The organism is Psychrobacter sp. CMS30 (assembly GCF_904846565.1).
GTDB classification, from domain to species: domain Bacteria; phylum Pseudomonadota; class Gammaproteobacteria; order Pseudomonadales; family Moraxellaceae; genus Psychrobacter; species Psychrobacter maritimus.
The window spans coordinates 1-43,136 of record NZ_CAJHBF010000023.1; the positions used below are offsets into that span (position 1 = coordinate 1).

The window sequence follows — 43,136 nt, forward strand, 5'->3', positions numbered from 1 at the left end:
AAGACATTGATACAGTTATCAAGCAAATGCATGAAGAGGTTGATAAGCTACGCGCCCTATCACCACTTTGGGATATGTATCAAGAAGGCGTTGATTTAGACTCGGTAGAATGGTCTGAGCATTAATATTTACCAGTAAAACTTTTAATAGTTAAAACGTCTAATGGTTATCAAATATAACCATTAGCTGAACCATTAATTAGATAGTCATACATTCAGTTTTTATAAATACAGTTTTATGAACGACATGTTTGACCCCAATTATCGATGAGTAGACAACCATTTAGCGTTAGTAAGTGACTAATTCAGTTTCATCGTCTAAATGCTTACTCATCATCTAACTAGGAGAAAATCCCATGGCCTATAGTGACCAAGTTATTGATCATTACGAAAACCCACGCAACGTCGGCAATCTTGACAAAAATGCCAAAAACGTTGGTACAGGTATGGTTGGTGCGCCAGCATGTGGCGATGTGATGCGTCTACAAATCCAAGTCGATGATAACGGTATCATCGAAGATGCACGCTTTAAAACCTATGGCTGCGGTTCAGCAATTGCGTCAAGCTCACTCGTCACCGAGTGGCTAAAAGGCAAAAGCTTGGATCAAGCTGGCGAGATTAAAAATATGGACATTGCTGAAGAATTGGCATTGCCACCAGTAAAAGTGCATTGCTCTGTACTTGCAGAAGACGCCATTAAAGCCGCGATTAGCGACTATAAAGGCAAACATAGCACTGCTGCGGTAACTGAAGAAGCAACCAGCTAATTTAGAGCGTATGCGCTCATTAATGTAATGAGCGTTAGTAGCCATATTTTAGTAGCCATATTTTAGTAGCAGTGCTTTAGCAGCAATACTTTAATAGCAGTATTTTAGTAAAAGCCATGAGCAGTAACGTTAGAAGCTACTAACGCTAATAAGGTGACAATAACGCTCATGTAATTGTCACCTTTTATTTATTTTTTAACGCTTTATTGGCAATGTATTACTCGCAAGGCTTTATTCGGATCATGTTTTTCATATCATGGTTGATACAAAATAAGCATTTTGCGTGAATTATTATTATCGATTTTGAGAGTCAATGGGAGTTGGCATGATTGAAATGACAGAACGCGCCGCTCAGCATGTTCGAGATTTTTTGGACAATCGCGGTAAAGGTGAAGGCATTCGAGTGGGTATCCGCACAGCGGGTTGCTCAGGCTTGGCTTATGTCTTAGAGTTTGTTGACACACCTGACGAAAATGACACCCGTTATGAAAGCCTTGGCGTTAATATCTTTATTGACCCTAAAAGTTTGGTCTATTTAGATGGCTTATTGATGGATTATGAAAAAGAAGGTCTTAACGAAGGCTTTAAATTCACCAACCCTAATCAAAAAGGTGAATGTGGCTGCGGTGAATCGTTTACGGTTTAAAGACCTAAACGAGAGTGCGCTAAACGATTGACACTCAAGCGATTAGCGCTTAAATACTGATTCATTAGAAATCACTATTTAAAACAGCTATTAAAACAGCCCTCGAAACGACTATTGAAACGACCATAAAAACAGTAAAGTCCTCACAATAATAAATAGAAATGAAGGCAGACGATATGACAGACATCACCTCAGAAGCACAGTTTGATAACTTCTTTGCCCTATTTGAACAACCTGTACAATTTGCGGTCAATCAAGAGCATCTCGATCAGCAGCTGCGTCTGCTACAAAAACGCTATCATCCAGATAACTTATCGGTAGCAAATGATAAAAATGCGGCAGATAGCGCGCAAGCTAAGCAACAATCAGAGCAGGCATCAGCGCTTATTAACCAAGCTTATCAAACGCTAAGTGTGCCCGATAGTCGTGCCAGCTATTTGTTAGATATCGCAGGTCAAGCCCAAAATTTGGAGCATTCTATTGCCGATTTAGACTTCTTAGAAGATGCCATGCAAATGCGTATTGACTTAGATGAGGCGATTGAAGATAAAGAGCTAACCGCATTGCAGCAGCTACACCCGCAGATTACTGAGCGTTTAGCCAAACAGTCAGAGCGCTTTAACACTGCTTACCAAAACCAAGACTGGCAAACGGCGATTGACGCCACACAAAAGTTAAAATTCTTAGTCAAGTTAGATGCCGATGTGACCACAGGACTTGATGAAGTCGCGTCTGCTGAGCATTTAGACGATGATGACTTATACGTTTAACCTCATGCTAAGTAGCACTGTTTAACTTTACGAGTGACAAGTTTATATGAGGGTATGGTTAAAATGACTGCTGCTATCCCGTATAATTGCAGATATTAACTACCCTTTAACTAACCTTTTTACCATGGCTTTCTAAGTCCGTATGTTTTTAAACGCCTACGTTTAACTATTTTTGATTATTAATAGCAATTAGATTATTAATAGCAGTTAATAGTACAGCGGTTAAATGATAGTCGCCCGTATATTGCCTTTGTTCCATTTCACTTATTCATTTTATCTTTGAGTTTTCTTATGTCTTTATTGCAAATTGCCGAACCCAATCAAAGTGCCCAACCTCACCAGCATCGTTTTGGTCTAGGAATCGATCTTGGTACCACGCGCTCACTGGTCGCTGTGGTACGCTCAGGCAAGGCGCAAGTTTTGCAAGCAGCGACAACGACAGATACCTTGTTACCGTCTGTGGTCTACTATCCAAGCACAGGTAATCCAGTGGTTGGCTATGATGCCCTTGCCCACTTAGCAGATGATCCAAAAAATACGATTATCTCGGCTAAGCGCTTTATGGGTCGTAGCCAAGCAGATATTAAATTCTCCCATCCTTATGAGTTAAGTGGCAGCAAAGATGCGATGCCAGCGTTTGTGACGGCGCAAGGGGAAGTATCTCCTGTTGAGGTTTCAGCACGTATTTTAGCAGCGCTAGAGCAACGTGCCGCAAGTGCCTTGCCCGATGAGAGCATACAAGGTGCGGTGATTACTGTGCCAGCCTATTTCGATGAAGCACAGCGTCAAGCCACTAAAGATGCGGCGCAAGCGGCAGGTATCAATGTATTACGCCTATTAAATGAGCCTACCGCTGCGGCAGTCGCTTACGGTCTCGACCAACCTACCGATGACGATACTGAAAACTACTACTTAATCTATGATTTGGGTGGTGGTACTTTTGATGTGTCTATTTTAAAGCTAAGCGATGGCGTATTTGAAGTATTGGCCACAGGCGGCAATAGTGCGCTTGGCGGTGATGATATTGACCGCTTAATGACCAATTGGCTGATTAAGCAATTAAATATCGACCCCAAAGACGTAAGCTTGCATGACAAATCAATACTTGCGCAACAAGCTAAGCGCTATAAGCAAGCATTGACGGATGCTGAACAAGTCGATATCGACATTGTGGTCAATGAGCAATCTTATCAAGGCGTCTTAAGTCGCAAAGATTTGATAACGATTGCAGAGCCTGTCAGTCGCCGTACGTTGAGCGTCTGCGAGCAAGTACTGCGTGATGCCAAGTTATCTGCCGCTGATTTAGATGAAGTGATTTTAGTCGGTGGTTCTACGCGTATGCCTGCAGTCCAGCAAGTGGTTGCAGACTTTTTTGCTAAAGAGCCGCTTTGCCGCTTGAATCCAGATGAAGTCGTCGCTTTAGGTGCGGCACAAACTGCGCATCAATTGGTCAATGGCGATAGTGACAATGGCTTGTTATTGCTTGATGTGACACCTTTATCGCTTGGTCTAGAGACCATGGGCGGGTTGGTTGAAGTACTGATTCCGCGTAACACCCCTATTCCGGTTAAAAAACGCCAAGTGTTTACCACTTATCAAGATGGTCAAACCGGCATGGTCATCCATGTGGTACAAGGCGAGCGTGAGACGGTCGATAACTGCCGCTCACTTGGACGCTTTGAGCTATACGGCATTCCACCGATGAAAGCAGGCTTTGCACGTATTGAGGTGACCTTTAGTATTGATGCCAATGGACAGCTAACCGTCAGTGCGCAAGAAACCACTACTAAGACTGAAAGTAAAATCGAGATTGTGCCATCTTATGGTCTATCTGATGAGCAAAAAGAGCAGCTATTGATTGCTGGCTTTAAGTACGCTGAAGAAGATAAAAATGCGCGCTCTTTAATTGAGACCAAAGTAGAAGCTGAACGTGAATTATTGGCACTACAATCGGCGCTTAACGAGTTTGCAGCATTAATGTCAGCTGAAGAGCAGCAGTCATTGGTACAAACCATGCAAGACCTGCAAAGCGCGCTTAACACTAATGATTTAGCCATTATCGAAGCCAAACAAGCCAAGTTAAAGCCACACAGTGATGCCTTTGCTGCCCGCATTATGAATCAAAGTGTTAAAGCCAGTATGGCAGGCACCAGTGCCCAAGATTGGTAGCAGATACCATTAATAATATATACGCCTAAGAAACTTACCTAGCAGTTGAACTAGGCTGACCCTTTTTTATTTTTTTAATTGATTAGCAGCGGACAAATAACTTATGCCAAAAATTACTATATTACCCCATCATGAAATTTGCCCTGAAGGTACCGAAGTCGAACTAGAAGCAGGCAGCAACTTATGTAAAGCGCTGCTAGAAAAAGGCATCAAGATTGAGCATGCTTGCGAGATGTCAAAAGCTTGTACGACTTGTCATGTGGTGGTCCGTAAAGGTTTTAATAGCTTAGATGAGATGGACGATATCGAAGCCGACTTACTAGACCGCGCTTGGGGTTTGGAACCTGATTCGCGCTTATCGTGTCAGGTCATGCTTGATGATGAAGATTTAACCATCGAGATACCTAAGTACACGCTAAACCATGCCAAAGAAAACCATTAAATACTTGTAGTGTTTTATGACTTAGCTTGATTATCCAAGCTCATTTAGTTGAAAACACGCTGACAGTAGACTAAAAAAGCCAGTTATTTATCATAACTGGCTTTTTTTATTTTTACTTCTAGTAATCCTGCGTGCAAATTTAACTGTCATGCTATAAACATTCATTTCCTACAAATCACTCAAATCGGTTTCATTCTGCGCTTATTAATGACGATTGTTTTCTTGCTTACTTGCCTCTAACATCTCAAGCGCTATCGTCTGCTCTTCTTTTTCAATACGCGCCAGCGCCAAATTTAAGCGATTTCTGATATCCTGATAATCATTGTCTTGCATGTCTCTAAAATTCAGATGCAAATTAAAACCTGGTAAGGTGTGGTCAACCCACTTTGATAACTGACCTTTATTCTCATCAGGATCAAGTACTTGCCAAGCATTTATTTTTTTATCAAAACCTTTGAGCTGAAAAGCACCAGCATATTCGCAGTCGTAATCATGCGAGATATAATCATAGGTACTGTCGCTGATAAATATCTCTCCTTTGCCAGCGACCGCCTCAAGCCTTGACGCTAGGTTGGCTTCTTTCCCAATGAGGGTATAGCTTAGGCGACTATTACTACCAAAGTTACCAACATGACAGTAGCCCGTGGTAATACCGATACGAATATACAAACCCTCAAAGCCCAACAAACGCCATTTTTGCCGCAAGGTGCGCATCTCACGGCGCATATCTATGGCCATTGCCACGCAGTCTAGTGCATCTTGACGCGGTCCGCGGCTGTTTGGTTCGCCAAAAAAACACACCATACCATCGCCAATAAACTTATCCAATACCGCGCCATGCTTATTGGCAATTAACGTCATACAGTGCATATAGGTATTTAAGATATCAGCCAAATTGTCTGCGCTCAAACTCTCAGACAGTTCGGTAAAGCCAACAATATCTGAAAACATAATCGTCAGCTTGGCACGTTTATTATCGACGTTAACGGGACTGTCAGATTTTACAATTGGCTCCCAAACTTGCAGCGGCACAAAGCGTGTTAACTTATTAATCACAGAAACCATGGTATTGAGACGCCCAACCGCTTGCTGCGCTCGTGCTTCATAGTTTATATAGTCATGATAAACGTGGCGAAAATGGCACAATAGCACAAGCATACTGGCCAATAAGATAACGGGGGTAATCAAGCCTTCGTGGCAATCTATCTGGGCGCTACTTAACGTGACACTCACATAATAAAAAACGATGACCGTGACTACAGAAACCGCTATGAGTTTTAGATGGTTTTCCGGACTGCTAAGAATAACTCGCAAGCCGATGAGCGCCGATAAGCTGAGCGAGATAATGGGGCAAAACTGTATCGAGCCGATGACCGCCGATAATAAGATAATGACAATGTTCGAGGTCCAAAAACTGGTTTGGCGACGATAGTTATAAATTAAAAGCATCAAGCTCGGCAGACAAACGATGACCACCAGCGCCATTGAAGTCGGACTAAAATTAAAATGTACAGCGAGTAATATAACCGTCAGTATTAAAACGTAGATTTCCGGATAGTCAAAGCGATAGGCATTGCTATTACCATCCTGTAGCGGAATCTTTGCGCTTGAGGTTTCTAAAAATGCCATGGTCACTATTCGCCTAAAGAAAAACCATCAGAAATCTTAATGAACATTAAAATAACGCTCATATTATCATTGAGGTTTTAGGTAGCCCTTATTAGGCAGCCCCTATTTCGTGATAAAAGATTGATCACTAACGCTCATCTTTATAAACCACTGATAATATAAGTAGATAGTAAATCTATACATTATACTGCCTTATTCCCATAGCACCTAGGTCACTGGTAGGAAAAAGTATACCACTTATCGCTCATTTGCCTAAAAAGCTCTTTAAATCCAAAGCTTAGTAGCTCTGATTTAAATGAACATTCTTAAAAGACACAAGAATACATAGCAAGAAATAAAGACCAAAAAGCCAGATAACTACTATCTGGCTTCTCTATATATAAAGATTAAGTGGAAAGTGAATTTATAAAAACATAATAAAAGTTATTACTGAACGATAAAGCTATTAGAAACGCCTGAATACGGCTTTATTTTACGTGTCCAGCCACTTTTCCAGTCGCCTTGATGGGTCAATCGATACGTACCCGCTGGAGTATCATTACTGATTCGCCAATCGATAATAGCTTTGCTATATGCTGCCCCTTCACGCTGCCAAGTATAGGTGGTATCAAAATCGCTATCACTCAGATAATCGACCCACTGGCCATTCTCAAAACGCTGTACCTTTAAGAAACTGTCTTCGGTCCGTAGATTGTTTTTAGGATGAGCACCGCGGAATACTGCTGTGGCAACCTGACCTTTTTGATAACTGGCTTTAGGCTGAGTGAGGGTTTGTCCCCAAGCTTGTTTTAAAGGCTTATCATCAAATACCACACCCGGACGCTCATTGAACGACTTAGCTGAGCGATCAGGCGGTGTGGCACTGTCATAAACCTCTTTACCATCCCGTAGCGCTTCGGCCAGTTGGGTGTATTCTTGTATATAAGCAGCTGTTTGATAAGGGCCATATTCAGTAGAAGCCCCTTCGTAATGCTGGGTGGCAAACTCTTCACGCGTGCTCAAATAGCCGCTATAGTTATTGGCCAAGCCATTAATGATAACGGTATCTACGCCTGAATCCTTTAGCTGCGCCAGCACGGCAGCGCGCATCCGTCGCCCGACCATGGTCGTCGGCTCACCAGGAATAGCAACGATGGCGATATTACCGATACGCATGAGCTGAACGGGTTGCTCAGTATTAATCCAGCCCCAACTGCCAGTCGGTAATAACACTTGTTTTTCAGCCTGACAGTCATCTTGGCTGACGGTTGAAACAATACCAAAGGCGCCGCGCGTCAAACTTCCTAGGAAAGATTGGTCTACTTTATTAATATCATCATTAATGCGGAAGTTTTCTCGCGTCATGCCCTCATACATCCCCGGTATGTTCGATGGGCCATTTTCGCCGCCAGCAGCAAACGAGTAACCGCGGGCTGGCATACATAAGACTTTATTGCCTGCGCCATTGGTAAATTTACCATCGACTTGGTAGCCCTTTAAATCAACCCAGCGCGCGCGTACGTCTACTGGACCAGCAACCGGCACACCTTGATTCCAAAGCTCAACCGCCTTATCAAGCTGCAGTTGTCCATCACGCCTGACGTTTTCCCACTCATTATCACTGCCTTGATAGCCAGGTTTTGAGTTGGCATTACCACCTGCGGCTAATACATCACCTTCATCAGCATTGGCAAAAGCGGCAACAAATGGCTTATCTGAGCTTCCACCAAAAATCTTTTCAGCGCCGCGCTGGGCAAAGCCTTTATTATCAGCGCTGAGATGCATAAACTGATTACTAAAGCTGGTCGGATGCAGTGCAAACCAATTAATCAGCCCCACTGGCGTGCCGTCGGCAGCATCTAGACGCAGCTGAGTCATGGTTTCATTAACATTACTATCAAAGTCTTTTGCATCGGCATTATTGTTATAGGCAAACTCTGAGCGATTAAGTGTTGCACCTTTTAGCTCGCCTTGCGCCAAAGATAGCGTCCCGGGAGCCAAGGTATCGTGAGCACGCTTAATCGAGGTAACAATCCCATTGACAATAGCATTGAAGTTTTGGCTGCTATAGCCTGAGAGGGTGTCGTCGGTACTGGCAATTTGATATAACTGTTGATGCGAGTAGCCAGCATTGCCGACGTGGGTGTGAGTAGCAGTAAGCATGACATTATCATCATTATATAATTCGCCATAATCCGCTTTTAAGCGCTTGATGACCTCAAGCTTTACCGCGGTAAACATCGCGCCCATATCTGCTGAGACATAAACGATACGTTTACCTTGATTTTGACTATTCGTATCCTCTCCTATAATAAAGGCATGAGAATATAAGCGGTCATTAATACCTTGCACCACCTGCCCAGAAGCATAACCAAACATGCCGGTTTCAGCAGCCGCACCGGTGATATCTGCCTTACCACTACCAACGAGATACTGACTTGTCGGCATTGCTCTCATAGACATCGCAGAAGCGCTACGATTTAACGTAACAGAGCTGTCTGATGAGGAGGTTATATTTTCGGTAATGGTTTGCCCTGAATCAGACGGGACTGAATCGGACTGCACGGATGCAGACTGTATTGAGTCAGCCTGTACTGACACAGCTTCAGTTGAATCTGTCTCACAGGCAGTTAAACCGAGAGCGACGGTACAAATAGAGATGAGTAACATAGAAGGTCGTAATAATGGAGGTGCAATAGAGGAAGTAGCCATCTGTTATCCTTAACATAGAGTGAAATCTTAGACTGAAAGCTTCCAATCTAAGATTAAGTACCTCGAAGCGTTTTCAATGCGTTAAATCAAGCATACTGACTAATACGCAAAAAATGGCTGCGAGTAGATAAGTTGGCTATATCCATTTAACCAACCCACTCTCTAATATAATGAATAACAGACAAATGTAAAACACTTTATGGTTAAAACCACTTAAACCATCATTAAATCTGGCTTTACAGTTTGTTTAAATAAATGTATTTAGATAAAAATCGTTTGGAACAGAACATTTAAATGCAAAATCATAAATAGTTCATTTTAAATTTTACTGCTCAAGTTTTACTGCATTTGCCAATCAAACGGCATTTGATGATGACCACGTAGCGCCATCATTAATGTCTGCTGCATCTGCGCCAATACTTCTTTGGTATAAGGGATGGCTGGCACGCCCCATACTGGATTCGGCCACTGCATGTCGTTTTGATAGCGAACGATATGATGGAAATGTAACTGCGGTACTTGATTGCCGAGTGCTGCCACATTCATTTTATCGGCTTGGAAGGTCTTGGCCAGTTGGCTTGATAACCAGCTCGATTCACGCAAAAACTGCGCTTGGTCAGCCTCAGATAGCTCGTATAACTCTTTGATACCTGATACACGCGGCACCAATATCAACCAAGGAAACTGACAATCATTGATTAAACGACAGGTCGATAATGGGAAATCACCCACTAAAAAACTATCAGCAGCAAGTTTATGATGAAGTTGGAACATAATGACGGTTCTCTTGTTATGACGCTTAAATAAAAGGAATGGAAATCTAGAAAAGCAGAATTTAATTTACTAAAAAACAATACGCTTAAAAAAAATTGTGCTATAAAAAATAGTAGGCTAAATATAGGGTGTTGCTATTTTATCAGTTATCCAACCGATAAAATAGCGCCATGACTGATTGTCTTAGGATGCAACATTGACCTTATTTAAATTATTTAGCGAATCTGTTCAGTTTAAAAATATAATTCAATGAAGCTAAGCTGACTCTGCCACCATATGCTCATTAAAATAGCGTAACAGCTCTTGAATTGCGCTGACGCGCTGCTGCGGTGTTGCCAGTTTATCGGCATCCTGATAACGAATGCCAGAGGCACCATTCATACGATAGCGCTGCCCATTGCTCTGAATCAACTTAATAATCGCTAAGGCATCGACCGGCGTATCAGGTGCAAATTCTAACGTCATGCTATTATTATTGGCATCAATCTTATTAATCTTTAGCGGCTCAGCTTGTATACGCAGTCCGTGAATGGCGAATAACTGCTTGGTTTGATCGGGTAATACGCCAAAACGGTCAATCATTTCGGTACGGATATCGGTCAATGCCTCTTTATCATCGGCATTACTGATGCGTTTATAAAATAATAAGCGCTGATGCACATCGTGTAAATAATCTTCTGGTATCAACGCCGAGCTATGCAGGTTAATCTCACTAGTTAACGATAAAGGTGTGCTTAAATCAGGCTCTTTACCAGCTTTAATCGCTTTTGTCGCTCGCTCTAGCATATCCATATATAAGCTAAAGCCAATCGCCTGCATATTACCACTTTGCTGCTTACCAAGTATCTCGCCAGCACCGCGAATCTCTAAATCCTCACTTGCCAGCATAAAGCCTGCGCCCAGTGTATTAGCGCGCTCAATCGCATGTAAGCGGCGCTTAGCATCGCCTTTAAGACCTTTGATAGAAGGCACTAGCAGATAACAATAAGCCTGGTGATGACTACGGCCGACGCGACCTCGCAGCTGATGCAATTGCGCCAAGCCAAACTTATCGGCGCGCTCAATGATAATCGTATTGGCATTGGGTACATCAATACCGGTTTCGATAATGGTCGAACAGACTAGCACGTTGAACTTTTTATGATAAAACTGCTGCATGACTTGTTCAAGTTGGCGCTCTTGCATTTGTCCATGAGCAACCCCTACTCGCGCCTCAGGAACCAGCTCACGTATGGTCTCTGCCATACGTTCAATACTCGCCACATCATTATGCAATAAATAAACTTGCCCGCCACGCAGTAGCTCACGCAAGATAGCCTCTTTCATTAGGGCTTCTGTTTTTTGCATGACAAAGGTTTTAATAGCCAAACGACGTGCCGGTGGCGTGGCAATAATCGACATATCACGCATACCTGAGAGCGCCATATTGAGCGTTCTAGGGATGGGCGTCGCAGTCATCGACATACTATCCACATCGGTCTGAATCGCCTTGATACGCTCTTTATGACGCACGCCAAAGCGATGCTCTTCATCGACAATCATCAAGCCTAAATTAGAGAATTTCACATCAGGCTGTAATAGTTTATGCGTACCGATAACGATATCAACCTTGCCTGCTGCGAGGTCTGTTAAAACTGTTTCTTGATGCTTTTTGCCGCCGAAGCGCGATAGCGTTTCGATACGCACTGGCCAATCAGCAAAACGGTCGCGGAAATTGTCTTCATGCTGGCCGGCTAGCAAGGTTGTCGGCACCAATACTGCCACTTGATAACCGGCGCTGACCGCGATAAACGCCGCGCGCATGGCCACCTCAGTCTTACCAAAACCTACATCACCGCAGATAAGGCGATCCATTGGTTGGTTTTGCCTCATGTCTTCCATCACCGCATGGATAGCATTGGCTTGATCGGGCGTTTCTTCAAAAGCAAATTGACTGGCAAACAGCTCGTACTGTGATGGATCTATTTTAAAATGAATACCGACTTTGGCTTCACGCCGTGCTTGCATATTAAGTAGCTCAGCCGCTACATCGTGGATTTGCTCGAGGGCTTTTTGCTTGGCTTTATCCCATTTGCCGCTACCGATTTTATGCAATGGCGCAAGCGCAGGATCACCGCCGCTATAACGGTTAATCATTTGTAAATTGGCAACCGGTACATAGATACTGGCATCATCGGCATATTTCAAATGAATAAATTCTTGTTCACCATCGCCGACATCTAGCGTAATCAGTCCGTGATAACGTCCGATACCATGCTCGATATGCACCACTGGGCTACCTTCGGTTATCTCGGTGACACTTTTAACCAAAAACTCTTCTGACACACCGCTTTGACGACGGCGGCGCGTTTGCAGCACTTGCCGACCAAATAACTGTGTCTCACTAATTAATACCAAACGCTCGGGCACATAGACGCCGCGTTCAATGGGTGCAACCGTGAGTCCAACCTGTGGCAGCTTTTTAGCATTAAGACCAGTAGTTTTATCGGCGGCTAAAAACGCCTCAAAGCTGTCATAAGCTTTGATATCGATTTTGCCTTTGAATAGCTCGATGAGAATCTCACGGCGACCCGCTGTTTCAGCGACAATCAATACAGGTGTTGCTGTTTGCGCTTGCAGCGCTAAAAATTCTAGCAGTTCAGTCAGTGGCTCAGCTTTTTGATGATTGACTGATAATTGCGGTGGCTCTTGCGCACTTAACGTCACCAAGCCCTGCTGCTTATTTGACACAAGCGGCAGTTGTGGCTGAGAATCTGGCTGCTCTTCAACTTCCAGCAATGATTTGTCTGCTAACAATGAAGCATCTAATAACGAAGCATCGCTATCAATCGCAGCAACATCGGTCATGGTAGCCAATTCATTACGCGCACTGAGTATCACCCGTGGATAATGATTGAGGTGCTCGTTTAAAGTATTTGATAATAAATACAATAATTCAGGCGCGACGATGGGTTTATCAATATCATGACGACGTTCTTCATAACGGCGCTGAATCTGTGACCAATAATCTGCTTGTTTTTCGTTAATTAGCTCATCTGTGATAAATAGTGCATCACTTGGTAGGTAAGCAAATAAGCTACTCTCAGCTTCCCAATCTTTTAAGTCAAAAAATAGTGGCTGATAATATTCTAATCCGCTACTGGCGATACCCGCCATGACATCTTTATGTAGTTCAAACTTGCGGCTGCTGGTATTAGGGAACATAGCAGCAAAGTTGGTGCGAAACGTCTCGCGCCCTTCATCAAGCGGAAACTCTTTTGCTGGTAATATCTGGAATTGCTCAATAGGCTTTGAGATATCTGGCAGTTTATGCAGTAGTGACAGCGACTCTTTGCCCATACTGCTATCGTTGCCGCTCATCATCGTTTTGAGGTCATCAACAGTCAATGTGCGCTGGGTCTGCGGATTAAAGAAGCGAATGGTTTCAATTTCATCGTCAAACAAATCTAGACGTAGCGGAAACGGCTGACCCATGGCAAAGATATCAATGATGCTACCGCGTACGGCAAATTCGCCCGGCTCAAAGACGTTCTCAACCGCACGGTAACCGGCCTTTGCCAATAAGCCACGTTGGGTATTGATATCAAATCTATCACCGACACTCAAATCAAAATGCTGCCCTATCAGCCAGCTTGGCGGTGCGACCCGATGCATCAACGCCTGTACCGAGATGAGCAGCACGCCTGACGTTGGCATATCGGTTAATAGATTGATACGTTCGCTGACGATATCTTGATGCGGTGACAGCTCATCATAGGTCAATGTCTCCCAATCAGGGAACACATAAGCATCAACGCCGCAAAATGCCAACTCTGTCTCTATCTGATTAAGCTGGTTTTGGTCACGCGTTACCACGACTTTCAAACGGTCGGCAACATTCCATAGCGATGTTTGCACCAGACTTGCCAGCCACAAACTACTGACTGCCCCATGCACAGGTGCCAGCCAACGGCGCTGGGCATTCTGGATAGGAAACAACTGCTGGTTAATCGGTTCAAAGGCGTCAGTCAAAGCAGTGATAGGCATAAAGAATAGGGTCAACGTTAAGAGTCAGAAAGCTATTATACGAATATTTCAGCAATTACCAAAATTTATGCCGTAACGGTTTGTCACTTAGCATTCTTATGAAAAAACCAATAGCCAAATAGTTGATAAAACTTATATTCGTATATAAACACAGGATGAGTAAATGTAAAAACCTCAACGGTTAAGCTGAGGTTTTTGAGTTATATGCATTAAGCTGTTTTTAAATTATAAGCGGTTTTTAAATTAATGGCTTGTCGCTAGCGATAATGCCGTTATTATCTGCATAAACAAACATACCAGAATTTAGTGTTAAATCACCAAAGCTGATTTCAAGATCGGTTTGACCTTCATCGCGGCGATTTGATTTACGCGGGATACAGCCGAGTGCCATAACACCGATGTCCATTGCTGCCATATCATCAACGTCACGCACGCAGCCATAAACCACAACCCCTGCCCAGCCATTATCAATCGCTGATTGCGCAATCATATCGCCGAGCAACGCGCAACGCATCGAACCACCGCCGTCAACGACCAATACTTTGCCATTACCGTCTTTATCTTTGCCATCGCTGTTTAATAACGATTTTACGCGGCTATTGTCTTCAAAGCATTTCACCGTCACGATTTCACCGCAAAATCTGTCTTTGCCACCAAAGCTATAAAAAGACTTGCCTTCGATATTAGGCAAACATACCTGTGATTCAGGATTGGCATCCAATAAATCACAAGTCACAAAGTTATCTTTATTCATGGTCGATTCTGACATGTCTGACGCTCCTTGTTGTGTATGATTAAATTATTTATGTTAAATCATTTATGACTGAGTTTTAATTTTAAGTGTTTTTAATTGATGCTTAGGCTATTTTTTAACTTTAGTCATCGCTAGCATCTGCTTATTTTCGATAATATCTGTGGTTTGAATCGCAGGCTCATTACGGTATTTATTACGCTGATAGACATCATGCGCACTCATTGCCATCGCACTGGCAACACGCTTTGCAGAAATAGGATGCAGTGATAATGACTCTGAGACCAAAGGTGAGATGAGTTTAAAGGCTTTTTGACCAATACTTTCAAGCGGGCGACCTTTATGTTTGCCCAGCAATAAAGAAGGACGCAGAATCACCAGCTGCTTAAAACCTAGCGCCATAATAGACTGCTCAGTTTCCGCTTTGACCCGATTGTATAAAAAGCGACTGTCGATATCTGCATTCATTGAGGACAATAAAAAGAAGTTTTCAACGCCTTTTTCTTGGCAGAGTTTGGCAAAATTGACATTATAATCATGGTCGATTTTTCGAAAAGCTTCATCACTACCCGCTTGCTTTTTGGTGGTACCAAGGCAGCTAAAAGCATCTGTCTTATTATCCGCGCCAACGCTGGCAAATATTTCAGCCAAGTTATCAAAATCATTGACCTGATAAAAGCGCATGCTGGCATTGATATAGCGAGGCGGCCGCCGTGCAATCACAATTAACGTGTCATAAAGCTCACTAAGCTGCTTAACAAGATGCTGCCCGACCAATCCTGTTGCGCCAATCACAATTGCTTTTCGCTGCATAGCCTATCCATTTATATAATGTTGGAATATGTATAATAAGAAGAAAGATAAGATGTAAACGCTTATCATCAACGCTTTTCACCAACGTCTTTGCCCTTTGTATCATAGGTATCATACCTAAATTCAGAGATAACTGACGCTATTCTACACAATTTATTGTAAGAGATTTTATCAGCCATCAAATTGATTGCACCAATCAGCCGTTTTAAGCCGACACTTTTGCTAGATATTTTGCTCATTTGCTTGATAAAACGCTTATTAACCACCCTAAAAACCAGCAATCCGTGTGCTAGCATAACTTCTTTACGCATTAATCATCAAATATATTGTTCTAAGCGCAATAATTTGCTAAGATAACCGGCTTTACACGTCAACGCTGTTTAATTATTCCAAACAGTTCTGGCGCTTGCGATGATCTATTACTAATTTAGGTGCCTTTAATAACAGATAGGTACTCTAATATCAGACATCGACATCATGTTTGGCGAGAGGCTGCTCGTCACCGATGATTGTTAAACCCATTATTATTGCAATCAACATTCATATTTTTATCTGTCTTTATCAAGGAGATACGCGTGGCTAATACTGCACAAGCTCGTAAACGCGCCCGTCAAAACACCAAACGTCGTCAGAACTCTGCGTCACAACGCTCTATGGTTCGTACTTATCTAAAACGTGTTGACGCGGCTATCGCTGCTAAAGATTATGACGCGGCTACCGAAGCTTACAAAAAAGCGGTACCGGTTCTTGATCGTATGGCTGACAAAGGTATTATTCATAAGAATAAAGCTGCTCGTCGTAAGAGCCGCCTAAACAAAACCATCAAAGGCTTACAAGCTTAAGATTGGTTGCGTTTAGACCGCATTGCACTTTTATAGTGTGATGACTAAAACCTTGTTACCAGTTCTAATACTGGGGCAAGGTTTTTTTATGCCTGTTTATTTATCACTTTATTTATCATTTATAACTGCTTAAAAGTGTTTAACAGTTTTAGAAAATGATGTTTAGCAAAAAATACTTAGGTCCATTTTACTTCTGGTGGCAATAGCAGTTTATTCGGATGGAAGCCGGCCGCACGGTAACTGTCAAGCAAAGTATGAATCGGGCGCACATAAACTTCACCGCGCCAGACGAAATAAGCACTGGCCTGCTCAAATGGCTTATCATCAAACCACAAGAACACCCCTTCCATCATCTTTGGCCAGTCATTCCAATCAATCTCAGTCACATCAAACATCACCGCCAAAAAAGCTGACAGCAAGGTATCATGACTGACGGCAAGCATTAAATGCCCATGCTCAGGCTGATTTTGGTAAAACAGTGATAAAAGATCAAGCCCACCTTGATAGGCGTTTTTAGTACCTTCAAGATTGCCTTGTAAAAAGCGATTGATAAAATTGAGCACGCCAATTTCTTTAAATATGGGAGTGGCAATCTCAGGTTCTGTCACCAGACTACCGGGTTCGACCAATAATGATTGATGCGAGATATCACGTTGTAGCCCCGCGCCTGCTTGCATCAGCTGCGCGGTATCAATACAACGCCCAATCGGGCTTGAGATACTATCGACATCGAGCGAATACGGCAGATGTCCTGCCAACCAGCGCCCCCAAGACTTCGCTAAGACGCGACCTTTTTGGGTCAGCGGCAACTGATAACTGGCAAAACCATTACCGTCAGAGCGCTCACGTAAAGAATGTCTGGTAAATAAAATCAGCCGTTTATCCGTAGGCAGTAAGCCGACCGAAGACATCATACTGTCAGGTAAGTGCGAGGGCGCTGGTGCACTTGGCGTGTGACTCGCACGCTGCGCAGCGGATAGTTTTGATAGGGTGTTATTAGGCAGTTTACTCATGATAGCAAGCGTAGCAGATTTTTTGACATCAATGAACAAAATATAAGTTCAGTTGCAATATAGCGTATCTTTATAAATTTAAACGCTTAGTTAAGACGATTTATCAAATCTCAATCACCTTATCCCAAGCAAATGCCAATGCAGTACTGCTCACCTCATTCGGATAGGCACGCGGATTGACGATGACTCGCGTCTTATTGATTTGATAGTCAAAGGCTTCATGGGTATGGCCATGCACCCAAAGCGTGGGCGCCCAATCTTCATACATCCAGCTCGATAAATCACTGACAAAAGCGGCATTGCTTGGCAGCTCAGCATACTTCTCAGACACAGATAACGGGCTGATACTATGATGACTCATGACCACAGTTTTCTTACCCAGTGCTTTAGCAGTTATTAATGCTTGCTGCAACCATCGGCGCTGCTCAGCATGGATTTGCATTGATACTTCAGGTGAAAACAGCTCGCCACCGGCATAAATTTGCTTATAATCACGCATAAAACGCCTAGCCGCTGCCATGGTATCTTCGTTAGCTTGATACTGATAATCCGTCCATAGCGTACAACCTAAAATTCGCACCTCGCCAATATCAATATGCTGACACTGTAACACGCGCACGCCTTGCTTTAATTCACTATTATAATCATCCCAAGTCGCAAGCTTCTTATCAAAGTGCAGCACATCTTCGTTGAAGTACTCATGATTGCCAGAGATGGTAATTAATGGCACTTGTAAGCGCGCTGCTTGCTCTTGTAGCCATGGCATACCACTATCACTGTTGGCAGTGTCCCCCGCTACTAGCACCACATCTGCTTCCGTTTTCGGGATATGCCCTAGCGGATGCGACTGACGAGCATAGCTGTCAATATGTAAGTCACTTAAAATCTGTAATTTCATAGGTTTTACTATTGTCCCATCATGCCATTTGCAAAAACTTGAAGATAAAAAACTGTCTATACCTAGGCTTACTATCAACATAAATTTAACCAGTGTAGCACTTTTTTCATGACTGGCAAAAAGTAAAAAAGACAGCGTGTTAGGCTGTCTTTTCTATAGTTATGCTGCTAAAAACCTCAAAACAGATTATAAAATTTTAGAGATTTTATAATCCTCTAGATACTTTGAAGTATCGTTTGTAATTTAGCCGCAGGATTTGTTGCTTGGGTAATGGAGCGCCCAATTACTAAATAGTCAGAGCCATCATTTAACGCTTGTTTCGGCGTGCAAATGCGTTTTTGATCATCGGCATTGTCGTCTAACAGGCGGATACCCGGAGTAATCAGCTTGAAATCTTGACCACATAGCTGCTTAAGCGTTTTGGCTTCTTGTGCTGAACATACCACGCCATCAAGACCTGCTTGCTTAGTCAATTGTGCTAAGCGGCTTACTTGTATATCTAAGCCGTCCGTGATGCCCGTTTGCATCAATGCTTGATTGTCCATAGAGGTCAGTACGGTAACAGCGATTAACAAGGTTTCAAAATTACCGTCTAACAAGCGTTGTTTGGCTAATGACATCGCCTCTAAGCCCGCGCTTGCATGGACGTTGACCATCCATACGCCAAGCTCAGCTGCCGCCAAGACCGCTTGTGCCGTGGTATTAGGAATGTCATGGAATTTCAAGTCCAAAAACACCTCAAAATGACGCTGATGTAGCGCCTTAACTATCTCAGGACCACAGCGGGTAAACAGCTCTTTACCTACCTTTAAGCGACATAACGCCGGATCTAATTGGTCAGCCAGTGCTAACGAGGCATCTCTCGTCATGTTATCTAAAGCAACGACGACGGGAGAGGTATTTGCGTTATTCATAGTTATGCCACTTTCTATCGGGTTTATCAAATGATTGTATATAGAGCTATTAGAAATAGAATGGTCATCTGACCGACTAATAGTCGCGCTTTTGCTTGGTTAACATTGCACCATCATCTACATCGCTGACGCTACCATCTTGTACATTGGTCGCTGTCGTGCCATAGACCGCTTCTTCTACCGACGGCGCGTTTGCTTGACGGTCAATAACAATATTGGCTTGTGTCACCTGCTCTTGCAGATTGGCATTTAATTTTTGTAGACGTGAGATTTCCCACTTATTTTGTAGCACACGGAACATGAGTAAAGCTAGTAACATACCAATGATGATGCCGAGTATCAGGCACAGAATCAACAATAAGCCCAGGTTCATCGTCGGTGCTTGGGAAAATAATAAGTTCACCCCAACTTCAGTATTATTGGCTAATACTAAACCTAGCGAATAAGCAAAGCTCAAAAACAGTAATACCAGCAGTAAAATGCGCATCAGACGTATCCTTTTATGTTGAATAGTATGAACAGTTTAGCAAATAACGCAGCCATAGCGACTGCTAGTAAAGGTTTTCAATATCTAGCCTCTTATATAAAAAGACTGGTTTTATATCTCTTAGCTTATTCGTTTTTGTTTAATGATAAAAAGCGTTAATAATAAGATTCTTTAATCAGAAACAGCTTTAATAGTAAGACGTCCTAGTAATCAGCAACTTTAATAATTATAAAATTAAACGTCTTACTATTCTGCTTATGTTCCTAACCGTGGGCTACTTTATCATTGACGGCTTCACGTAGTGCTTTGCCAGGTTTAAAATGTGGAATGGCTTTGGCAGGTACTGGTACACTTTCGCCTGTTTTAGGGTTGCGTCCCATACGTGCACGGCGATGATGGAGACAAAAACTACCAAAGCCACGCACCTCTACTCGGCCGTCGTTGGCTAAAGTATCGGTCATCAAATTTAATATTTCGCGTACTGCATCATCGACAACGGTATCTGTCATGTTGTCACAATTCGCACTCAGATTACTAATAAATTCGGACTTGTTAATTGCTTGCTGCATTATCACACTGGCCTTATTGATTAATGGATAAGATGGTTGTGAGGTAAACTATCATTTTATGACTATTTAGGTTTACGTTCACATCTCGTTACTCAATGTTGCAAATGATAGCGGATATTGGCGCAAATGGAAATAAGAGTTTCCCCTTTTACAGGAAATCGTTAAGCATTTGCTTCATACCCAAATTTAATCACAAAAAAAAGCGACCGGAGTCGCTTTCTTTTTATATACTAATTATATCAACAATATACAGCTTACTGCATTTGTTCTTTGATCAAGTCACCAATAGTTTTTGGCTGTGCATCAGAACCGGCAGTAGTACTAGTCGTGCTAGTGCTGCTTAGCTCTTTAATCGCTTGACGCTCTTCAGCTTCGTCTTTCGCTTTGATTGACAAGCTGATGTTACGAGTTTTACGATCAACACTGATGATTTTCGCTTCAACGTCATCACCAACTGTTAGATGCTTAGTCGCATCTTCAACGCGGTCACGTTGAATTTCAGAGGCACGTAGATATGCTTCAACTTCGTCAGCAAGCTCAATAGTAGCACCTTTAGCGTCTACTTCTTTTACTTTACCATTAACGATAGCACCGCGGTCATTGTTGACTAGGTATTCGTTGAATGGATCAGAGCTTAACTGCTTCACGCCTAGGCTGATACGGTTGGCTTCTGAATCTACAGACAATACCATTGCTTCAACGGTGTCGCCTTTGTTGTAGTTACGGATAGCTTCTTCGCCAGTTTCGTTCCAAGAGATATCAGATAGATGTACAAGACCATCGATACCACCGTCTAGACCGATAAAGATACCGAAGTCAGTGATAGATTTGATCGTACCAGTGATTTTATCACCGCGCTCATGTTTCTTATCAAACTCATCCCATGGATTGGCTAGAGTTTGTTTGATACCTAAGCTGATACGACGACGTTCTTCATCGATATCAAGAATCATCACTTCAACTTCGTCACCCACTTGAACAACTTTCGATGGATGGATGTTTTTGTTGGTGTGATCCATTTCTGATACGTGTACTAGACCTTCAATACCTTCAGAAATTTCAGCAAAACAACCATAATCAGTTAGGTTAGTTACGCGTGCTTTAACCACACTACCTACTGGGTATGTGCCGCCAACGTTATCCCAAGGATCAGTACCAAGTTGTTTTAGACCTAGGCTTACGCGATTGCGCTCACGGTCAAACTTAAGTACTTTAACTTTAAGGTCTTGACCAACTTCAACCACCTCAGATGGGTGCTTGATACGGCGCCATGCCATGTCAGTGATGTGCAATAGACCATCAATACCACCAAGGTCAACGAATGCACCATAATCAGTTAGGTTCTTAACGATACCTTCGATCTCGATACCTTCTTCAAGCTTGTTCAATAGCTCTTCACGCTCAGCTGAGTTTTCAGCTTCCATAACAGCGCGGCGACTTACCACAACGTTGTTACGTTTTTGATCAAGTTTGATAACTTTAAATTCTAGCTCTTTGCCTTCTAGATGCGTAGTATCACGAATCGGACGGACGTCTACCAATGAACCTGGTAGGAACGCGCGAACTGAACCGATATCAACGGTAAAGCCGCCTTTTACTTTGCTAGAAATAATACCTTTAACGATCTCATCATTGTCAGAGATTTTCTCAAGGAAATTCCAAGTCTCAACGCGTTTGGCTTTTTCACGTGACAGTAAGGTTTGACCCATACCGTTATCAACCGCTTCAACCACAACATCGACACTATCGCCAACTTCAACTTCAAGTTCGCCTTCTTCGCTTAAAAACTCTTCACGAGCGACGATACCTTCAGATTTAAGACCAGTATCTACTGTGATCCAATCGCTATCGATGGCCACAACAGTACCTGTGATAACCGAGCCACGCTCGATATCAAGACCTGTTTCTTCGATGCTCGCTTCAAATAGTTCAGCAAATGATTCCATTATGTCTACCTTTGTATAGCCGTATCCTGTCCAGCACAGTACGGATCAAATTTATGACTGTATAAAACGAAATACTGGTTTTATATCTTATATAGTCATATAAAAAAACCTTTGTTGCTAATAAGCGAATGTGTCAGCAAATTCATTAGCAACAACTGTCTTACTTATACTTATATAATTTTATACTAAAATGAAAGCCATAGGAAACTTTTTAGTACTTAATATGTTGTTTTTATTAACGATTAAAGCAAATACCTTGATCTTGACAATGTTTTTTTACAAGCTCATAAACCGCATCAGCGTCTAGGTTAGAGCTATCTAAAACCAGCGCATCTTCTGCAGGCTTCGACGGTGCCGTTGCACGGTTTTCATCACGATCATCACGCGCTTTAATCGTCGCAAGAATTGCTTCAAAATCGGCAGCTTGTCCCGCTTGTAAAAGCTGTGCCACGCGGCGTTCTGCGCGAGCTTTGGCACTTGCCGTCAGATAGACCTTAACATCGGCATCTGGGAAAACCACGGTACCCATATCACGACCATCGGCAACCAATCCTGATTGGGTCGCCATATCTTGCTGCAATTTAAGCAAGGCTTGACGTACCTTTGGATAAACTGCGACTCGTGAAGCATAACCACCGACAGTTTCATTGCGTACTTGCTCGCCAATCTTAGTACCATTAACAATGATATCCACGCGTCCTGAATCACTATTAGGCTCAAAAACTATTTGCAAGCTTTGAGTCAATGCTAATAGCGCCGCCTCATCGATACTTTGCTCGCCATCTACATTTAGCAAACCGGCTTCAAATGCCTTTAGACCAACAATGCGGTATAACGCCCCTGAATCTAACAGCTGATACCCTAACGTTTGCGCTAAGCGCCACGTAACCGTGCCTTTACCTGCCCCACTTGGACCATCAATACAGATAACCGGATAGCGCAATGACGAAATGTCGCTATTATTATCATTAGTATTGGATGTAAAAGCAGTCATAACACTCACTTAATCGTCGGTACAGCTTACAAAATGGCAAATAGCGTAAATTTCCACTGGTTTATCAAACGCTTGCACGCCAATAAACGTGTTCGTAAGCAAATAGGGCGATAGTATAGCAAACAAACCTTCCTATCACTAGCAATGAGCATAATATCTTGTTAATGGTTTATGCTCACTGTTATTTCTAGCGCTTGCTATTTTTTAACGCTTGGCGGCGCTGACGAAAAAAAGCCTTTAGCATCTGACTGCTATGCTCACTACACAAGCCTTTATGTACTTGAATACTATGGTTATAAAATGGCTGGGCAGCCAAGTTCATTTGACTGCCAACCATGCCAGCCCTCGGCTCACTTGCCGCATAAATGAGTCTATCGACGCGAGCATGAATCAGCGCCCCGATACACATGGTACACGGCTCTAAAGTCACATATAACGTCGTCTGTAATGGCAAGCGATAGTTTTTTAAACGCATGCAAGCATCTCTTAAAGCGACAATTTCAGCATGAGCCGTCGCATCATGGCGTCCAATCGGCTCGTTAAATCCTTGCCCAATTACTTGCTGATTGTGCACCAATATCGCCCCTACTGGCACCTCTTCCCGCGCGGCACCTTGTTTGGCAAGCTTAAGGGCTTTTTGCATCCACTTAAAATCTTCAAGCAACCAAAAGGTACTTGCCGATATCAGGCTGCTCGCTAATTGATAAGGCTGCAAGCTTATCGTTTGTCTATGTTTCATTAATCAGTACAACTATTATTTTGAATATTAATAGAACTATTATTTTAAAAACCACTTTTGACGATTATTTTTAACAGCTACTGTGGCAGCTGCCAGTCAATTGGCGTTCGACCATACTGTAGTAGATAATCATTGGTTTTAGAAAATGGCTTAGAGCCGAAAAACCCACCACGGTTAGCAGCCAACGGTGAAGGATGTACAGCCGTCAAAATCAGATGTTTATCAGTATTAATATATTTGCCTTTTTTCTGCGCTTTACTACCCCACAATATAAATACCGTATGCTCTGTTTGTTCATTGACCACATCAATGACCGCATCGGTAAACTGCTCCCAACCTTTATTCTGATGACTATTTGGCTCCCCTTCTCTCACGGTCAATGAGCTATTTAATAACAATACGCCTTGCTGTGCCCAGTAGGTCAGGTCACCATGTTTTGACGGCGCGATACCTATGTCACTTGCCATCTCTTTCAACAAATTATTCAGTGAAGGTGGTTTTGGAATGGTTTTGGGCACTGAAAATGATAAACCCATTGCTTGTCCTGGTCCGTGATAAGGATCTTGACCTAAAATCACGACTTTGACCTGTGACAAAGGGGTTAAATTTAACGCATTAAACATCAAAGGGGCTGGTGGATAGATACTATCGTCTGATTGATAGGCTTCCTTTAAAAACGCACGCAAGTTATCCATATTGTCAGAAGTTAATTCTTCTGCTAAGGCGTTTTTCCAGTCTTCTGGTAAGCGTACATTGTCTAAAATCGCTTGTTTTTGTGCCTCTGTCTTTGTTGCTTGTACATCAAGTAATGTCATAATCAATCCTTTTTTATTTGTTATCAGGATACGCTAACACTGATATTAGCAAAATATTGGCTTTGCTACGTGATAATTAGCAATAAAAAAAACGGCTACCGCAGTAACCGTTTTTATAACGCAGTAACCATTCTTATGATACTAACAGCAAAAACTACCTAGCTGGCTAATGATTCAGAGTCTGGATGCGGCTCATGTGTCTCAACAACCGTTAGAATAATACGACTGTCAGAGGAGCCTTTATCTGACCCTTTCTCAAGCTTAACCGCATTGCCGTCTTGATCTTTAGCATCTTCAGGCTCCAAGGTCAGATGGACAACCCCACCGTTTACCAAGTCGCCAAACAAAATCATGCTTGCCAATGGTTTCTTAATCTCGTCTTGAATCAGACGCTGCATAGGACGCGCACCCATTAGGCGATCATAACCTTTATCCGCTAAGTAATCACGTACCTCATCATCAATCTCTAGCGTTACTTGTTTATCATCAAGCTGGACTTGTAGCTCAACCAAGAACTTATCGACTACAGATACGACGACAGAGGTATCCAGTGGATTAAATTGAATGATGGCATCAAGACGGTTACGGAACTCAGGCGTAAACACACGTTTGAGCGCCTCGGTATTATCGCGGCTATGGTCTTGCTGTGTGAAGCCCATAGAAGAACGACTGATACTATCCGCACCGACGTTGGTGGTCATAATCACAATCACTTGCTTAAAGATAGCGACGCGACCATTATTATCTGTCAAGGTGCCATGATCCATCACTTGCAATAACAAGTTAAAGACATCTGGGTGGGCTTTTTCGATTTCATCAAGCAACAACACGCAATGCGGATGCTGATTGATTTTTTCGGTAAGCAAACCGCCTTGATCATAGCCAACATAACCTGGAGGCGCACCTATCAGACGTGAAGCAGTATGCGCTTCCATATACTCTGACATATCAAAGCGTACCAACTCGACACCCAATAAGTTTGCTAGCTGACGCGAGACCTCTGTTTTACCAACCCCGGTAGGACCAGCAAACATAAACGAGCCAATTGGCTTATCAGGTGCTTTAAGACCGGCACGCGATAATTTAATCGCATCGGCCAAGGTCTCAATCGCTTCATCTTGCCCAAACACCAAGTGCTTCAAATCACGGTCTAAATGCTGAAGAATACTCTTATCATCACTGGATACGGATTTGGGTGGAATACGCGCAAGCTTGGCAACGATAGCTTCAATATCGGCGACATCGATTTTTATCGGTGCACGTTTGCTCTTAGATTTTTTAGACCCATCAGCTTTTGCTCTATCATTGGCTTTGGCAGCATTTGCTTCGTCTTGCATCTCATTGACCGTGCCTGTCTCATCAATACTGTCATCATCAACGCCTTCAAAACCTTCTTCATCGGCATCAATTTGCGCATCAAAATCTTGCTCTAAATCAGCGATAAAGCTTTCTTCGGCGTCAATATCGTCCAAATCAGCGACGATACCCAAACGCTTATACGCACCAGCTTCATCGATGACATCGATGGCTTTATCCGGTAAAAAACGCTCGTGGATATGTTTGGCTGATAATTGAACGGCCGTTACCAAGGCTTCATCGGTATATTCGACATTATGGAACTCTTCATAACGCGGTTTCAGCCCACGTAAGATATCGATACTGTCATCAACACTTGGCTCTTTCACATCGATTTTTTGAAAACGACGTGACAATGCATGGTCTTTTTCAAAAACCTGACGATATTCAGTAAAGGTCGTTGAACCAATACAGCGCAGCTCGCCATTGGCAAGTGCCGGTTTGATTAAGTTTGACACATCCATATTGCTACTCATTGACGAACCTGCGCCAATAATCATATGAATCTCATCAATAAACAAAATCGCATTGGGCTTTTTCTTTAGTGCATCAAGCAACGACTTCATGCGTTTTTCAAAATCACCGCGATACTTAGTACCGGCGATTAACGAGCCAATATCTAGACTATAAATCACACAGCCGTTGAGTGGCTTCGGTGCTTTATCATTGATAATCAACCACGCCAAACCTTCAGCAATCGAGGTTTTACCCACGCCCGGCTCACCCACCAATAACGGGTTATTTTTACGGCGACGGCATAACACTTGGGCTGCGCGTTCAATTTCAGGGCCACGGCCAATTAATGGATCGGTTTTACCTTCAGCGGCGCGTTGGTTTAAGTTGGTTGCAAATTCGACCAAGGGGTCTTTACTGGTTTTTTCTGAGGCACTACGGCGCTCACCTGTCATTGAAGCACGTGGCTCAGATGGCTCATCTTTATCTTGACCGTGTGATAAATACTGGGTCAGCTCAAGGCGACTAATGCCCTGCTTTTTGAGTAAATAAACGGCGTAAGTATCATGCTCTGAAAACATCGATACTAAAATATCAGACCCTTCAACCAGACGGCCGCCACCAATAGACTGCACATGGAAAATAGCCCGTTGCAGGATACGATCAAAACTTTGGGTCGGTTGTGGTGATTGTTCAGTCTCAGCATCGACCGTTGGCGTATGCTTATTGATATAAGCTTCAAGCTCGCTACGCAAGGTTGAGACATTGGCATTGCAAGCAGTCAACGTATTGGCAGCATTGGTATTTTCTAATAATGCCAGTAGTAGATGTTCAACAGTGAGATACTCATGCGATTTTTGGCGCGCAAGTGTCATTGCTAAACGCAAAGAAACTTCAAGATGACGACTTAACATAAGGACTTCCTACGGTTGTACCTATCTTATTATTGATAGCTTTATGAATGAGTTAGTAACTAAATCAGGGCGATAGATGGATTGTTCAAGGGCTATGTTAGGTTTATTAAGAGACTTTACTCAATGTTATTCAATACCAACTTCCATGACGTAGACATTATTTTCAGCTTACCTTTATATCAACATGATACTTAAAGATAGTCAATCTATTAACGCCGATTAAAATGTATCGAAGTGTCCACCAAGCTTGTTAGAGGCGTTGATACAGCCAAAAAACCATAATCAATAAAGTAATGTGAGCGTATATTTTCGAGATTGGCTGTTGAATATAACAGAGATAAAAATACTAAAACGATTTAAAAAAACGAGGGGTAAACTGAGATTAAGTGTACAAGAGTATACTTTAATATATAGGGCTGTATCAGAGGAAAATCAAGTCTAAAATGAAAGGGTTAGACATATTAAAGAGATAATAACTGGCGAGATACTAAATTTGCAGGCATTAGACTTAAAGTGAGTCAATATATTAGAGCAAACCGTTAAATAACTCATTAGGCTTGCTCTATTGCTCTAGGTTAGAAAGTATTTTGAAGGGTAAAAGCTAATGGTATAAATAAGATAGTAGCAATTGACATAAAAACAGAGGTCATATAAATAGGGAAAATGTAGAAAACTTATCACAGAAGCGTGCTAAAAAACTATTCGCCTTGATGCGGCTCTATTTGAGTCAATAAAGGATAGCCTTCACGGTGCGCAAGGCTATTAACTTTTTTAGCTTTGGTTTCAGCAATGTCTTTTGGATAAATACCCGCAATACCTTTGCTACTATTATGAATGGTCAGCATAATCTCAACCGCTGAATCCATACTATGACGAAATTCTGACTGCAGCACATAAACGACAAACTCCATCGGCGTGTAGTTATCGTTATACATCACCACCGCATACATCGGTGGTTTTGCCACTTCTGGCTCTGCCACTAATACGTCAGCTTGCGGTGTGGTTTCACCTTCAGGATCGCCATCTTGCGCAAAATGCGTCGGTATATTGGGGAAATGCCAATCCGCAACGGTGGGCGTTGATTGTAATAGGGTTTGTTTTATCATAATTAGAATACAAATTAATAGGTGTGTTTATAACAACATAAAGGGGGATTAAAAAATATTGGCAGACATATCGACATATTGATATGTCATTAGGTATCAGCCATGGGAGACAGCAACATAAAAATAGTAAAAGATGCAAACAATAACTCTCAATCAAACCTTAAAAGATTAAGGTTCAATCGGGCTTTCATCAACCTCTGGTAAGTCTAATAACGACAGCGGCATATTATCGACCTTGTCGCCAAGCTTCCAATCGTATAATTGCTCTACTTCCTGTCCACCTGCTCGCAAGCTCAGCTTAACCTGCAACGGCTTAAAGCCTGACGGCATCATAAAGCGTCCGCGAATGCGCGTGATTCCTTCAATGGTATAACTTGCTGGCTCTAATGGCACTTCTACAAAGTCATCGTCATTGAGCAAGGTTAACGTTGGTTTTAAGCGCTTGGCTTTACCATCGCTGGCAAGCATACCAATATCGAAGCCATATTCAAAAGCGTTCTCAGGTAAAGGTTCAATTTTCGCGCCAAGTATCTGTAATGGCATACCGCCTTGTTCGCTAATGATTTCGGCATATATCTCATTAAGTTGCGCTACTTGTTTGTTTTCAACCGTCAGTTCTTGCTGATTTTCGCGTAGCTCTTTTAGGTTTGCCAAACTTATTTCTAGCTCTTGCTTAGCGGTAGCCGCTTCATTGGTCGCGATTTTACTGCTAAGGCGTAAATCTTTTAGTTCTTGCGTCGCCTCTTTACTGGTAATAACTGCTTGCTTCGCTTCGGTTTGCATCGAATAATAGCCGCGCTGATAGCCAAGTTTGTGACCAAATAAGAGTCCAACCACTGCTGTTACCAATATCGCCACCACAAATAATGCCAATACTAAGGTAGAAGCACCTTGCTGTGACTGACTGATGCCATGGCTATTGATACCATCTCTACTGATACCAAGGCGACTGATAGCCGCAGTATTACTACGATAACAATTGCGATAATCAGGGTAAGAGAGATGCAGACTACCCTCCAAATCATAAGAAATAGAGTCTTGGCACGCTAAACGTGCGGGCTGTGGGCAAAGGCGTAGTACACTCTTCAAACGCATTTAGACAGTATCTCTTAACAGTAAGGGCAGGTTATTATAGCGGAATTTATAATCAATACCTAGCGCCATAAACATGAAGGATTTGATAATAGATAAACATCTGTTAAGGAACGATAGGGGCAAAATTTAAGCCCATTGATTCATCGAAACCAAACATCACATTCATATTTTGCACCGCTTGCCCAGCCGCACCTTTCACCAAGTTGTCTTGCACGACAATCACCGTCAGCTCGGCACGCGCATTGTCTTGATGGAGACCAATACGCAGGCGATTACTGGCACGCACACTGCGCGTATCAGGATAAAGACCCTTTGGCATCACATCCACAAAGGCTTCTGCAGCGTAGCTTGTCTCAAATACTTGCTGCCAATCAATAGCAGCGCCTGCATCCGTCAGCTCAAGATGAATAGAGCTGAGCATCCCGCGTATCATCGGCACAAGATGCGGTAAAAAACGGATACGATGGCTAAATTGACTCTCTAATAACTGAGCAACACCCTGCTCAATCTCCGGTAAATGCCGATGACCTTCAACGCTATAGGCTTTGAAATTGTCTGTGGTTTCAGCATAATTAAGGGCAAGCTTTGCTTGACGACCCGCGCCCGAAACGCCAGATTTCGCATCGATAACGATACGTGATTCAACCAGCCTTTGGGCTTGCTTATTTTGCGCATCGATAATGGGTTTTAAGCCCAAGATAGCTGTGGTTGGATAACAGCCAGGGTTACCGACCACCAAAGCATCGGCAAGTTTTTCACGGTTGACTTCAGGTAAACCATAAACGGCTGTCTTTAATAATTCAGGACAGGCATGCGCTTGCTGATACCAGTGTTCAAAATCTGCTAATGACTGCAAGCGAAAATCGGCGGCCAAATCAATCACTTTTACGCCCGCTGCCGTTAACGCCTCTGCTTGCTTCATTGCCACGCCATGCGGGGTCGCAAAGAATACCACATCGCATTTTTGCAAGGTCGCTAGCGTCTCATCACCTAAATCGCTAAAAACGATATCGGAGATGCCGCGTAAGCTTGGGAATATCTCATCAGCTCGGGTGCCAGCTTCGCTACGTGAGGTTAGCAAATCAATAGACACTTCAGGATGGGCAGATAATAAGCGAATCAGCTCAATACCTGTATAGCCTGTGCCGCCGACAATCGCTGCTGAAATCATAAGATATCCCTTTTTCTTTTATGCAGTTTCTTACTCAATTAATGGTAGATAGCTATAATGTCTACACCTAAGTATAAAAATTATAGGGTCTAAATTTAATAGCGTCTAAATTTATCGCTTTTAATAAGTTCTCGCTTCTTAATGTTAGCTAATTTTAAAAACTAGCCACATTAAATATTAAATCTTATAGTCATGTACCGCATCGATGAAGACTTTGGCATTATCAGGGTCGACCCACTGGGTAATACCGTGACCTAAGTTTGCCACATAGCCTGTTTTTTCACCATTGGCATAAGCGCTATCTAGCATGGCATTGACTTCAGCACGGATAGTCGCAGGCGAACCATATAAAGTCGCAGGATCTAAATTACCCTGAATGGCTTTGCTACTTTGTAGCTTTTTATGGTGCTTGGTCAACTGGCGCTGACTTTCGGTCAAGACTTGACGGGCGCGATCAATAGGCATCGTCCAGTCTAAACCCAAGGCATCGGCTTCACTATCGGCTTGCACATCAAGCCATAATCCGCCACCTTTGGTAAACAATACCACTGGTATTTCAGGATGACGCACCTTTAGTTCAGCGACAATACGCTTATTATAAGCATGAGAGAAATCGACAAATTGACGATGGCCAAGCGCCCCGCCCCAGCTATCAAATATCTGTAATATTTGCGCCCCAGCGACCACTTGCGCATCCAAATAATCGATTACTGACGTTGCTAACTTGTCTAATAATTGATGTAAAAACTCAGGATTGCTATATAAAAAACCTTTGGTATAGCGATAATCTTTTGAGCTACCGCCTTCAATCATATAAGTCGCTAGTGTCCAAGGGCTACCAGAAAAACCAAATAATGGCACTTGTCCGTTTAAGGCTTTACGAATACTTGTCACCGCACGCATGACATAATCAAGCGAGTCATTGACATCGAGTACTGGCAATCTATCTAAATCTGCCTGCGTACGAATAGGGTGTTTAAACTTTGGGCCTTCACCGGTTTCAAAGTATAAACCCAATCCCATCGCATCAGGAATGGTTAAAATATCACTAAATAAAATCGCAGCGTCCAAGTCATAACGACGTAAGGGCTGCAAAGTAACTTCGGTAGCGCGCGCGGTGTCTTTACATAGACTCATAAAGTCACCAGCTTCAGCGCGGGTGGCTTTATATTCTGGTAAATAACGACCGGCTTGGCGCATCATCCACACAGGCGTGGTATCTATTGGCTCAAAGCGCAAGGCGCGTAGCAACCTATCGTTCTTTAAAGGCGCAAAATTCTGCTCTAGCGCGTTATTATTGTCTGAAGCACTCATGTACAAATCTCCAAAACAGCCCCATCGTTATTCAAATGAACAGTTAAGCAATTGAATAACAGGGCTGGATAAAATAAGTTAAAGAAAAGAATATTAAAACGCTCAGATAGCGACACTCTATTACAAAATACTAAACATGCTAAATGATTGGTTAACAGGCATCAGATTAGCCTTCATTAAACAATATCTGGGATTTTTAGAGCGTCATTTGCTGTTAGCCTTTAATTAATAATATCGTGCTTATACCTATCGTACTTACATGTAAAATAGGGTAAATGACTTAAACGGTCTACATAGTCAGCGCTAAGTTATCACGGTGTACCATGACCACGCGCTCTTCATTGTTCCCAAGGATTCTATCAAACTGCTCCGTACGCTCACGAGCCACACGGCAAGCATCACGCGATGAGAAGTTCACTTGACCGACAGCGATACGCTCGCCCGTATCTTGATGGACAATCTCAACCACATCACCTTCATCGAAATCGCCGCGGACTTCTACCACACCGACCGGTAGCAAGCTTTTGTGATGTTCAACGACTGCTTTTGCAGCACCAGCATCAACAAGTAAAGAACCTGACATACGCAAATGCGCCGCTAGCCACTGTTTACGTGCAATGATTTTATCTTCATCATTGGTGGTCAATAACGTACCGACGGCTTCACCCGAAACCACACGAGTAATAACATCGTCGATAGCGCCACTAACGATGACCGTCGGACAACCGCCCATCGCAGCTAAGCGACCGGCACGGATTTTGGTCAGCATACCGCCGCGACCAAGTTTGCCGCCATCACCGGCGATATCAAATAAATAATCCGCCATCGCCCGCTCTTGACGGATCATTTTAGCATTCGGATTATTACGGGGATTATCGGTAAAAACACCTTCTTGATCGGTTAAGATAATGTATAAATCGGCATTGACCATCGCCGCTGCCATCGCGCCCAAGGTGTCATTATCGCCAAATTTAATCTCATCAATGGTAATAGTATCGTTTTCATTAATCACTGGCAGCACGCGCCATTCTAATAATTGCGTTAGCGCCCCCGTGGTATTCAAATAGCGACTACGATTAGACAAATCATCATGAGTCAGTAACAGCTGCGAGCTTTGAATACCGTGCTGAATCAGCGCTGACCACCAAGTTTCAATCAAACCCATCTGACCGATAGACGCACAAGCTTGTAGCGCCGCCAGTTTCTTAGGACGCTCATCAAGATTCATGCGTACCACGCCTTCAGCAACCGCACCTGAAGATACAAGTAACACTTCGACGCCTTGCTTATGCAGCTTGGCAATCTGCTTTGCCCACTCGTAGATGGCAGTTCGATCAAGCCCTCGCCCATTATTGGTTAATAACGATGAGCCAATCTTGACAATAACGCGCTGAATATCAAAGTTGCGAGCTTGCTTAACAAACCTTGCTTCTTCGGTCGTGTTCTCTATGTCAACTGCCATATAAACTCCTGTTGCTAGTGTAAAGTGATTACGGGGATTAAATTAAAAACTGTGCGCACACCTATTTAAAGAACGTAAACTTAAAGCACCTAACGTTAAAACTTGTGAACTTAATGCTCATGAAGTTAAATAAAATACACTTAAGGCACGTAAACCACTTCAACGCCATCATCATCTAGGTCGTCGTCATCTACATCGTCGTTTAAGTCAATGCCTTCACGCGCCGCTCTGCGAGCTGCACGATATGCTTCACGCTGTGCTTCGGTATTCAGACGTACTTCTGCTTCTAAGCGCTCAAAACGCTCTTTTTGTGCTTCAGCAAAAATAGGGTCTTCGATTTCACGCTCACGCTCACGCTCAATCTCATTCATTAAATGGTATTTAACGGCATCGACGCCTTCGCCAGTCAATGTTGCGGTACGGAATACAATACCTGTCCAACCAAGCTCAGCCACAATATGGGTACAAAGTTCATTTAAGTCTTCTTCGGCAACTTGATCGATTTTATTCAAGATTAAAATCTGTGGCAAATTGGCCAATTCAGGTGAAAAACGCTCAAGCTCATTTAAAATGATACGGGCGTTTTCTACTGGGTCACTGCCATCGATTGGTTTTACATCAACCAAGTGTAACAGACGACGCGTACGAGCGACATGCTTTAAAAAGCGAATGCCAAGTCCTGCGCCTTCTGAAGCGCCTTCAATCAAACCTGGAATGTCGGCCATGACAAATGAGCGATGACGACCGATATCTACCACGCCTAAATTTGGTACTAACGTGGTAAATGGATAGTCAGCAACCTTCGGTCTAGCAGCAGAAACTTGACGGATAAAGGTCGATTTACCAGCATTAGGCAAACCAATTAAACCCACATCAGCCACAACTTTTAGCTCAAACTTAAGCACTTTTAACTCGCCTTCAAAACCTGATGTGGCTTTGCGCGGTGCTTGGTTGGTCGAGCTTTTGAAATGGGTATTACCCAAACCACCGTCGCCACCTTTGGCAATCAATAAAGTTTGACCAAGCTCAATCAAATCACCCAACACTTCGTCAGTTTCGGTATCGACCACAGTCGTACCAATTGGGACTGGCAAATAGATGTCATCAGAACCTTTACCGGCACAGTTCTTACTATGACCGTTTTCACCGCGCATGGCGTCATAACGACGGGTATAACGATAGTCAACTAAGGTGTTGGTGTTGTCTTCTGCAATGACATAGACATCTCCGCCCTTACCACCATCGCCACCATCAGGGCCACCGCGTGGGACATACTTTTCTCGGCGAAAACTGGCGATTCCGTTACCACCGTCACCTGCTTTTACCGTTACGACGGCTTCATCAATAAATCGCATCTTACGTTCCTTTATTTACCATCCAGTTTATAAACTGGTTACAGTCAACGACTGTATTTTAGGCTGTAGCTATATGTTTGGGTAATTGTGAAAAATTCATAATTATAAAAATTAATAACTATAAAATATCTCGAGTTTATAAAACTTCTTTAAAAAGTGTGCCAGTTAGAATGTAATGTCACTCTAACTTAGCATTTATTATGACAACAACACCCGATAACCATTCGGACTATCGGGTGTTTGAATACTACCTTTAACCATTTACACCGATTTATCTAGGATAAAACTTACTTTCGTATAGCTGTTTCATCTAAATAAAAGCAGCTAAAATAGTAGCCGTGCAATGTTTTACGCTGGGATTTGCGTATAGCTGATGCCAGCCATTTGCGTTGCCAAACGTAATACCTGAGTGCTATAGCCTACTTCATTATCATACCAAATATAAACGATAGCATGGTTATCGGTCAAAATCGTTGCTTGGGCATCGACGATACCGACATGCATATCACCGACGAAATCGGTCGATACCGCTTCAGTAGAATCCGTATAAGCAATTTGCGTTTGCCACTGGCTGCTATTAGAAACTTTACGCATAAACTCATTTAACGCATCAGCACTAGCTGGCGCAGTTTTAAGGTTTAAGTTCAAAATTGCTAAGCTGACGTTTGGCGTTGGTACACGAATAGCATTACCGGTTAATTTACCGCTCAGCTCTGGTAGTGCTTTACCAACTGCTTTTGCCGCGCCAGTACTGGTAATAACCATATTCAATACCGCACTGCGGCCACGGCGATCGGCTTTATGATAATTATCAATTAAGTTTTGATCGTTAGTGAACGAGTGAATGGTTTCAACGTGACCGTTTTCGATACCGTATTCATCATTTAAAACTTTTAACGTTGGGGTAATGGCGTTAGTCGTACAGCTGGCTGCACTAACGATAGTGTCATCGCCAACGGTATCGTTATTTACGCCATAGACGACGTTTTTGATATCGCCGCCTGCAGGAGCCGTTAACAATACTTTTTTCACGCCAGTAGACTGCAGATGCTTGCCCAGACCGGCTTCATCTTTCCAGATACCCGTGTTATCAATGACCAATGCATCCTTGATACCATAAGCAGTATAATCAATCTCGCTTGGGTCTTTGGCATAGATAACTTGCACAAAGCGGCCATTGATAATCAAACCATTGTTTTCATTGTCAACAACCACACCACCAGCGAAGCTACCATGGATTGAGTCACGCTCAAGCAATGAAGCACGCTTGGCCAAATCGCCCGCAGCTGCAGGACGTACAACAATCGCTTTTAGCTGCATACCCTTGGCGCTTGATGCTTGTGACAACAATAGACGCGTTAAGATACGACCAATACGGCCAAAACCATATAACACGACATCCGTTGCGCCATTGCTAGCACCTTTATCAGTACCAATAGACTGTAAAGCCGCTTGTAAATCACTGTCATTAGCAATCAGCTGACCGACATCGATACGTGCCGCTTGGATATCTTTACTCTCTGCAAGCGCTTTCACCATCGCTAACGTATCCGCGATATCGATAGATTTGGCATCTTGCTCGCGTAGCGCTACTTTTTGATGCAATGCTAATATTTGACCTACAGAAGTCGTATCTAGCGTGTCGCCAAACAAAGTCACTTGTACATCTTGCTCATTATAAAGCTTATTCAAAAGCCCCATCAGCTCAATGGCTTGTTGCTCTTGTTGGTTATAATTGCTCAAGTGGTCTTGATGTAATTGGCGTAAGGTATCAGCGTTGCTCACGAGAAACATCCTTATGGTCAGTAATTAGGTAATCAGTAAAGTATAAAGAAATATAAATAGATAGGTCATCACTAAGTTAGGTAATGATTCTAAAACGATAACGCTCGACTATTGCGGCAGTGGTTATCGTCACCGTTTTTATCAGCGCAGTCTTTAGATAAGGGAGATTTTAGCTTAAAACGCCCTATTTTGCTAGTGATAACCGAATTTGTCCAACTTATCGCATTTTTCATTGCACTATTCATTGGGCTATTCATTACTCTATAAGTTACTGAATAAAAAATAAAAACAGCTTATGCTACCGTCCCATTTTTAATAGACTAAAATCAATGTAAAAACCTGATTAATATAAAATACTTAAATGGCTTTCAGTAACGAGCTACCAATAACGAGATATGAACAATAGACTATTAGTAATTGATAATTAGTCATAATAGACAATGACTCGTTCATGGAACCAACTTCACCGTTTGATTGGTCTGCGTGGTAAGTTTAAACTCTTTTAAATCATAGCCCTGTTGCTGAGCAATCTGGCGGTATTTGGCATAAGTTTCTTGGCTCACATTTGGTGAACGCGCTAGCAACCATAGATAGTCTTTATCCGGCGTGCCAACCAATGCTGTTTTGTAGTCTGCATCATGTGCGAGTATCCAATAATCGGCACGACCAACGGGCAACCAGCGAATCCAAGAGGGTAAGAAAGTCACCTTTAACTTGCTGCCCGTACTATCTGCTGGTTTGGCTAAGCCTTCAGCGGTAATTCCTGAACCGTCTTGCGCTTTGCATTGGTTAATCACCTTGATGCCTGAACCGTCGGTTTTTTCGACATAAGTCGCCGTCACGTCACTGGCACAATTGCGCTGAAAATACATCGGTAAACGACCTATCTCATACCAAGTGCCGGCGTATTTTTTCAGATCAACGCTATCAACTGTGGTTGGTACACTTGCAGACTTATGAATGATAGCACTCGGCTTAATGGCTAATGTCTCGGTGCTGGTTTTATCCGTCGTTGCATTAGCCGTCACATTAGCTTTAGCCGCGGCATTAACGGGTGGCGTCGCCGCATAAGCTGAAAACGCCGCCAGCGGTATGATAATTGCTAAAGCAATACCTGTGTGTTTAATAAGTCCATTCATAAATATGCGCTCCGGTATCTCTGTTATCGCTGCGTCGGCAGTTTCAGAAGAAAGATGGGTGTTAGTTTTAGAGTGATTGGTTTTAGTTAAGCTATTTATAGCATCAGCCTGCCCTGTTGCCATATCACCTTGAATAGACTGCAGCATTAATGACTTAGTATTTGCATCGGTATCGGTATCTACATTTTCATCAATATATATGGCAGTTGTTTTTTTCACCTTTTGATAGCTATGGGCTTTTTTATATCCGTGAGCAGGTTGTGAGCTTTTATGATTGTTATTGCTACTCACCTCATTTGTAATAGGATAGCTTTTCATATCGCTAGCTTTAAGGCTGCTGCTACTGGCTTTACGATTGCTCTTCTTAATCATTGCAGACTCTGTTGCCTCGGCAAGGCTTTTTTCAACGCGTTTGTAGCCAAAATAACTGTCATGTGCTGACGTATCTGTCGCCAAATGCTTGGAATATTCTTCGTTAGCACTGTCATAGTCGTTAGCACTGTCAAAGTGGTCATAATGATAGCTAGCGTCGTTACTGGCATAACCCGTCTGCAAAGCACTATCCGCTTTAAGATGACCTTTACTTAGATAATCTTTATTTATATAACCTTTCTTAAGGTAGCTTTTTTCAAGACAGTTTTTTTCAAGATAGTGCTGACTTGACTGGCCAGTCTGCTGCGATTGAGAACCAGCTGCCTGAGAATCAGACCATGCTGACTTAGGTAACTTATTGGTTTTCATAGGAGTACCATTTATTAATAGTAATAGTTAAAAATTCTTTATGATCAAATTCTCTGCTTAGCAGATAAGTGCAAAATAATTTTCAATACTCACTATCAATATAAAAGAAGAATAACTGAAAATTAAATGCGGTTATAACCAGTATGCGTCATAACCTTAGAAGCGCTGGGTAAAGGATAATGATAGATAAGCCATTTTTAGATAATACTATTTTCAGATAATATTTTCTAAAAGCTGACTCAGCGCTGTTTAATAATTTGATGGTTTATAGTAATGGCAAAGGCTCAATGAGAACAGTGTCGCAATGTAGGAAAACGCAACGGTTTGTAAGTAATTCTATGTTTGCCACATAGAGTAAACACATAGTTACTGACTGTTAAAAGAGTTTTAAAATCAGCGTTTTGTCATGAGTTAACGCCTGCTCTCAAGCAACCTCATCTCTTGTATCAGCGCCTTAATTAACGAGCGCTTCCCCGTTAATTAATACTTATAAAAATAGCTAAAATATAGCGCAAAAAGCACGCGAAATACTATTGGAAAAACTGTCTAATACCAGCGACAGCAATGCCGCCGTATTGTTCCGCGCGCGCACTCATCACTGGTGACAAACCGCCTAAAGCAATCACTGGCATATCTGCTAATACGGCCAATTCTGCCCATGCTTGCCAGCCTAGCGGCGCGGTTTCAGGATGGCTTTGAGTGACAAAAACAGGTGACAGAAACATACCGATGACTGGCGGTAATTGCTGCTCTAAACGCATATGTGCCAACTGATTCGCCGCATCAATACTCTCGGCATCGTGACAACTTACTATTAATGGATAACTTGAAGAATGGCTTAAAGCATTGTTGCAGTCAGATACATCCTTGCTCTGATGACTATTTGACCATTGCATAAGCTGCGTCTGTGTTAAATGACTCGCTACGATTTGGCGGTTTATAGCTATCTCATTCGCCTCATTGCTATTTAATACATGAGTTAATGCCTCAGTTAATTTATCAGTTAACGCATCAGGCACAATCGCATGGATATCAGGACGTAAGCGTAACAATTGCTGCACACTATCTTCTGTATCTGTGGCTTTTGGTCGGATATAAACCCAAGCATCTTGTTTTAGATGCGCCACATGATACTGCAACCATGCTGCGGCAGAATCAGCTGCATCGTTAAAGTGTGCCAATGGATAGGTAATCGCTATCTGAGCCGGTAAGCGCAACCATGCAAGAATGGTCTTATTGGCGGCTGGCAAATGGTAACCTCCCGCCAGTAACTTCGATTTATCCACCCATGTTAGCGCTTGCCCTTCTAAACCTTGCTTACGATGTTTATGCGCTTCGTACTGCTGTGCGCTCAGGGCTACTTTATAGACCTGTAAGCATACTTGCTTATCACCATAGTCATGATGCAGACGCCCAAGCTTGACCGCGATATTACTCGTAATATCGATGCCCGTCTCTTCAGCGACTTCACGAATTAGCGCTTGCTTGGCAGTTTCATGACTATCAATCTTGCCGCCGACAAACTCATAACGATTGCCTTGATGCTGTGAGCCATCTCTAAACCCTAGCAAATACTGATTTTCATAATAAATGACCGCTACCGCGACATTGACGACAGTTATTGCCTTGGTTTCGCTTGCTTTATTTTCATCTAATGGATGCTTTCTTGCGGTTATTGTTTGATTTGCCATCTTGATGCCCTTTATCAATGCGTTTATCGGTGCGTATTATCAATACATCGATACTTTGTTATTTTGGTTTATAGCCTTGGTAGACTTTATAGCCTTTGTAAATACGGCGTTATATAAGTTTACATAATAGCCGTCATTTATTTTATCAAAGAGCTTGCAAAAACTGCCAATGTAAATGATAATTATTATCGTTAATAACTTACTTTATATCACTTTTCGTACTGAACTATTTTATCAAAAGGAATTTACTATGAGCATGGTCATCTCTCGTTACTTAAACTGCCGTGAAAACCGCTTGCCTACGCTGCAGTCACAGCACCTATTTGCGCTGACCAAAGAGGTGCGTATCGAGCATGAAGGCGAAGAATACCGCCTACGCTTAACCCGTAACAACCGCTTAATTTTAACCAAATAAACAGACTGCCCATCTCATAAAAAAACGCCTTTTGATAAAGGCGTTTTTTATTGGATAAAATGAAATCACTTGCTAACTCTCGACTGACTAACCAACCAACTGACCGCTAGACGATTAAACCATTAGAATTGCCAGCTATAAACCACATCAACCGCATTTTCCGCTGCTGAAGTTGCTTCGACATAAATCCGCCGCGTCAACTGATAACGGATAGACAGGCTGTTTTGGGCATTAAAGACACCGACACCATAGCGAATATATAAATCAGGCGTCACATAACCGGTGACGTTGACGTTGGTATCCTCGCTACTGCCTGACGCATCAACGGTCAGGCTTTGTAAACCAAACACTTGACCTATCTGGTTGGTCAAAGTGCGCGTGCCACTAAGCCCAAAGCTTAAGCCTGCTGCTGCAAGGTTATTGGTCACCTGCGATTTAAAACCCTGCTCACTGATTTGCGTGGCGCTCTTATTATTAATACGACCGGTTATCAAGGCATTCATCGCTTGCTGCTGGGTGAGACCAGCGTTATTAAATACAATGATATTTGGATTTTCCGTGTTGCCTTTGACGCGTACGCCGACTGTTTTACCGCTAATGTTTTTAGCGGCTTCAATGCTAAGATTGGGTTTCATCACATCGCCATTAAAGCGCACTTGACCATAATTGAGCTCTAAATTCTGCCCAAAGGCATCAATATTGGTACGACGCGATACTTGCACCACGCCTTTGGCGCGCATAACACCCGTGCCATTTTGCGTGATATGAATCGCACCGGCTAAAGGAATCACCGCACCAAAACCGCGGAAGTTAATATCATCGCCCAAGTCGATACCGATATCAGCATTGATTGACCAAGGTTTGGAAATGGCTAAAACCTCATCAATATTACCAATCAAACGCCGATCAAGCACGACGGCATCTTCGGTTTGGGTAATAATATCCTCACTGGCTTCTGGTGGACGAATGGTCGCTGATGGCACACTCACGGCGCCAGTGACGTTGACGTAGCGATCACCCGGACGCACGATGATGTCAATATCAGGATTAACCTCGGCCAATAACAATGGCGGCTGGGTTAAGACCAAACGCTCGCCAACAATACTGAGCTTAGCCTGTAGTTTTTGTTGCCAATTAACCGTACCTGTTAGCGTTCCCGTGCCTGTACCACTGTTAAAGGTACCATCGATAGTCGCTTGCGTGCCGCGAATTTTGGCATCGACATTTACCTTTCTTAAATTCACGGGTAAATCAAGCATCGCGATGCGACCATTAACCAATTTTACATCACCATAGAACTGTGGCTTATCGAGCGTGCCACCTAAGCCACCCGCCATAGTGATATTGCCTTCGAGCACCCGCATACCAGGGAAGAATGGCTTAAATACCGCCAAATTAAGCTCGTTAAGTACTAATGCGCCCGAGATGGGTTTCGGTGTTTTATAGGGGTCAATGATGACTTCGGCATAGCCACGCGCACCATGACCGGTATTGATATCCGTACGTATTTTTAGACCATCTGGTACTGATACCGCAATCAGCGATACCCGCTTATATGGCAAGGTAACCGGCTGACTATCGCCATCTTGAATGAGGCCGATTTTGCCATTATCAGAATACAGAGTGGTATTAATCGTTGGCGGACGACCGCGTTGCCAACCGACGATGGCTTTACCATTAATTTTCGCTTGCCAATCAATGTCTTTTGGTAAAAATACTGCAAACAAAGACGTATCCAAATTTTGTACGGCCAAATTAACCTGACCACTGGCAGGTGAGGCAATTAAGTTTTCACGTAAACACAGCTTGCCCGTTTGATCAGCCGCTTGCCAACAGTGGGCGGCGAGCTGTACCTTTAAGTCCGTTGATTGATTGCCTTGTTTTTTGGGCAAATTCACAATGAGCTGGGCAGGTTGTAATTGATTTAACGTCGCGTATTTTGATTTGACGCGGCCTTTACCAATCACCCCTGACCAGCTGAGCTTATCGCGATTAAAGCCACCTTTGAGCTTGGCAGAGATATCAAGCTCGTCATTGGCCACATCAAGATTGACCACATGCGCCTGTTCAGTCCCATTAAAGGTTGCATTAATCTTCTTAAAGCTTTGCCCTGCAACATCCAAACCTTCAGCACTGATAATAAGCTGACTTGGGCTATTGAATAAATTGACCAGCTTGCCGCGGATACGACCTTGACGCAAAATAAAGCCCGGTAGCGCAAGACGCTCACCAACCAAATCGATATAAATCGTTGGCAGCGCCTGTCCTGCTGGCTGCGATAAGGTCGCCCCGCCCGTCACTTTACCAGCAAGCTTATCTGAGAGCTGGTCGAGACTGGTGATATTAATCTTAGCTTGTAGCTGCTTCGCATTACCATTGGCAGTAAGATAATTATCGCCCCAACGCAGCACCAAATTATTGGCATTTAAGCTGTCGATTAAGGCA

34 protein-coding genes are annotated in these 43,136 nt (G+C 42.9%); 8 read left to right on the plus strand and 26 right to left on the minus strand.

The genetic code is table 11. From position 1 onward, the window contains the following. The 6 genes from JMX94_RS13430 to fdx form a co-directional block, all read left to right on the plus strand. The coding region (locus tag JMX94_RS13430; RefSeq protein WP_265088960.1) for a hypothetical protein at positions 1-125 on the plus strand (125 nt) is incomplete at its 5' end. A gap of 230 nt (positions 126-355) precedes the next feature. Then, a complete protein-coding gene (gene iscU, locus JMX94_RS11170) occupies positions 356-766 on the plus strand; it encodes a Fe-S cluster assembly scaffold IscU (RefSeq protein ID WP_201565418.1) in 411 nt (136 codons plus the stop codon). Positions 767-1,091: 325 nt separating this feature from the next. Beyond that, entirely contained in the window at positions 1,092-1,412 is a 321-nt protein-coding gene (gene iscA, locus JMX94_RS11175) for an iron-sulfur cluster assembly protein IscA (RefSeq protein WP_149489769.1), read from the plus strand. A 176-nt stretch (positions 1,413-1,588) separates the two neighbouring features. After that, positions 1,589-2,182 (plus strand): Fe-S protein assembly co-chaperone HscB, encoded by a 594-nt coding sequence (gene hscB / locus JMX94_RS11180; RefSeq protein ID WP_201565420.1) that lies wholly within the window; start codon positions 1,589-1,591, stop codon positions 2,180-2,182. A 291-nt stretch (positions 2,183-2,473) separates the two neighbouring features. Beyond that, positions 2,474-4,351, plus strand: coding sequence for a Fe-S protein assembly chaperone HscA (hscA, locus tag JMX94_RS11185; RefSeq protein ID WP_201565422.1), 1,878 nt, complete (start codon positions 2,474-2,476; stop codon positions 4,349-4,351). A gap of 103 nt (positions 4,352-4,454) precedes the next feature. Then, the gene (gene fdx / locus JMX94_RS11190; protein ID WP_201565424.1) at positions 4,455-4,793 is read left to right on the plus strand and encodes an ISC system 2Fe-2S type ferredoxin; all 339 of its coding nucleotides are present in this window, start codon (positions 4,455-4,457) and stop codon (positions 4,791-4,793) included. Between the two features lie 204 nt (positions 4,794-4,997). On the opposite strand, the gene JMX94_RS11195 is transcribed toward fdx, so the two are convergent. The 6 genes from JMX94_RS11195 to JMX94_RS11220 all read right to left on the minus strand — a co-directional run bounded on the left by JMX94_RS11195 (position 4,998) and on the right by JMX94_RS11220 (position 15,477). After that, on the minus strand, positions 4,998-6,422 hold the full coding sequence (locus JMX94_RS11195) for an adenylate/guanylate cyclase domain-containing protein (RefSeq protein WP_201565426.1): 1,425 nt from the start codon (positions 6,420-6,422) through the stop codon (positions 4,998-5,000). Positions 6,423-6,848: 426 nt separating this feature from the next. Then, the gene (locus tag JMX94_RS11200; protein WP_227673617.1) at positions 6,849-9,113 is read right to left on the minus strand and encodes a neutral/alkaline non-lysosomal ceramidase N-terminal domain-containing protein; all 2,265 of its coding nucleotides are present in this window, start codon (positions 9,111-9,113) and stop codon (positions 6,849-6,851) included. Between the two features lie 339 nt (positions 9,114-9,452). Then, the gene (locus tag JMX94_RS11205; RefSeq protein WP_183620932.1) at positions 9,453-9,887 is read right to left on the minus strand and encodes an HIT domain-containing protein; all 435 of its coding nucleotides are present in this window, start codon (positions 9,885-9,887) and stop codon (positions 9,453-9,455) included. Between the two features lie 255 nt (positions 9,888-10,142). Further along, positions 10,143-13,913 (minus strand): transcription-repair coupling factor, encoded by a 3,771-nt coding sequence (gene mfd / locus JMX94_RS11210; protein ID WP_201565428.1) that lies wholly within the window; start codon positions 13,911-13,913, stop codon positions 10,143-10,145. A gap of 238 nt (positions 13,914-14,151) precedes the next feature. Then, entirely contained in the window at positions 14,152-14,682 is a 531-nt protein-coding gene (gene rraA, locus JMX94_RS11215) for a ribonuclease E activity regulator RraA (protein WP_201565430.1), read from the minus strand. A gap of 93 nt (positions 14,683-14,775) precedes the next feature. Continuing rightward, entirely contained in the window at positions 14,776-15,477 is a 702-nt protein-coding gene (locus JMX94_RS11220; RefSeq protein ID WP_201565432.1) for an NAD-dependent epimerase/dehydratase family protein, read from the minus strand. A 575-nt stretch (positions 15,478-16,052) separates the two neighbouring features. On the opposite strand from JMX94_RS11220, the gene rpsT reads away from it, so the two are divergent. Next, positions 16,053-16,319 carry a 30S ribosomal protein S20 gene (rpsT, locus tag JMX94_RS11225; protein WP_010200097.1) on the plus strand — a complete coding sequence of 89 codons (267 nt, stop codon included), beginning with the start codon at positions 16,053-16,055 and terminating at the stop codon, positions 16,317-16,319. Positions 16,320-16,495: 176 nt separating this feature from the next. Here the strand turns inward: rpsT and JMX94_RS11230 are convergent, their stop codons facing one another. From JMX94_RS11230 to JMX94_RS11320, 19 genes are all read right to left on the minus strand, one after another. Then, positions 16,496-17,332, minus strand: a complete 837-nt coding sequence (locus JMX94_RS11230) for a histidine phosphatase family protein (protein ID WP_201565434.1) — start codon at positions 17,330-17,332, stop codon at positions 16,496-16,498. 103 nt (positions 17,333-17,435) lie between these two features. Further along, complete coding sequence (locus JMX94_RS11235; protein ID WP_201565436.1) at positions 17,436-18,230, minus strand: metallophosphoesterase; 795 nt, start codon at positions 18,228-18,230, stop codon at positions 17,436-17,438. A 215-nt stretch (positions 18,231-18,445) separates the two neighbouring features. Further along, on the minus strand, positions 18,446-19,144 hold the full coding sequence (pyrF, locus tag JMX94_RS11240) for an orotidine-5'-phosphate decarboxylase (RefSeq protein WP_201565438.1): 699 nt from the start codon (positions 19,142-19,144) through the stop codon (positions 18,446-18,448). 76 nt (positions 19,145-19,220) lie between these two features. Then, positions 19,221-19,631: a lipopolysaccharide assembly protein LapA domain-containing protein gene (locus JMX94_RS11245; protein ID WP_201565439.1), complete on the minus strand. Its 411-nt coding sequence runs from the start codon at positions 19,629-19,631 to the stop codon at positions 19,221-19,223. A gap of 263 nt (positions 19,632-19,894) precedes the next feature. Then, entirely contained in the window at positions 19,895-20,200 is a 306-nt protein-coding gene (locus JMX94_RS11250; protein ID WP_183620940.1) for an integration host factor subunit beta, read from the minus strand. A 254-nt stretch (positions 20,201-20,454) separates the two neighbouring features. Continuing rightward, positions 20,455-22,146, minus strand: coding sequence for a 30S ribosomal protein S1 (gene rpsA, locus JMX94_RS11255; protein WP_201565441.1), 1,692 nt, complete (start codon positions 22,144-22,146; stop codon positions 20,455-20,457). 235 nt (positions 22,147-22,381) lie between these two features. Then, complete coding sequence (cmk, locus tag JMX94_RS11260) at positions 22,382-23,140, minus strand: (d)CMP kinase (RefSeq protein ID WP_201565443.1); 759 nt, start codon at positions 23,138-23,140, stop codon at positions 22,382-22,384. Between the two features lie 187 nt (positions 23,141-23,327). Next, on the minus strand, positions 23,328-23,879 hold the full coding sequence (tadA, locus tag JMX94_RS11265) for a tRNA adenosine(34) deaminase TadA (protein ID WP_201565445.1): 552 nt from the start codon (positions 23,877-23,879) through the stop codon (positions 23,328-23,330). A 77-nt stretch (positions 23,880-23,956) separates the two neighbouring features. Continuing rightward, entirely contained in the window at positions 23,957-24,694 is a 738-nt protein-coding gene (locus JMX94_RS11270; RefSeq protein WP_201565447.1) for a uracil-DNA glycosylase, read from the minus strand. Between the two features lie 158 nt (positions 24,695-24,852). Continuing rightward, entirely contained in the window at positions 24,853-27,417 is a 2,565-nt protein-coding gene (locus tag JMX94_RS11275) for an AAA family ATPase (RefSeq protein WP_201565454.1), read from the minus strand. A 698-nt stretch (positions 27,418-28,115) separates the two neighbouring features. Further along, positions 28,116-28,523: an ATP-dependent Clp protease adaptor ClpS gene (locus JMX94_RS11280; protein ID WP_201565456.1), complete on the minus strand. Its 408-nt coding sequence runs from the start codon at positions 28,521-28,523 to the stop codon at positions 28,116-28,118. Positions 28,524-28,691: 168 nt separating this feature from the next. Next, positions 28,692-29,618, minus strand: coding sequence for a hypothetical protein (locus tag JMX94_RS11285; RefSeq protein WP_201565458.1), 927 nt, complete (start codon positions 29,616-29,618; stop codon positions 28,692-28,694). Between the two features lie 103 nt (positions 29,619-29,721). Then, entirely contained in the window at positions 29,722-30,789 is a 1,068-nt protein-coding gene (gene argC / locus JMX94_RS11290; protein WP_201565460.1) for an N-acetyl-gamma-glutamyl-phosphate reductase, read from the minus strand. 177 nt (positions 30,790-30,966) lie between these two features. Beyond that, the gene (hemE, locus tag JMX94_RS11295) at positions 30,967-32,103 is read right to left on the minus strand and encodes a uroporphyrinogen decarboxylase (protein WP_201565462.1); all 1,137 of its coding nucleotides are present in this window, start codon (positions 32,101-32,103) and stop codon (positions 30,967-30,969) included. 289 nt (positions 32,104-32,392) lie between these two features. Then, positions 32,393-33,565, minus strand: a complete 1,173-nt coding sequence (gene proB / locus JMX94_RS11300) for a glutamate 5-kinase (RefSeq protein WP_201565464.1) — start codon at positions 33,563-33,565, stop codon at positions 32,393-32,395. Positions 33,566-33,705: 140 nt separating this feature from the next. Next, positions 33,706-34,920, minus strand: a complete 1,215-nt coding sequence (gene cgtA / locus JMX94_RS11305) for an Obg family GTPase CgtA (RefSeq protein WP_201565473.1) — start codon at positions 34,918-34,920, stop codon at positions 33,706-33,708. Between the two features lie 348 nt (positions 34,921-35,268). Then, complete coding sequence (locus JMX94_RS11310; RefSeq protein ID WP_201565475.1) at positions 35,269-36,714, minus strand: glyceraldehyde-3-phosphate dehydrogenase; 1,446 nt, start codon at positions 36,712-36,714, stop codon at positions 35,269-35,271. A gap of 440 nt (positions 36,715-37,154) precedes the next feature. Next, positions 37,155-38,585 carry a lipocalin family protein gene (locus JMX94_RS11315; protein ID WP_201565477.1) on the minus strand — a complete coding sequence of 477 codons (1,431 nt, stop codon included), beginning with the start codon at positions 38,583-38,585 and terminating at the stop codon, positions 37,155-37,157. A 530-nt stretch (positions 38,586-39,115) separates the two neighbouring features. Then, positions 39,116-40,276, minus strand: a complete 1,161-nt coding sequence (locus JMX94_RS11320) for an NUDIX domain-containing protein (protein ID WP_201565479.1) — start codon at positions 40,274-40,276, stop codon at positions 39,116-39,118. Between the two features lie 256 nt (positions 40,277-40,532). On the opposite strand from JMX94_RS11320, the gene hemP reads away from it, so the two are divergent. Further along, positions 40,533-40,691 (plus strand): hemin uptake protein HemP, encoded by a 159-nt coding sequence (gene hemP / locus JMX94_RS11325; RefSeq protein ID WP_227672156.1) that lies wholly within the window; start codon positions 40,533-40,535, stop codon positions 40,689-40,691. 122 nt (positions 40,692-40,813) lie between these two features. Here the strand turns inward: hemP and JMX94_RS11330 are convergent. After that, positions 40,814-43,136 (minus strand): translocation/assembly module TamB domain-containing protein (locus tag JMX94_RS11330; RefSeq protein ID WP_201565487.1); only part of this gene is annotated, 2,323 nt, incomplete at its 5' end.

Excerpts from the sequence above, each read along its gene's own strand:
- iscA (WP_149489769.1), top strand. The coding sequence starts at position 1,092 with ATGATTGAAATGACAGAACGCGCCGCTCAGCATGTTCGAGATTTTTTG.
- JMX94_RS11205 (WP_183620932.1), bottom strand. The coding sequence starts at position 9,887 with ATGTTCCAACTTCATCATAAACTTGCTGCTGATAGTTTTTTAGTGGGT.
- JMX94_RS11245 (WP_201565439.1), bottom strand. The coding sequence starts at position 19,631 with ATGCGCATTTTACTGCTGGTATTACTGTTTTTGAGCTTTGCTTATTCG.
- JMX94_RS11310 (WP_201565475.1), bottom strand. The coding sequence starts at position 36,714 with ATGTTTCTCGTGAGCAACGCTGATACCTTACGCCAATTACATCAAGAC.
- JMX94_RS11235 (WP_201565436.1), bottom strand. The coding sequence starts at position 18,230 with ATGAAATTACAGATTTTAAGTGACTTACATATTGACAGCTATGCTCGT.
- tadA (WP_201565445.1), bottom strand. The coding sequence starts at position 23,879 with ATGAAACATAGACAAACGATAAGCTTGCAGCCTTATCAATTAGCGAGC.
- fdx (WP_201565424.1), top strand. The coding sequence starts at position 4,455 with ATGCCAAAAATTACTATATTACCCCATCATGAAATTTGCCCTGAAGGT.
- JMX94_RS11315 (WP_201565477.1), bottom strand. The coding sequence starts at position 38,585 with ATGAAAACCAATAAGTTACCTAAGTCAGCATGGTCTGATTCTCAGGCA.
- JMX94_RS11200 (WP_227673617.1), bottom strand. The coding sequence starts at position 9,113 with ATGGCTACTTCCTCTATTGCACCTCCATTATTACGACCTTCTATGTTA.
- JMX94_RS11220 (WP_201565432.1), bottom strand. The coding sequence starts at position 15,477 with ATGCAGCGAAAAGCAATTGTGATTGGCGCAACAGGATTGGTCGGGCAG.
- cmk (WP_201565443.1), bottom strand. The coding sequence starts at position 23,140 with ATGACTGCTTTTACATCCAATACTAATGATAATAATAGCGACATTTCG.
- JMX94_RS11270 (WP_201565447.1), bottom strand. The coding sequence starts at position 24,694 with ATGACATTACTTGATGTACAAGCAACAAAGACAGAGGCACAAAAACAA.
- hemP (WP_227672156.1), top strand. The coding sequence starts at position 40,533 with ATGGTCATCTCTCGTTACTTAAACTGCCGTGAAAACCGCTTGCCTACG.
- JMX94_RS11285 (WP_201565458.1), bottom strand. The coding sequence starts at position 29,618 with ATGCGTTTGAAGAGTGTACTACGCCTTTGCCCACAGCCCGCACGTTTA.
- hscA (WP_201565422.1), top strand. The coding sequence starts at position 2,474 with ATGTCTTTATTGCAAATTGCCGAACCCAATCAAAGTGCCCAACCTCAC.
- JMX94_RS11320 (WP_201565479.1), bottom strand. The coding sequence starts at position 40,276 with ATGGCAAATCAAACAATAACCGCAAGAAAGCATCCATTAGATGAAAAT.
- JMX94_RS11250 (WP_183620940.1), bottom strand. The coding sequence starts at position 20,200 with ATGCAGCAAGCAATTAACAAGTCCGAATTTATTAGTAATCTGAGTGCG.
- hemE (WP_201565462.1), bottom strand. The coding sequence starts at position 32,103 with ATGAGTGCTTCAGACAATAATAACGCGCTAGAGCAGAATTTTGCGCCT.
- JMX94_RS11195 (WP_201565426.1), bottom strand. The coding sequence starts at position 6,422 with ATGGCATTTTTAGAAACCTCAAGCGCAAAGATTCCGCTACAGGATGGT.
- argC (WP_201565460.1), bottom strand. The coding sequence starts at position 30,789 with ATGATTTCAGCAGCGATTGTCGGCGGCACAGGCTATACAGGTATTGAG.
- rraA (WP_201565430.1), bottom strand. The coding sequence starts at position 14,682 with ATGTCAGAATCGACCATGAATAAAGATAACTTTGTGACTTGTGATTTA.
- pyrF (WP_201565438.1), bottom strand. The coding sequence starts at position 19,144 with ATGAATAACGCAAATACCTCTCCCGTCGTCGTTGCTTTAGATAACATG.
- iscU (WP_201565418.1), top strand. The coding sequence starts at position 356 with ATGGCCTATAGTGACCAAGTTATTGATCATTACGAAAACCCACGCAAC.
- proB (WP_201565464.1), bottom strand. The coding sequence starts at position 33,565 with ATGGCAGTTGACATAGAGAACACGACCGAAGAAGCAAGGTTTGTTAAG.
- mfd (WP_201565428.1), bottom strand. The coding sequence starts at position 13,913 with ATGCCTATCACTGCTTTGACTGACGCCTTTGAACCGATTAACCAGCAG.
- JMX94_RS11275 (WP_201565454.1), bottom strand. The coding sequence starts at position 27,417 with ATGTTAAGTCGTCATCTTGAAGTTTCTTTGCGTTTAGCAATGACACTT.
- JMX94_RS11230 (WP_201565434.1), bottom strand. The coding sequence starts at position 17,332 with ATGAGTAAACTGCCTAATAACACCCTATCAAAACTATCCGCTGCGCAG.
- JMX94_RS11280 (WP_201565456.1), bottom strand. The coding sequence starts at position 28,523 with ATGATAAAACAAACCCTATTACAATCAACGCCCACCGTTGCGGATTGG.
- cgtA (WP_201565473.1), bottom strand. The coding sequence starts at position 34,920 with ATGCGATTTATTGATGAAGCCGTCGTAACGGTAAAAGCAGGTGACGGT.
- hscB (WP_201565420.1), top strand. The coding sequence starts at position 1,589 with ATGACAGACATCACCTCAGAAGCACAGTTTGATAACTTCTTTGCCCTA.
- rpsA (WP_201565441.1), bottom strand. The coding sequence starts at position 22,146 with ATGGAATCATTTGCTGAACTATTTGAAGCGAGCATCGAAGAAACAGGT.